The organism is Pontibacter diazotrophicus (assembly GCF_003367245.1).
GTDB lineage: Bacteria > Bacteroidota > Bacteroidia > Cytophagales > Hymenobacteraceae > Pontibacter > Pontibacter diazotrophicus.
In genome coordinates this window covers 57,672-115,342 of the sequence record NZ_QRGR01000014.1, presented here as the reverse complement: position 1 = coordinate 115,342, position 57,671 = coordinate 57,672, and the positions used below count along the sequence as shown (strand labels likewise).

General features: G+C 47.0%; 45 protein-coding genes and 3 pseudogenes (1 of these 48 only partly in view). 20 read left to right on the top strand and 28 right to left on the bottom strand.

All coding sequences use genetic code 11. The annotated features are described in order from the left end of the window. The first annotated feature begins 369 nt into the window (after nt 1-369). Nucleotides 370-2,460 carry an APC family permease gene (locus tag DXT99_RS14195; protein ID WP_115566230.1) on the top strand — a complete coding sequence of 697 codons (2,091 nt, stop codon included), beginning with the start codon at nt 370-372 and terminating at the stop codon, nt 2,458-2,460. Between the two features lie 133 nt (nt 2,461-2,593). Here DXT99_RS14195 and DXT99_RS14190 read toward each other — a convergent pair whose 3' ends face one another. Both DXT99_RS14190 and DXT99_RS14185 read right to left on the bottom strand, forming a co-directional pair. Next, a complete protein-coding gene (locus DXT99_RS14190) occupies nt 2,594-3,073 on the bottom strand; it encodes a hypothetical protein (protein WP_115566229.1) in 480 nt (159 codons plus the stop codon). 1 nt (nt 3,074) lies between these two features. Then, nucleotides 3,075-4,394 carry a molybdopterin-dependent oxidoreductase gene (locus tag DXT99_RS14185; RefSeq protein ID WP_115566228.1) on the bottom strand — a complete coding sequence of 440 codons (1,320 nt, stop codon included), beginning with the start codon at nt 4,392-4,394 and terminating at the stop codon, nt 3,075-3,077. A gap of 452 nt (nt 4,395-4,846) precedes the next feature. On the opposite strand from DXT99_RS14185, the gene DXT99_RS14180 reads away from it, so the two are divergent. Beyond that, nucleotides 4,847-5,491: an SDR family oxidoreductase gene (locus DXT99_RS14180; protein WP_115566227.1), complete on the top strand. Its 645-nt coding sequence runs from the start codon at nt 4,847-4,849 to the stop codon at nt 5,489-5,491. A gap of 56 nt (nt 5,492-5,547) precedes the next feature. Here the strand turns inward: DXT99_RS14180 and DXT99_RS14175 are convergent, their stop codons facing one another. The 3 genes from DXT99_RS14175 to DXT99_RS14165 all read right to left on the bottom strand — a co-directional run bounded on the left by DXT99_RS14175 (nt 5,548) and on the right by DXT99_RS14165 (nt 9,795). Then, nucleotides 5,548-7,926, bottom strand: coding sequence for a PAS domain S-box protein (locus tag DXT99_RS14175; RefSeq protein WP_181885133.1), 2,379 nt, complete (start codon nt 7,924-7,926; stop codon nt 5,548-5,550). Nucleotides 7,927-8,206: 280 nt separating this feature from the next. Next, nucleotides 8,207-9,295, bottom strand: a complete 1,089-nt coding sequence (locus DXT99_RS14170; protein ID WP_115566225.1) for a PAS domain-containing sensor histidine kinase — start codon at nt 9,293-9,295, stop codon at nt 8,207-8,209. Nucleotides 9,296-9,492: 197 nt separating this feature from the next. Continuing rightward, the gene (locus tag DXT99_RS14165) at nt 9,493-9,795 is read right to left on the bottom strand and encodes a hypothetical protein (protein WP_147294227.1); all 303 of its coding nucleotides are present in this window, start codon (nt 9,793-9,795) and stop codon (nt 9,493-9,495) included. A gap of 459 nt (nt 9,796-10,254) precedes the next feature. Between DXT99_RS14165 and DXT99_RS14155 the strand changes: the two genes are divergently transcribed. The 3 genes from DXT99_RS14155 (at nt 10,255) to DXT99_RS14145 (ending at nt 12,670) form a co-directional block, all read left to right on the top strand. Beyond that, the gene (locus tag DXT99_RS14155; RefSeq protein ID WP_147294226.1) at nt 10,255-10,590 is read left to right on the top strand and encodes a hypothetical protein; all 336 of its coding nucleotides are present in this window, start codon (nt 10,255-10,257) and stop codon (nt 10,588-10,590) included. A gap of 209 nt (nt 10,591-10,799) precedes the next feature. Next, nucleotides 10,800-11,258, top strand: coding sequence for a DUF2267 domain-containing protein (locus tag DXT99_RS14150; RefSeq protein WP_115566221.1), 459 nt, complete (start codon nt 10,800-10,802; stop codon nt 11,256-11,258). A gap of 107 nt (nt 11,259-11,365) precedes the next feature. Beyond that, complete coding sequence (locus tag DXT99_RS14145; RefSeq protein WP_115566220.1) at nt 11,366-12,670, top strand: erythromycin esterase family protein; 1,305 nt, start codon at nt 11,366-11,368, stop codon at nt 12,668-12,670. 169 nt (nt 12,671-12,839) lie between these two features. On the opposite strand, the gene DXT99_RS14140 is transcribed toward DXT99_RS14145, so the two are convergent. The 3 genes from DXT99_RS14140 to DXT99_RS14130 all read right to left on the bottom strand — a co-directional run bounded on the left by DXT99_RS14140 (nt 12,840) and on the right by DXT99_RS14130 (nt 18,931). Then, nucleotides 12,840-14,246, bottom strand: coding sequence for a S8 family peptidase (locus DXT99_RS14140; RefSeq protein ID WP_115566219.1), 1,407 nt, complete (start codon nt 14,244-14,246; stop codon nt 12,840-12,842). Between the two features lie 562 nt (nt 14,247-14,808). Beyond that, entirely contained in the window at nt 14,809-17,262 is a 2,454-nt protein-coding gene (hrpB, locus tag DXT99_RS14135) for an ATP-dependent helicase HrpB (protein ID WP_115566218.1), read from the bottom strand. Nucleotides 17,263-17,392: 130 nt separating this feature from the next. Further along, entirely contained in the window at nt 17,393-18,931 is a 1,539-nt protein-coding gene (locus DXT99_RS14130) for a Fic family protein (protein WP_115566217.1), read from the bottom strand. Nucleotides 18,932-19,130: 199 nt separating this feature from the next. Here DXT99_RS14130 and DXT99_RS14125 point away from each other — a divergent pair, with 199 nt between their 5' ends. After that, nucleotides 19,131-21,473 (top strand): 6-bladed beta-propeller, encoded by a 2,343-nt coding sequence (locus DXT99_RS14125; protein ID WP_115566216.1) that lies wholly within the window; start codon nt 19,131-19,133, stop codon nt 21,471-21,473. Nucleotides 21,474-21,697: 224 nt separating this feature from the next. Here DXT99_RS14125 and DXT99_RS14120 read toward each other — a convergent pair whose 3' ends face one another. Continuing rightward, on the bottom strand, nt 21,698-21,892 hold the full coding sequence (locus DXT99_RS14120) for a hypothetical protein (protein WP_115566215.1): 195 nt from the start codon (nt 21,890-21,892) through the stop codon (nt 21,698-21,700). Nucleotides 21,893-22,078: 186 nt separating this feature from the next. Between DXT99_RS14120 and DXT99_RS27055 the strand changes: the two genes are divergently transcribed. After that, entirely contained in the window at nt 22,079-22,255 is a 177-nt protein-coding gene (locus DXT99_RS27055) for a hypothetical protein (protein WP_181885132.1), read from the top strand. A gap of 39 nt (nt 22,256-22,294) precedes the next feature. On the opposite strand, the gene DXT99_RS14115 is transcribed toward DXT99_RS27055, so the two are convergent. The 6 genes and pseudogenes from DXT99_RS14115 to DXT99_RS14090 all read right to left on the bottom strand — a co-directional run. Continuing rightward, nucleotides 22,295-22,618: a hypothetical protein gene (locus DXT99_RS14115; protein WP_115566214.1), complete on the bottom strand. Its 324-nt coding sequence runs from the start codon at nt 22,616-22,618 to the stop codon at nt 22,295-22,297. 181 nt (nt 22,619-22,799) lie between these two features. Continuing rightward, nucleotides 22,800-23,606 carry a hypothetical protein gene (locus tag DXT99_RS14110; protein WP_115566213.1) on the bottom strand — a complete coding sequence of 269 codons (807 nt, stop codon included), beginning with the start codon at nt 23,604-23,606 and terminating at the stop codon, nt 22,800-22,802. Nucleotides 23,607-23,918: 312 nt separating this feature from the next. After that, nucleotides 23,919-25,034 (bottom strand): DUF5700 domain-containing putative Zn-dependent protease, encoded by a 1,116-nt coding sequence (locus DXT99_RS14105; protein ID WP_115566212.1) that lies wholly within the window; start codon nt 25,032-25,034, stop codon nt 23,919-23,921. A 278-nt stretch (nt 25,035-25,312) separates the two neighbouring features. Further along, complete coding sequence (locus DXT99_RS14100) at nt 25,313-25,609, bottom strand: helix-turn-helix domain-containing protein (RefSeq protein ID WP_115566211.1); 297 nt, start codon at nt 25,607-25,609, stop codon at nt 25,313-25,315. Continuing rightward, on the bottom strand, nt 25,606-25,833 hold the full coding sequence (locus DXT99_RS14095; RefSeq protein WP_115566210.1) for a hypothetical protein: 228 nt from the start codon (nt 25,831-25,833) through the stop codon (nt 25,606-25,608). The genes DXT99_RS14100 and DXT99_RS14095 overlap by 4 nt, the downstream gene beginning before the upstream one ends. A 506-nt stretch (nt 25,834-26,339) precedes the next feature. After that, nucleotides 26,340-26,597 (bottom strand): annotated as a pseudogene (locus DXT99_RS14090) (ribonucleotide-diphosphate reductase subunit beta); the annotation flags it as partial. 411 nt (nt 26,598-27,008) lie between these two features. On the opposite strand from DXT99_RS14090, the gene DXT99_RS14085 reads away from it, so the two are divergent. Continuing rightward, nucleotides 27,009-27,428, top strand: a complete 420-nt coding sequence (locus tag DXT99_RS14085; protein WP_115566208.1) for a phosphoribosyltransferase — start codon at nt 27,009-27,011, stop codon at nt 27,426-27,428. A 116-nt stretch (nt 27,429-27,544) separates the two neighbouring features. Here DXT99_RS14085 and DXT99_RS14080 read toward each other — a convergent pair whose 3' ends face one another. The 4 genes and pseudogenes from DXT99_RS14080 to DXT99_RS14065 all read right to left on the bottom strand — a co-directional run bounded on the left by DXT99_RS14080 (nt 27,545) and on the right by DXT99_RS14065 (nt 31,215). Further along, nucleotides 27,545-27,961 (bottom strand): hypothetical protein, encoded by a 417-nt coding sequence (locus DXT99_RS14080; RefSeq protein ID WP_115566207.1) that lies wholly within the window; start codon nt 27,959-27,961, stop codon nt 27,545-27,547. A gap of 310 nt (nt 27,962-28,271) precedes the next feature. Beyond that, complete coding sequence (locus DXT99_RS14075) at nt 28,272-28,886, bottom strand: outer membrane beta-barrel protein (RefSeq protein ID WP_115566206.1); 615 nt, start codon at nt 28,884-28,886, stop codon at nt 28,272-28,274. A gap of 175 nt (nt 28,887-29,061) precedes the next feature. After that, nucleotides 29,062-29,163, bottom strand: a pseudogene (locus tag DXT99_RS27975) (IS5/IS1182 family transposase); the annotation flags it as partial. Nucleotides 29,164-29,754: 591 nt separating this feature from the next. Further along, nucleotides 29,755-31,215: a glycosyl hydrolase family 8 gene (locus DXT99_RS14065; RefSeq protein WP_115566204.1), complete on the bottom strand. Its 1,461-nt coding sequence runs from the start codon at nt 31,213-31,215 to the stop codon at nt 29,755-29,757. 304 nt (nt 31,216-31,519) lie between these two features. On the opposite strand from DXT99_RS14065, the gene DXT99_RS14060 reads away from it, so the two are divergent. From DXT99_RS14060 to DXT99_RS14050, 3 genes are all read left to right on the top strand, one after another. Then, nucleotides 31,520-32,434, top strand: coding sequence for an LEA type 2 family protein (locus tag DXT99_RS14060; protein WP_147294225.1), 915 nt, complete (start codon nt 31,520-31,522; stop codon nt 32,432-32,434). Nucleotides 32,435-33,012: 578 nt separating this feature from the next. Further along, a complete protein-coding gene (locus DXT99_RS14055; protein WP_115566202.1) occupies nt 33,013-33,702 on the top strand; it encodes a haloacid dehalogenase type II in 690 nt (229 codons plus the stop codon). Between the two features lie 143 nt (nt 33,703-33,845). Next, nucleotides 33,846-34,391 carry an REP-associated tyrosine transposase gene (locus DXT99_RS14050; RefSeq protein WP_115566201.1) on the top strand — a complete coding sequence of 182 codons (546 nt, stop codon included), beginning with the start codon at nt 33,846-33,848 and terminating at the stop codon, nt 34,389-34,391. Nucleotides 34,392-34,566: 175 nt separating this feature from the next. Here DXT99_RS14050 and DXT99_RS14045 read toward each other — a convergent pair whose 3' ends face one another. The 4 genes and pseudogenes from DXT99_RS14045 to DXT99_RS14025 form a co-directional block, all read right to left on the bottom strand. Continuing rightward, complete coding sequence (locus DXT99_RS14045; protein ID WP_115566200.1) at nt 34,567-35,181, bottom strand: hypothetical protein; 615 nt, start codon at nt 35,179-35,181, stop codon at nt 34,567-34,569. Nucleotides 35,182-35,361: 180 nt separating this feature from the next. Continuing rightward, nucleotides 35,362-36,131, bottom strand: a pseudogene (locus DXT99_RS27555) (DUF5995 family protein). Between the two features lie 64 nt (nt 36,132-36,195). Next, nucleotides 36,196-36,387, bottom strand: a complete 192-nt coding sequence (locus tag DXT99_RS14030; protein ID WP_115566197.1) for a DUF1059 domain-containing protein — start codon at nt 36,385-36,387, stop codon at nt 36,196-36,198. Nucleotides 36,388-36,732: 345 nt separating this feature from the next. Next, nucleotides 36,733-37,599, bottom strand: coding sequence for an aldo/keto reductase (locus DXT99_RS14025; RefSeq protein WP_115566196.1), 867 nt, complete (start codon nt 37,597-37,599; stop codon nt 36,733-36,735). 267 nt (nt 37,600-37,866) lie between these two features. Between DXT99_RS14025 and DXT99_RS14020 the strand changes: the two genes are divergently transcribed. From DXT99_RS14020 to DXT99_RS14005, 4 genes are all read left to right on the top strand, one after another. Beyond that, nucleotides 37,867-38,982: an SGNH/GDSL hydrolase family protein gene (locus DXT99_RS14020; protein ID WP_115566195.1), complete on the top strand. Its 1,116-nt coding sequence runs from the start codon at nt 37,867-37,869 to the stop codon at nt 38,980-38,982. A gap of 566 nt (nt 38,983-39,548) precedes the next feature. After that, on the top strand, nt 39,549-40,691 hold the full coding sequence (locus DXT99_RS14015; RefSeq protein ID WP_115566194.1) for an efflux RND transporter periplasmic adaptor subunit: 1,143 nt from the start codon (nt 39,549-39,551) through the stop codon (nt 40,689-40,691). A 37-nt stretch (nt 40,692-40,728) separates the two neighbouring features. Next, nucleotides 40,729-43,899, top strand: a complete 3,171-nt coding sequence (locus tag DXT99_RS14010) for an efflux RND transporter permease subunit (protein WP_115566193.1) — start codon at nt 40,729-40,731, stop codon at nt 43,897-43,899. 13 nt (nt 43,900-43,912) lie between these two features. Beyond that, on the top strand, nt 43,913-45,340 hold the full coding sequence (locus DXT99_RS14005) for a TolC family protein (protein WP_115566192.1): 1,428 nt from the start codon (nt 43,913-43,915) through the stop codon (nt 45,338-45,340). Between the two features lie 133 nt (nt 45,341-45,473). Here DXT99_RS14005 and DXT99_RS14000 read toward each other — a convergent pair whose 3' ends face one another. Further along, complete coding sequence (locus DXT99_RS14000) at nt 45,474-45,893, bottom strand: DoxX family protein (protein ID WP_115566191.1); 420 nt, start codon at nt 45,891-45,893, stop codon at nt 45,474-45,476. A gap of 427 nt (nt 45,894-46,320) precedes the next feature. Here DXT99_RS14000 and DXT99_RS13995 point away from each other — a divergent pair, with 427 nt between their 5' ends. Beyond that, nucleotides 46,321-48,027 carry a L,D-transpeptidase family protein gene (locus DXT99_RS13995; RefSeq protein ID WP_115566190.1) on the top strand — a complete coding sequence of 569 codons (1,707 nt, stop codon included), beginning with the start codon at nt 46,321-46,323 and terminating at the stop codon, nt 48,025-48,027. Between the two features lie 189 nt (nt 48,028-48,216). Next, nucleotides 48,217-48,924 carry a hypothetical protein gene (locus DXT99_RS13990; protein WP_115566189.1) on the top strand — a complete coding sequence of 236 codons (708 nt, stop codon included), beginning with the start codon at nt 48,217-48,219 and terminating at the stop codon, nt 48,922-48,924. Between the two features lie 137 nt (nt 48,925-49,061). On the opposite strand, the gene DXT99_RS13985 is transcribed toward DXT99_RS13990, so the two are convergent. Then, nucleotides 49,062-49,874: a polysaccharide lyase gene (locus tag DXT99_RS13985; RefSeq protein WP_115566188.1), complete on the bottom strand. Its 813-nt coding sequence runs from the start codon at nt 49,872-49,874 to the stop codon at nt 49,062-49,064. 241 nt (nt 49,875-50,115) lie between these two features. Here DXT99_RS13985 and DXT99_RS13980 point away from each other — a divergent pair, with 241 nt between their 5' ends. Together DXT99_RS13980 and DXT99_RS13975 are read left to right on the top strand one after the other, a co-directional pair. Continuing rightward, complete coding sequence (locus tag DXT99_RS13980) at nt 50,116-53,175, top strand: PAS domain-containing protein (protein ID WP_115566187.1); 3,060 nt, start codon at nt 50,116-50,118, stop codon at nt 53,173-53,175. A 153-nt stretch (nt 53,176-53,328) separates the two neighbouring features. Next, nucleotides 53,329-54,393, top strand: coding sequence for a chemotaxis protein CheB (locus tag DXT99_RS13975; RefSeq protein WP_115566269.1), 1,065 nt, complete (start codon nt 53,329-53,331; stop codon nt 54,391-54,393). Nucleotides 54,394-54,475: 82 nt separating this feature from the next. Here the strand turns inward: DXT99_RS13975 and DXT99_RS13970 are convergent, their stop codons facing one another. Then, on the bottom strand, nt 54,476-55,198 hold the full coding sequence (locus tag DXT99_RS13970) for a hypothetical protein (protein WP_147294224.1): 723 nt from the start codon (nt 55,196-55,198) through the stop codon (nt 54,476-54,478). A gap of 319 nt (nt 55,199-55,517) precedes the next feature. Between DXT99_RS13970 and DXT99_RS13965 the strand changes: the two genes are divergently transcribed. Next, complete coding sequence (locus DXT99_RS13965) at nt 55,518-55,886, top strand: spore germination protein GerW family protein (RefSeq protein WP_115566185.1); 369 nt, start codon at nt 55,518-55,520, stop codon at nt 55,884-55,886. Nucleotides 55,887-55,942: 56 nt separating this feature from the next. On the opposite strand, the gene DXT99_RS13960 is transcribed toward DXT99_RS13965, so the two are convergent. After that, nucleotides 55,943-56,623, bottom strand: coding sequence for an ABC transporter ATP-binding protein (locus DXT99_RS13960; RefSeq protein ID WP_115566184.1), 681 nt, complete (start codon nt 56,621-56,623; stop codon nt 55,943-55,945). Nucleotides 56,624-56,726: 103 nt separating this feature from the next. Further along, on the bottom strand, nt 56,727-57,671 hold the 3' portion of the coding sequence (locus tag DXT99_RS13955; RefSeq protein ID WP_115566183.1) for an ABC transporter permease. The gene runs 315 nt beyond the window's last position; 945 of the gene's 1,260 nt are visible here — the last part of the coding sequence; its start codon lies off the right edge, out of view; it ends in the stop codon at nt 56,727-56,729.

The window sequence follows — 57,671 nt, the reverse complement described above, 5'->3', positions numbered from 1 at the left end:
GTTCAAAGCCTTTTTCTATTTCATTTCCTGACAAATGCGGCCTAAACAACTTCGTTTTACATCACAGTACCTCCCTGCTCTGTAGAGCCTCCTGCAGAACGTAGTGAGCAAAAGCTTACACCCAGAGCTTTTTTTCATCATTGCTATAAGGTGGCAGGCGCCTTGGCCTAAAGCCCTGGTTATGATGTTTAGCGTCAATTAATCATTTGCCTCCCCCCTACTACACTTCACTTGCACAAACCTTTTCCCCTGGTTCTTCGAAAACACAATAGAACCAGCCTGTAAACACCCGTACACAAAAAGGAACCTCCATCTGTAGCCACTAAAGACAAGAGGGAGTGTCCTAGATTACATTTAGCATGGTATGAAATGAGTTCACAGGAGAATCAGGAAAAGGAGAAGAAATCAAACAGGGGGATGGAGCGAAGCCTGGGCACGGCTTCTGTATTTGCCATTTGTACCGGGGCCATGTTTAGCTCCGGTTTTTTCCTGTTGCCAGGGCTGGCCGCCGAAGAAGCAGGCACTTCACTGCCGCTGGCTTACCTGTGTGCCAGTCTGCTGATACTACCTGCTATCTTCAGTATGTCAGAACTCAGCTCTGCCATACCGCGGGCCGGAGGCCCTTATCTCTTTCTCAAGCGAAGCATGGGTACATTAATGGGTGTTATAGGTGCTTTCGGTAAATATTTGCAGCTGCTCCTGAAGGGAGCTTTTGCCTTTGTAGGAGTTGGAGCTTACCTATCGCTTGTGGCTGATGTGTCGATTCAACCGGTGGCTATTGCGCTCATTGCCGGCTTTACTTTTCTCAACCTATTGGGCGTACAGCAAACGGCCACGACCGAAAAACTCCTTGTAGCTATTTTACTGCTTGTGCTGGCCTACTTTATAGCGGCAGGGCTTACGGAGGTAGTGGAAGAGCCTACTAACATAAAAGATCGCTTCCAGCCACTACTGCCCTTTGGTGTAGAAGGACTATTCAGTGCAGTAGCATTGGTCTTTGTCTCCTACGCCGGCATCGGTCAGATAGCAAGTATTTCGGAGGAGATAAAAGAGCCGTCACATGCTATTCCCAAAGGCATGCTGCTTGCGCTGGGCGTCTCCACTATACTCTATCTCTCCGGAACCTTCATTATGTTTACCCTTATCTCAACTGACAACCTGCAGGGCGATCAGGCACCAGTAGCTACAGCTGCAGCACAATTTACAGCACTCCCGCTACCTGTCATGGTCATCGTGGTGGCGGCACTGGCGGCATTTGCCTCTACCGGAAATGCGGCAATCTTGTCGGCAGCCCGATACCCGCTTGCCTTAGCCAGAGACCGACTGGTTTGGTCCCGCCTTGGAGAGGTAGATAAAAAAGGAGTTCCTAAGGTTTCTGTCATCCTTACAGGTGTCCTGCTCGTTTTGCTGGTATTGGCTTTCGATGTAAAAGGCATTGCCAAGCTTGCCAGTGCCTTTCTGCTGTTTGTCTTCCTGGGCATGTGCCTGGCTGTGGCCATCTTCCGCGAAAGCAGGCTGAAAGAATATAAACCGGGCTACCGCTCACCGCTCTACCCCTGGATGCAGATAGCAGGCGTTGTGACTTATATAGCGCTGATTATCCTGAGTGGCCTGGAGGCTGTAGGTTTTATACTGGCGATATGTACTGCCGGAAGCCTGTGGTACTTTTTCGGCATACGGGAGGAGGAGCAACACCAATCTGCTGCCATCTTTCGTTTGTTCGGGAGGCTGGCGAACAGGAGCCAGGCTACGTCTGAAGCCAGCCATATGCAACTACCGATGCTTAGCGATGCGCACTTCTCTGATGTGGTAAAGCGTGCTATTGTATTTGACCTGGAGAAGGAGAAGGAATATGAAGAGGTTATTCAGCATGCTGCCGATGCCCTGACAGATCATTTAGGTGGCGATCGGGCGGAACATGCTGAACGCATGAAAGAGGATGTGAGGCATTGGATGAGCCCTTCCAGAGCACATGTGGCTGTGGCGCCAGCACTTTTGCATGGCATTGAGCAGCCTGAAATGATCGTTATCAGAGGCGAAATACATGTGGATGATAACGAGTATAAGGGACTTATTGTGTTGGTGGACGACGAACAGTCCTCCGACCGGTTAATGGGACTGCTTTCCAGGCTGAACGCTGTTATCCGGCACAATGACTTCCCGGAAGCCTGGAAAAAAGCCGAAGCTCCGGAAGAACTTAAATCCGCTTTTCTGGAACAGGGTGTGCGGGCAATGACTATCAGTGTTGACGGTTCCGGACCTACAGCCTCTCTGGATGGCTGTAAGGTGCAAAATGTAGAACTGCCCGAAGGAAGCCTGATGGCTCTGATCTACAGGCAAGGTAAACTGCTTGTGCCACATAAAGATATGACGCTTCAAAAGGGAGACAAAATCACCCTGGTGGCTGATTGTGATGCTGTACCTCAACTCACCGAAAGATTTAGTTTAGAAGAGGATTAAGTTAACCTACAGTACTTATACCTTAGCTTTACCCCCTGGAAGTTCTAAAGCAAAGCAATTTAGTCTGTCTCCTGCTCCCTGAGAAGGGATTGCCTCCTTGATCCAGGAAGACCAAGCAAGGTATTGCCCTTGCTCATTTATCTTGCTTATCAAGGGAAAACCTTTTCTTATAACGGCGTTTTCGAATAAAATAGCTGAAGGCGGAGCCAGCTGCCAGTACCGCAGTCACAATAAGCCAGCGGTAGAGATAAGAATCCTGGTTTAGGGAAGTATGTAGGTGCCGGTCTTCTGACAATCTTAAAATAATCGGGAAATAGGCGAGTAACAAAAAGAAGCTGATCATCACCGGCACCCGCACATGGTTAACCCAGCCTACGGATATCTTTCCCTCCCGCTGCTGTCTGCGCTGTACTCGCTTGAGTACCCGGTCGATGCCTGAGTATAGGGGGAAAAGCACGAAGTCATGCAGAAAAATGCCTGCCGGGAATGCCAGTGCAATCCATAATGAAACATTGCTGAACAACTTAACCCCTGCATAAATCGCAAGTGTATAGCAGAAGATCACGCCCAGCAAGTGTACCGGACCACGTCCGTAACCAGGTATATTTTTCATATCAGGCCTCCTCCATAAAAGTCATGCGGTAAATCCATTTTGTATTACGATTGCCCGGAGTCGCCGGAACAATAGCCCGGGCGGGATAACCATGGTCCAAGGAGAGGTCAACGCCATTCACGCGAAGCGCCAGCAAAGAAAGTGGATCCTGAAACTGGTTGCGCCGCATAAACGACATACGGGCCGCTGCATCTGTTGATTCAAGAGATTCAAAAAGAACCTTTTCAGCATTTGGCATGCCCGCCATCTCCGCCAGATCCCGCAGGCGCACCCCTTCCCAGTCCTGGTTGCCCGTAGACCAACCCTCCAGGCAGGAAATGGGCAGAGAGGAAGTATACTGCGGCATTGCGAGTAAATCTTCCCGACTCAGCATCTGGCTTGTATTGCCTACCAACTCCAGGCGCCAGTTCGGCCCGACCTGCTCCGGTTTTATCTCTGCCTTTTTTGCCGTTTTGTTTACCCGGAAATCGTTGGGCCCGTCCCCCGGTGATTGGGCACGGGGAGAGAGTATGGCGAGCCAACTCCACCGTTGCCCCAGGGTCTGCCCAACAGCTAAGGCAATCATAGTAAGAGCGCTTCCTGCCACTACGGCAATCGCTCCCCGGCGGGAGATGGACGGAGGCGCGGGATCTGTGCTCACCAACCTGCCCTCTTCCCTTGGCTCCGGCTCCGTTTCCTCCAGGGATTTTTCCAGTTCCTTTCGCACACCCCTGGCTTTTAACCCCTCTACCATTACCGGGAATTTTACTAGCACGTGCAGGACCAAACCGGCTATAAAAATCCAGTTGCCGTAAAAATGCAGCTGGTTGAACTTAAAATTATGGAGAATGACAAAGTTCTGTATGTAAATCAAACCCGTAAAGATCTGGAAAAAAATACCCCCTATCAGGAAAAGGATACTTAATCGCTCTAAGGCCTGGCCCACTGAATCAGCCAATGGCCACTTATACAGCGTCGGCATAATAGACCATAACTTAGCGAATACCAAAGGAATCAGTGAAATCCCAAGAACTACGTGTATTCCTTCGGTGAGCCGGTAGAGCCAGATGGGTCGGGTGGGCCATTCTATTCCTGTCAGAAAACCAAGAAGGCCCATATCAGGCGTCCTGTTGTTGGTGCCACCCAGGTCAGGGTTCCAAGCAATATGGTCTATCAACCCGGTAATAAACACGATGGGGAGGACAATCAGTAGCAGGAGACTAAAAAAAGAAGCCATCCAGGGCCCCCGGATGGGACTGTACCAGAAATCACGACGGAATGGACCCCAGTCCCTAAGTGTTTCCCCAATGCGGCGCAACAACCCTTTATCATTCTCAGCCATAACTAGTTTTATTTTAATATGTTATTTCTCATACCTTCACTCAGAAATGCAGAACACAGGATGAAGTCAAAGCTCCTCTCAGGTTTCATTCCCAGATTCAAATCCTTACGCAGACTCCTCTTTCAGGACATACCCGGAGAGGAGTTGATGGCTCTGATAAAATATTAATACAGAAGGGAAAAATAGCTATCAATTATTCGTAGCCCCTTTTTATAGGTAATATTTTAATCAAACAAGGTAAAGTACTCTTCTAGGTTACCATCTGCTGATATACGCAAAACATTGCGAAAGGCTATATGAAATGTGTTTTAAGCGCCAGCGTTTGGTTTATACAGGCTGCAGATGCTCTCCTAAAACCATATAGCCATGAGAAGAGACATCATTTATCATTCTATTGAGTATACACAGAGCTGAAGAAACAAGAATTAACTATAACTAAAGAACAGTATTATATGAAAGTTTTCGTTGTTGGAGCAAGTGGAAAAATAGGGCAACATCTCATCCACCTTTTAAAAGAAAGTAACGATCATTCCGCCAGAGCAATGGTAAGAAAGGAAGAGCAAGCCGCATACTTTAAAACACTTGGAGTAGAATCCGCAGTTGTAAACCTGGAGGGCAGTGTGGATGAAATTGCAGCGGGTGCAAAAGATTGTGATGCCATTGTTTTTACCGCGGGTTCCGGCGGACACACCGGGGCAGACAAAACCCTCCTGATAGACCTGGATGGAGCAGCGAAAACGATAGAAGCTGCTATAAAAGCAGGGGTAAAACGCTTCATCATTGTTAGTGCACTTCAGGCACACAACAGAGAAAAATGGAACGAAGCGTTACGGCCTTACTATGTTGCCAAACACTATGCAGACAAAATACTGGAGCAAAGCGGCTTGACCTATACTATTATTCGTCCGGGCGGGCTTTTGGATGAACCGGGAACCGGAAAAATCAATGTTGCTGAAAATCTGGAGAGAGGTTCTATACCACGTGAGGATGTAGCCAGAACCGTTATCACAGCTTTGAACGAAGAAAGCACCTTTAACCGCGCTTTTGATCTGGTGGCTGGTGATACTCCTGTTTCTGAAGCGCTGAAGAAAGGGTGAAAATCCTTTTGTTGAATGCCTTAGCAAGACATTCGTAATGATAAAGCTCTATTTGCTCAGGTTGTAAGAGGCAGGGTGATCTGGATCAGTGTTCCCTGGCCTGGCGCAGAATTGATGCGTATGGTGCCACTCAACAGCTTCACCCGGTCCTGGAGAGATTTGATGCCTATCCCCTTTGTCTGGATGTGTTCCAGCTCAAAGCCTTTGCCATTGTCTTCGGCCAGCAGCACCAGGGAATCTTTTTGCTCCCGCAGCAGCAGGCTTGCCTCTGTCGCCTGGGCGTGCTTTACAATATTGTTTGCCAGTTCCTGTGCCATGCGGTAAATACTTATCTGCAGATGCCTCTCCAGTTCGTTCCGAAGGCTAAAAACAAGGCACTGAAACTCCAGCTTTTCTGTATTTAATGTAGCACAAATCTGTTTCATGGCAACCTCCAGCCCAAAATGCTCTAAAACGGAGGGGGTAAGTTCATGAGAGATTGTGCGGGCCTGGGCGATTGCCTGATCCAGCATCTCTTCCGTTTTTATTACAGAAGCCTTCATTTTTATAGCATCCTGTGTCACCACCTCCTTGGTGAGTTTGTCCAGGTTAAGTTTAGCGCCGTAAAGCAGCTGCCCGATGCCGTTGTGTAAGGCTTCCGCAATGCGCCTTCTCTCTGCTTCCTGGGTTTCCATAATTGTTAAAAGCAGCTCTCTCTGTTGGTTTAGCCGCAGCTCCAGGTTTTCCTTTTCCAGCCGCTTAAGGGCAGATATGTCACGGGCAATGACCAACACACTTTGTATCGTGCCGTCTTCACTAAATTCCGGCACAAGCCGGGAATGGTAATACACCCTGCCATGAGGCAAGGCATAGGAGTTATAGTGGTCCAGTGTTTCACCTGACTGTAAAACCTCCCTGATTTTTTCTTTCAAAGGCAGGCGCTTGTTTTCAGGCTGCTCTGTCTCAACAGTTTCCTGCAGGAGCAGCAGCGGAACAGGGAAATCAGAGTTTGTTTCGAAGCTTTGGTTGTTAAACACAATCCTGAGGTCTTTGTCCCAGCGGGTAATGACATCGGGCGTGTTATCTATCAGCGTACGGAAGTGCAGTTCGCTTTGGCGGATCTTTTCTTCTGCCTGCTTTCGCTCCGTGATGTCATGCACGATACCTATCAACTTGACTGCCTTGCCATCACTATCGCATTTTACCTTGCCTGTGCTGTGCAGATACCGCACCTGGCGGTCTCGCCTGTAAACGCGCCGTAAGTACTCGTAAGGCTGCTTGTTACGGATGGCCTGGTCGAGTATCTGCCGGACCACCAGTGCATCATCAGGGTGTGAAGAAGCATCAATCTGCTCCAGAGAGATGACACTTTCTTCAGGTTCAAGCCCCAGTAAACTGAACATGCCCTCAGAAAACCGGAAGGTTAGCGTGTCAATATCACCATAGTAACTCCCCACATGGCCCACCTGCTCTGCCTCGCGCAGCAGCATTTCGTTTTCGCGTATTTTCTGCTGGGCCTGCACCTGTTCTGTAATGTCCTGTATCGTACCCTTCACCAGGATAGCCCTGTTAGTTGCATCACGCACTATTTCCCCCTTCAGGTGCAGGTCCCGCTCCACCCCGTCTCTCCGGACGATCCTGTAAATATGGTTAAGTTCCTTATTCTCTTTGTAAAATCCCTCCAAAGCTTTTTCATACCTTTCCCTGTCATCCGGATGAATGAAGGCTGCATACGCCTCAAAGACTATATTTTCGCTCTGCGGTTTTAAGCCGTGAATGCGGTATAATTCATCCGACCAACTGATAGCATCATACGGGTAGGCTGCCTCAAAGCTACCAATGTGGCCCAGTGTCTGCGCATCCTCAAGTCGCCGCTGCTCTTCCTCCAGCTTCTGCTGTATATTCTGGAGTTGGTCAAGTGTTGCCTGCAGTAAACGCCGTTCCTCCTTAAGGTCCTTTACTTTCTCCTGGCTCCTGACCAGTTCTGTAACTTCCGTTATTTTATGAATGATATAGCAAACTTCGGCTGAGTTGTTCAGCACCGGGGTGTTGAGAGGGCTCCAGTGCTTTTCTTCAATGCCACCGCCAAGGTGCGCGGGTATGGGCGCTGCATAGCGCTGTAGCTCCATCTGGTGCGGCTCCTTTGTATTCAGCACTCTTTTTAAAGAGTTGTGCAGGTTCTCAGCAGCATTTGCATCTGGTGTAGCGGGGTTTTCCGGGAGAGCGTCAAAAATGTATTTTCCAAGCAAGTCTTCCCGAGCAGATAGAGTAGCCGCCAGATAAGCATCGGATACAAGCCGTATGTTAAGGTTAGGAGACAAAATGAGGTAAGCATCCGGTACAGCTGCTATCAATTTCAAAAGCTTTTCGTAATCCCACTGTGCATCAGCCTCTTTTTGAGCCAGGGCTTTCTGAAAATCAGAACTAATGTTAGAGCGGGTGCTGTCATTTCTCATAAGTGTCCTTTCTCGTGCTATGTAAGGCTGACAAACTACTTCCTCTGACTCTGACATTGCAGGCAGGATATTGCTCTTTTGAGCAGCACCCAAACACCCGGAATCAGCATGTTTCTTTGCCCCTGCCAGTATAGTACCGGCACGGCACAACATTCAGGTACACCCCCCTGATATGTAAACATACCTACTTTAAACAGGAACCACAACAGTTTTATTTGTCCGTGTGCAGGAATAAGCCTATATATTGAGGCCCCTGCGCATTTTCAGTGTTCAAATGCACTTATTTTTTAGGAAGGCGAATGTAAAAGGTGGAGCCTTTGCTTTCCTCACTCTCAAACCATATCTGGCCTTTGTGCCATTCTACAATGGTTTTTATAATGGACATACCCAAACCTATAGAAGGCTCTCCTTTAATGCCGGGCCTGCGGGCTTCGGTGAATTTATCAAACAAGGAGTTATGGTATTTTGCAGGTATGCCTATTCCGTTGTCGGCCACCGTAAACAGCACTGTATCCTGCTCTTTCTCCACGCTGACAGTGATCGTTCCTCCGTCAGGTGTGAATTTTATCGCATTAGAAATCAGGTTGTTGATACACTGCATAAACTTGTTGTCGTCCAGTTCCATATAGATACTGTCGCTGGAGGCATAAAAGTGGTAGGTTTTGCTGGTTTCGTTTTCGGTTTGACTGTACTTCTCCATTACCTTTTTCATCCGCTCCACAATGTCAATACGCTGTTTGATAACCTCCGTGTGGGTAGACTCCAGGAACTCCTGGCTCACAAACTCCTGGATCAGTTGTGTCCCTTGCTGGCTGCTTTGTCTGATCAGGTCAATGAGCTTGCTGATATCTTTATTTTTGTCATCCTGCAGGTCATCCAGCAGGTGAGCAGAAAGGCTTTGGATCATGGCCATCGGGCCCGCCAAATCATGCGAGAGGATGTTTAGGACGGCGTTCTTTTTATCTGAATATCGCTTCAGGTAGCTGCTGTGATTTTTACTGTGCGTGATATCATCGGCAAAACCTATTATTTGCCTTTGCCCGGGTTTTTCCTCCAGCAGGTAAGGTGTCAGGCAAAGCCACCGCTCCCTTAGGTCATCCAACAGAATCCGGAACTCTATATCCCTCAGCAACTTCCCATCCAGCACCTGCCGGTACTTCGCTTCTAAGTCATTCAGGTCTTCCGGGTGCACCATGCTAAGCAAGGATGAAAGATTAGAGGCGCTCTCCCGCGTTTTCAGGAAAACCTGTTCGAAGGCAGGGTTCAGGTAAGTGAACTTGCCGGAGGTAAGATCATATGAAAAAACTACTTGTGAGGTACGTTCTAACAGGGCCTGGCTGAAGCCAAACGTGTTTATTGTCTGTGACATGGCGTAAGGAAACGTTGTTATCCCTTAGGCCGCTTCAGCTTAAAGAGACAATTTAAAAGACACAATAGTTTAAAGTAAATTACTATTGCAGGTAAGAGGATAAGTTTCCGCTTTAAATGATGTGTTGAGAAGGCGAAAAGTGTACAGAACGTTTGCCTGGAAAATACTGCCTGAAATGCCGCGACTTTGTCTTACTCCTAGCGGTCTTCTACTCCGTTGTCTTCTTTGTTTAGCAGCCTGTCGAGCATCACACGGGCGTTAACGAAGCACTTAAGGTTGGTATAGTCGTGGGACCTATACTCGATTTTCTCCACACCATAAAAGAAAGTGGAAAGTGAATTGAACATGTCCTTTTCGAGGGGTACTATTTGCTCTACGGCGCTTTGGGCAGCCTGTAGCCAAAGTCCATGGCTGCGAACCGAAACCCAGAAGGAGGTTATGACGCCGTCGCTCACCATCGTTTCAAACTTTACTAATTCACATGTTATATTATTTGACATCAGTCTGCTTTTTTCCTTTTGCTCCAGTTCCAAATGCTTCAGGTCGAAGTATCTGTGCTGGACAAAGATAACCCCTTCTCTTCCAGAACAATTCACAGGAAAATACTGAATTTATATCCGTATTTATAGTGACCCGGATCAAGTAAGCATGATGTGCCCCATTCATACAGTCCATAACAACACCAAGTGCTGGCTTTTGAAGCAAGATTTATCCTCTTCCGTGTTAACCCTTAACTTTTCCAATAAATACTTAAATGTATCCTTGTCAGGCACCAATGTCACGGTTATCATGTATAAAGAATCAGGAACGGCATAGCATTTTTCTTCCTCAACCCCGGCACCATAGTAATACGCCAAGCAGGGTTGATAGAGATAGACAAGAGAGGGACATGCTTCAGCATGTAGAGCATGCAGTGAAACATGGAATTGCTGAGATTATCTTTTACGATATACCATTTTATGAAAGAAATTGAATTTGTTGATTTAAGGACAGGCTATCTGCTCACAGGGTTTGAGGACTTTGAGTCGGCTTTCTCTGCCTCGGAGCAGCTTTGCGGGAAAGGCTTTAAGGTGGCATACCTAAATGAAGCAACTCATGTGCGGGACCTTGAGGTGAGAGATTTTGCCAGGTGCTTTGGCGACCCGGACGGAAAAAAATACCAGAACTACCATTATATACTGAGAGAGCAGGCAAAAGCAAAAGCCTCAGAAAGCTTGAAAACGGCAATGGAGGTTTTGGAGCAGAAAAGCAGACGCAGCGCCAGGTATATTATGGTAGTGAACACAAATAAATAAAAGCGGAATTTATGCCTAAGAGACAAAGCTAATTTTAAACACATTAAGAAGCTTTGAGAAGAGGTAACAGCAGCTAATGTTTCTAGCATGTTTCGCTTTCAGCGGCTGGTTTTACCAAACAAACTATTTAACAGATATATACGAAGGTATACGACACGAATCACTTTATCGTCAATCAATTAAATAACACTATAACCGAAAATAAAACTATGGCAAACTACTTTGACAAATTCGCACAGGAAGGCAATGAATACCTCAACGAGCTGGCTGCTGATATGGGCCACCCGGAGGAAAAGGGACAAACATACATCCTGCTAAGATCCGTTCTGCATGTCCTGCGCGACCGCATCACCATCAGCGAATCATTTCATGTGCTTTCGCAACTGCCTATGTTCCTGCGAGGAATTTATGTAGAGCAATGGGAATACAGGGAAAAACCTCTGAAAATCGACAGCTTAGAAGAATTTAAAGAAGCCGTAAAGCAGGAGCAGGCAAAATTCGGTGAGCGGCAGTTCGACTGGGGCCAATCTACAGAAGACCTTATCTCCATGATACTAACCTCGCTGGGCACCCGCTATTTAACGGAAGGCCAACTGCAGCATATCGCTACACAGATGCCAAAGGAAATCCAACCGCTGTTTCCGGTAAAAGCAGAGAAAGGCCAATAGCCCGGTACTTTATATACCTGCAGTTATACTTCTTCAGCAGGTATTGCAGAAATATATTACTCTTTACCAGGGACCTACCATGTTGTACCTAAACATTCATATTCACTATGGCAGAAATCAATGCAGATAAAACTATAGATCTTACAAAGGAATTTCATCGGCTTCAGAATGCAGCGGACCTGGACCCGCTGATGGAGCGTATCGGCAATGCCAGGTATGTGCTGCTCGGCGAGGCTTCGCATGGCACCCATGAGTACTATACCTGGAGAGCTGAAATATCACGCAGGCTGATACAGGAAAAAGGTTTTTCCTGCATTGCCGTGGAAGGCGACTGGCCGGACTGCTTCGAGATAAACAGGTGGATAAAAGGGGAACCTGGTACACCTGAATCTATAGAGGATGTTTTGAGTCTGTTTGATAGGTGGCCTACCTGGATGTGGGCGAACTGGGAAGTTGCAGCCCTGGCCGAATGGTTGCGGAAGCATAACAGCAACCTCTCCCCTGGTAAAAAGATCGGCTTCTACGGCCTCGATGTCTATAGCCTTTGGGAGTCTATGGAAATCATCGTGGAATACCTTGAAAAGGAGGACCCGGAAGCAGCTGAATACGCAAAAAAAACCATCGATTGCTTTGAGCCTTATGGAGAGGAAGACAACTATGCTTCAGCGCTTAGCATGTTAAAGCAAAGCTGCAAAGACGAGGTGCTGCGATTGCTCCAGACGGTACGGCAGCGGGCCCCACAGTATGATAGCCAGCCGGAAGCTGGTCTGAATGCGGAAATAAATGCGCTGGTGACGGCTAATGGTGAGAAATACTACAGAACAATGGCCTCTTTCGGGGGAAATTCGTGGAACGTCAGAGACCTGCACATGGTGGAGACCCTGAATTCTATCATGAAACATCATGGCCCGGACGCGAAGGTAATTGTCTGGGAGCACAACACCCACATAGGTGACGCACGCGCCACCAGCATGGCAGACCGCGGCAACCTGAACGTAGGCCAGTTGGTACGGGAGCAGCATAAGCCGGAAGAAGTAGTGCTGGTCGGATTCGGTTCTTATGAAGGCTCTGTGATAGCCGGCAGCATGTGGGGTGCTCCGATGCAGGAAATGAGAGTCCCTCCCGCCATAGAACACAGCGTGGAAGAAATGCTGCACTCCTTTTCACCGGAAAACAAGCTGCTTATTTTTGACGAAAACTCCGCCTTACAGGATCACTTCAGAGGCTGGCTGGGGCACAGAGCCATTGGCGTGGTCTATAACCCGGATAGAGAAAGAGGCAATTATGTTCCCACCAAATTAACCTCCCGCTACGATGCGTTCTTATACATAGATAAGACCAGAGCTTTGCATCCACTGCACCTGAAGCCGAAGGGGAACTTAACTCCGGAAACATATCCTTTTGGGATATAAGTTTTGTAAAGTGCTCAATGTTGGATGTACAAGCTTAAACAAAAAGGGCAGGTAAATTTACCTGCCCTTTTTGTTTAAGCTTGTACATCCAACTATCAGGTGAATGCGATACTCCAGATTCCCTGATTCTGAAAACAATCCTACTTAATTTCAGAATCAGGCTTTTATTTTAGAATCCGCTTACATTCAACCTGCCACCGGTTACTGTCTTACCTGCTAAAGAAGCAGTTGGAACAGTGCTATTCATAATAGCGGCTTTCATTTGAGCAGCTGTAGATCCGGGGTTTGAAGCAGCCCACAATGCGACCCCACCCGTTACATGCGGCGTAGCCATAGAGGTACCGCTGTAAGAAGAATATGTATTGAAAGCTGTCGTGGAATAAATACCAGAGCCAGGAGCTCCCAGGTCCACTGTGGTAGCACCATAGTTAGAGAAACCTGACTTAGCACCTGTAGACGTAATAGCTGCAACAGAGATAATGTTATCCACCGCATAGTTAGCTGGGTAGCTTGCTGTTACGTCATTATCATCACCTACACCGTCACTTCCGCCGTTACCAGCAGCTGCCACGAAAAGGATTTCTTTCGCATTTGCGCGGCTAATGGCATCAAAAAGGGCCTGTGAAAAACCGCCACCGCCCCAGGAATTGTTGCTGGCTACGATGTTCATGCCATGGCGGGTCTTCAGGTCCGTCAGATAATCAACTGCTTTTACAGCGTTGGCCGTAGTACCACCTCTTCTACCCAAGAACTTGCAGGAGATCATGGTCACGCCCCAGTTTACACCTGCCACACCTGAATTATCCATTTCCGCACCGATCGTACCGGCTACGTGTGTACCGTGGTCGTCAAGGCTGCCCCTGTTGCCACCGTCATATACTTCGTTGTCATTGCCATCAAAATCCCAGCCACGGATGTCATCCACGTAGCCGTTTCCGTCGTTATCCACCCCGTCAATAGGGTCATAAGGGTTCGTCCAGATATTCTTATCAAGATCAGGGTGCGAGTACTGAATACCTTCATCAATAACACCCACCACTACAGAAGCAGATCCTGTATGGTTAGCTGCCCACGCCTCACCTGCTTGACTACCAAATTCGTTTGCAGGTGTTGTACCATCGCCGTACATACCCCACAAAGAGCCATTGGTGTAGTATGGGTCAGTAGAGGTAGCGGTATGCTGGTAGATATAGTTTGGCTCGGCAAACTCAATTTCTGCACCACCTTTTATTTTGTCTATGGCTTCCAGGGCTGCCATTGGCGTGTTAACCAATACAAAGCCCTCCCTGTCGCCAAAGCGCTCCATCGTTTTTGTCAGGATATGCTCCTTTACTTTTCCGCTGATGCGGGCAAGCGCAGCAGCTCTGGCCTCCTCTGAAACACCTGCTTTAAACTTCACAAGCACCTCGTTGGCGACATACTCCTGGCCTCTAGAAGCCAACGCCTGCGACTCCTCTGTGAGTGCCAGCGTTTGTTCTTCTGTGAATGGTTCATTGTCACAGCTTGTCAGAAAAGCAACTGATAGAGCTGCCACAGCCACGGCAGATTTGCCCGCTGTAAAATAATTCTTCTTCATTTAACAATTGATTAAGGTGAGAAATTAACAATTGATAAATGAATGAAATAGAAAAATGACTAAACAGGAAGGTTCATGTCATAAAGAAACTATGTTTTAAGCAAGAAAAAAGATAACAAAAGAATCCGATGTTACATTTAAGTAACAAATAGATTTTGTTGTTTAAATAAAAATAGTATGGGAGACTATAAAAAGTAACAAAAACCGGTTTGATTTATTTTAAACCATGTTAAGAGTAGCTGAATAATTGGGCTAAAGGTACACAAAAAACAGATTTTAGAAGGAATCATTAAAAAAATTACCGCTTTTGATAAAAAACTGATCCAGTGATAGATAAAAGTTTATTTTCTCTATGATTCCATGAAAGAATAGAAATCACTGATCAACTATTTGCAGATGTTATGCACCCCTACCTCCTTCAAAGGAGGAGTTATCATAACACTTATCCTTTTCCTTATAGAAGAGACAAAACAGTGGTTTCTCCCTCAGTTGCTTTAGATATAGTTTATAATTGTTACAACTTTAAATTTACTGATGCCATCTCCTGAACCACTCATCACTCCTATTCTCCCCTCTCCCAATCCACCTTCGGGAACACCGCTTCCAGCTGCCGTTTGATGACGCGGTAATTTCCTTTCCAGAACGTGGCCAGGTCGGCCACCTTGGTGATGGGTTTCAGGTCTGGGGTAAGCAGGTGAAGCTCCACCTTCATTTCACCGGCATCTACCGTTGGGCTCTCCTCCCACGCCAGTATATCCTGCAGGCGTATTTCCAGCGTTGGTTGTTCGCCGTTTGGCCTGTACTCCAGCTCTATCGGTGAACCGTCCGGCAGCACCAGGCTGGCAGGAGCCAGTTGTTCCAGCCTTGCCCGCTGAGCATCATCCAGGTACTTTGCTTCCAGTATCGGCAGGAGCTCCAGTTCCATCAGTTCATCCGGATGCTCGATGTCGAACAGGTGTGGCCGCAGCCATTCCCAATTTGTCATTAGCAAGGTGGAGGTGCTTACATCGGGCCAGCCTTCTGTTGGGCGCCACTTTCTTAAGCTGAGCACGCGGTTCTGCCACTGGGTAACGGCCTCGTTAAAGTCCAACAGGTGCTCGCCTTCCTGTTTAATAGCCTCGGAGATGGCCGGTACGCGGTGCTTGTCATCTGGTGGTGGCAGCGGCTTGCTTTGCAGCACGATGCTGCCGATGCGGGTGTCCAGTGAGGCGGTGAGCTCGCCGTCGTTCACATCCCAGTGGTAGACTTCCTGCTGTTTCAGGAGCGGGGCCAGGTCGCGGGGGTTGAGCGGTGAGGCCAGGAAAATGCGGCCCGGATTAGCCTCACCGCCGGCGTGCAGGTGCGCGATAGCCAGCCAGGGCTCGTGCGCCAGGTCGTCGCGGTGGCCGGCAGCCGCATACTTGCCGTTGGCCAGCTGGAACTGCGCGTTGTTGCCGGGGCGGGCGTAGGCAATGCGCTCGGGGTAGCAGTGTGCCAACAGCACACCTGTTTCATACTCATCAAAGGTGCTGTTATCAGCCTCTACCTGGAACAGCTGGCGGTATGAGCGGGCTATCTTTTCTATCTTACCGAAACGCTTGCCCTGCCCCTGCTCCTTCCTGAATCGGCGTAGCGCTTCCACTCTCAGGTTGATGTCGATGCCGGCGTTGCGGTCCAGTGGGTCGCGCTCTTCCAGTACGGCGGCAATATCAGAGGCCAGCGGCACCTGGTTTGTTTCTTCGGCTTTGAGCAGCATGTGCGCGATGCGCGGGTGGCAAGGCAGCGCGTGCATGCGTTTGCCATGCTCCGTGATGCGGCCATGCTCCAGCGCCTGCAACTGGTGCAGCATTTCAGTGGCATAAGCTAAGGCAGCACGCGGCGGCGGGTTCAGCCAGGTAAGGCCACGGATATCCGTGATGCCCCACTGCGCCATGTCCAGCACCAGCGAGGACAGGTCAGCTTCAATAATTTCGGGGGTGCGGTGCGGCGCCATGCGCTCCTGCGTGATTTTGCTCCACATGCGGTAGGCAGTGCCGGGGCCCAAACGTCCGGCGCGACCGGCACGCTGGTCGGCGGCGTCTTTGGAGATGCGCACTGTTTCAAGACGCGACAAACCGGACTTCGGATCGAAGCGGGAGGTTTTGCCGAAGCCCGTATCCACTACCACCGTAATGCCTTCTATGGTTAAGCTGGTTTCGGCGATGCTGGTGGCCAGCACTATTTTGCGCCTGCCCTGGCGGTCGGGCATGATGGCAGCATATTGCTTGCCGAAAGGCAGCATCCCGAACAGCGGGTGTACCTGGAAATTGCGCAGCTGTTTGCGCAGGAGTACTTCCACTTTCCGGATGTCGTTTTCACCGGGCAGGAACACGAGAATGTCCCCTTCCTTCTCCCGGGCTGCCTGCTCAACCACCTTGGCTGTCATTTCAGGCAGGTGGCGGTCGTCTGCGTCGCCGGTATAAATGGTTTCGATGGTGTATTGCCGCCCCATGCTTTGCGCCACCGGGGCCTTGAGCAGGCTCGTGAGTTGGGGCATATCCAGGGTGGCCGACATCACCATGATGCGCAGGTCCGGGCGAAGCTTACCCTGCGCCTCCCGGCTCAGGGCCATGGCGACATCGGCATGGATGCTGCGCTCATGAAACTCGTCGAAGATGACAATACCAATCCCCGTCAACGAGCGTTCGCTGTGGATCATGCGGGTGAGGATGCCTTCGGTGACGACCTCGATGCGGGTAGCAGCGGAGGTGCGGTTCTCAAAACGGATGCGGTAACCGACGGTCTGGCCTACCTCCTCGCCCAGCAGCTGTGCCAGGCGTTCGGCAATGGTTTTGGCTGCCAGGCGCCTGGGCTCCAGCATCACTATTTTCTGGTCTTTCAGCCAGGCCTCGTCCAGCAAAGCCAGCGGCAGCAGGGTGCTTTTACCGGCTCCGGGAGGGGCGTTTACAATCAGCGTGTTCTGCGCCGCCAGGTGCTCCCGCACAGCAGGTATGATTTCCCGAACGGGGAGGTCGATGGTAAATGGGTTGAAAGGCAAATTTTTTAAATTTTAGACACAGGTATTGAGACACAAGACTACAAAATTAATATTCGAAGCCGGTCTTAACGCGAATGACATATTTTTATGTACTCATTTCTAAAATAGCACAGGTAGTTGAGGCACAAATTCAACTGTAAAAGTATAGCGCAAAGCTTGCTTCAATCTCTTTGACATCATCGTCGGTTAAGGCGGCAAATTCTTTCTCTCTTGCCCGCTTCGACAGCCTGCCTTCCGATTGCTCTAGGAACCTGACCAGGAGGGCCACCATTTTATCGGGCATCTGGAAATTATCATCCAGCCAGCTTTTCAGGCGGTCATACTTTTGCAGATAGTTCACTTCTTCGGGTATGATCTTGTCCAGGGTGTAGGCAACACAGTCAAATAAAAACTCGGCTTGTGCGGTGGCATCAAAGTAACGGTAATAATCAGCTGTTTCGTTTAGTACCGCTATGTTGTTGTTGCCTGTTTTCTTCCATTGTATAAAGTCGAGCAGCGGGTGTGAGTACCCCTCCAGCACTTTCCGGTAGTCATCGATGTGCTCTAGTATAGCGGCTGAGACAGGGAAAATGATTCCCTGGGGCGTATAGCGCATGGCGGCCAGCAGGTGGTGCACCAGGTAGCGGTGTAGTCTGCCGTTGCCGTCTGCAAAGGGGTGTATGAACACAAACCCGAAGGCTATTTTAGCGGCTGCCAGCACAGGATGAAAACGCACTTTTTCCAGGTATTCTGCCGCCTCCAGCAGGCCTTGCATCAGCGGCTCCACATCCTGCCAGCGGGCTGAAATATGATCTGGTATAGGGTCGCCGGTAGCACGGTCGTGATCGCCAACAAAACCACCTTCGGTACGGTAGCCCATGGACACAAACCGGCTATTCTCTATCACGATCTGCTGCAGGCGCAGCAGTTCTTCTTTGCTCAGTGGCCTGGTTCCTGCCTGCCCAATGGCTCTGCCCCACCGGACTGCCCTGCTTTGGGTGGGGTTCTCCCCTTCTATGGTGAAGGATGCTTTGGAGTCTTTCAGCAACAGGAAGGCCGATGTGCGCATTAACACATCTTTATGTACGCCGCTGATAACGGCATGGCTTCGCTGGTCAAGCTTTTCGCCGATGTAGCGCTCCAGCTTTTCTGTTTTGTAGACGAGCGGACAAAATGCGACCGTACCGGGGAGGTTATCTATAATACGATGCCTGGTGGAGCGGATACCGCCTGGTGTGGCATATTGCAGGCGCTCATCGAGTAGCGGTACTGCCTTTTTAATCTTTAGATCAGGTATAGGGAGCTGCTCCTGCATCAGCCACTCGTACAGAAACCATACCTTCCGCATATACTGCCCGGAGTATTCTGCCTGTACCAACGCTGTCACTTCTTCCTGCGGCAGCTTCCGAAACAGCTTCCTGAAAAACAACAGGTTAATACCTTCATACTTCAGGGCAAAGGTTAAGTGGCCGGACAGTGTGTCAGCCGGTTGATAAGGAGGGGGAAGCACCAACCATTCCGGCTGATTATACCTGCGATTCTTCTTACTGATCAGCGCCAGGCGCTGCGGCATGGGCACCTCCAGCTGGTAATAGCCTATCAGGCTGCCATACCCTGCCAGACTTCCTGCTTCGGGAGCTGTGCGCCCGTTAAAAACGAGTATATCCTGCGTAATGTGGGTACTATCCATACATAACTATCAAAAGCGGGTATTTCAAAGATAGTAAAAACAGGTATTATCTTTAAATAATGGGTACGAATTAATTGACAATATAAAAAACAGGTACAAAGCGAAAGCATAAAGAATATTTCATAAAGTAAATAAAGGCAATCACTTATATTTGACAATTCTATATATTGATATATTATGTAATCAGACTTTCCAGCTTATGAAATCTAAACTTCTACAATGTTTCCTTTGTATTTGCTTGCTTGCCTGTTATCCTGCTCAGGCGCAATACTACCTCAAATGGGGCGTCGGCTCATTATTTAACCAACAGGCGCAATTAACACTTCCCGGTTCAGTTGCTACGGATAAAGAAGGAAATATCTATATCGCCGATACAGGAAATCACCGCATCCAAAAGCTCTCCTCTACAGGCCAGCTGATTTTAACATTTGGTATGTTTGGTTTTCAGGATGGACAAATGAATCGTCCGCAAGATATCCTGGTGGATAAGGAGGGAAACATTTTTGTATCAGACACTGACAACGACCGCATTCAGAAGTTCTCTGCAGACGGCCAGTTCCTGATGAAAATTGGAACCAGAGGCGCAGATGATGGGCAACTTAACATTCCGAGGGCCATCGCCTTCGACGCAGAAGGCAATATTCTGGTGGCAGATAGTTTCAACAATCGTGTGCAAAAATTTTCCACATCCGGAGCATTTATGATGGCTTTTGGTAATAGTGGCACCGCAACAGAAACGTTATATCGCCCTACTGCTATCACAGTAGATACAGAAGGCAATATCTATGTAGGTGATACCGGCAACCACCGGGTGCATAAACATTCCGCCAGCGGTAACCTGCTGATGCAGATAGGTAGCTTAGGAAGCGGAAATACAGAGTTTAAATCTACTGTAGGGGTGGCAGTAGATGCTGAAGGCATTATTTATGTGTCTGATAATGGGAATCATTGCATCAAGAAATTTTCTCCTTTAGGTAGTTTTATAGGTAAGATAGGAACGTTTGGCTCCTCCGAAGGCCAGTTTTACTCACCTCAAAACCTGGTAATTGATGCGGATAGCTCCATTTTAATTGCAGATACTTATAACCAGCGCATTCAGAAGTTAACACTGGACGGGCAATTTTTAGAAAGCTTCGGCGATAATGGCTCTACTGACTACCAGTTTCAAAACCCTATGGAAGTTGCGGTAGACAAAGAGGGAAATGTATATGTAGCCGACAGCTACAATCACCGCATACTTAAATATTCATCCACTGGTCAGTTCCTGCTTAAGTTCGGAAGCAAAGGCGCTGGCCCTGACCAGTTCTTTAATCCCTCGGGTATTACGGTGGATGAAGCAGGAAATATTTATGTGGCTGACTCAGGGAACGATCGCATTTCAAAGTTCTCCCCCACGGGCCAATACCTGACGCAAATCCTGGATGGTTTCTCCTACCCTGTTTCAGTTGCGTTAGATAAAGAAAACAACATTTATGTAGCAGACCGTAACAATCACTTCATCAAGAAATATAATGCTTCAGGTAACCGTTTGATGGCAATAGGAAGCAAAGGCTCTGCCGATGAACAGTTTAACATGCCCGTGAGTGTGGCCCTGGACAGCAAAGGCAACATCTATGTAGCAGATTTTTACAACCAGCAGATCAAGAAATTCGACGCTGCCGGTAATTTCCTTCTAAAAGTAGGCCGATACGGCAGAGAGAATGGCCAGTTCCAATATGCTGTAAGTGTAGCGCTGGATAACGAAGACCATATTTTTGTGGCAGATGAGCATAACAACCGCGTCCAGAAGTTTTCTGATTCAGGCGAATTCCTTTATGCATTCGGCAGCCCAGGCACAGCGCCTGGGGAGTTTAACCAACCTTCAGGAATAACCCTGGATGCAGCGGGGCAAGTGTATGTTACCGATGCCAGCCATCGGCTGCAGGTATTCACGCCGGCGCCTGCCATTGCGGTGAAGTTCGAGAATACCCCGATTGCGCTGGACGGCACCTACGCTTTTGGCACTACCCCGCAAGGAACGGATTTGAGTAAAGAGTTCACGATAGACAACACCGCAGGTATCGGTAAACTTATACTGAGCAGCCCTTCCCTTCCGGCAGGATATAGCCTGGCAACAGATTTTCCTGGTGAAATTGCGGCCGGTGCTACCGCTACATTCAGCATCAAACTTTCTGCTGAAACAGTGGGCCAGTACAATGGTGAAGTTTCTTTCGCTACGAACGATCCTGCTAAAAACCCGTTCCAGTTCAAGGTCTCCGGCGAAATAGTAAGTCCGCTGGAAGTACCGTATCCCGAAGACAAAGCACCTCCGGCATTACTTTACCCTAACCCTGCCACAACACATCTGAATGTACTTTTTGCAGATCATGTCCGGTGGCAGCAGGTCCGGGTTTATACTTCGATGGGAAAAACCGTATTAGTCCGCAAAGGAAACGGAAAAGACACGCTTTTACTGCCTGTCGCTTCTTTTGCTCCAGGCTTATACCTGCTGGAAATAATTACCGAAAAAGAAACAAGACGCTTAAAGTTTTTAGTGCGCTAACATCACGTCTCTCTAAAGTATTATCCCGCGCCTGAGTTATCACCTGTTGGATGTTACGCGCTACTTACCGACCAGTTACCGACCAGAAGAAAGCCTACCGCTATGCAGCAAGCAAAAGCATTGATGGAGACTTGAAAAGCAGAAGCGAATGCAGGAACAGAAAGGGCAAAAAAAATCGGCAGACCTGCGATCTGCCGATTAATTATCTTATTATCTAATGGTTCTTATCCTTTTTGCCCTACATAAATGCCATAGCCTACCAAGCTGGCAGCAGCGGCAAAAAGGAGGTACTGCTTCTGCTTAGCAGGAAGCTTCTGGTAAAAATTAATACCCTTTTCGGCAGGGTCATTCATGATATCTTTTATCTGTGATGGTTCATCCACCAGGTTTTTAATGCTTGTTTTGCTTTTGTTATCCATAGCTTTTTCTATTAGGTTATTTTATACGTTTAATGATAGATACGAACCTAAGCCTTATTTGATTTGCTTTAACATATTTACAGCTAAACCTGGCCACAAAAGGCACCTAATTACACCCATTGTTACTTTACTTAAAATACACAGGAATAACCCGTTGTTAAGGGATTTAACTGCGTATAATAAGGTATGTTAGAAAATATATTCCCGATAGGATCAGAAGTGTTCGCCAAGGTGAATCCTGATCTGAAATTAACCATCAGACATTACCTGAAACGTATCTACTACTGTACAGTAAACAACAATCCTTCGCAGAAGGACCTGGTTTATTATGAGCGTGAGTTGATACCTGTAACGGTGAAATAAATAAAAAAGCCCCTGCGCAACACAGGGGCTTTTTTACGTTCAGCTGCTTCCGGTTTTCCGTAGCGCCTTTTCCTGTACCAGTTCCTCGTAATTAACTGGCTTGGCGAGTATACTGCATTTGGGGTATAGCACCACACCCCGCCGCACAATCTTGCTATCAGTTTCTATCTTCTCGGCGTCCACTCCCGTTGCGCCATACACATGTATGGTGAAGAAATGGTAATTCGTTTTCTTCGCATATCCCTCTGCCGTAATTCTACCGGTGATGGTTCTCTCCCCAACAAACTCCGATACTTCCCCTTCCACGTAAGGCGTGTATACCGACTCTGTCCATTCTACTTTACAACCGACCGTTAGATTCATACTATGTATTCTGGTGGTTATGGTTTAAGGTTGCAGGTATTGTACAGGATGTCGTGCTGTATGAAGTTCCGGAGCTGCAGCAGGCAAGTTTGGATTAGCTTAAATGTAGCAGCGTATGCACTGTGTTTACCTGTTGATAGAAAGTGCTAACGTTGTGTAGACTGTAGGTAAAAAGCCCCCTCTACTTACAGTTATAAGTGTAAGCAACACTAAAGGTGTTGATTCCCCTTGTACTTGTTCGCGTGGCAGGATAACCTTCTGGGGTATAAGTATAGGTGGATTCAGTGCTTTCGTTGGAAATTATCCGCCCTTTATAATCTAGTGCAGTAGTTTTGGTGATGTTGTGCCTGAAAGGGTAACCGTAGCCTTGCATGTTAAAGACACGGCTTTGGTATGCATGGTTCTTTTTATCATCATACTCCAACTCATAAACTTTATTTAAATCCGGCCGCTGCCCCTGGAATTCTACCTTCACCATCAGTCCATTTTCATAAAAGTAATCCTCCGTTTCCAGCAATACATCCTGGTCTTTATCAATTCTGTACAGGCGGCGCTGTTTCATCTCGTCAGGGCCTGTATACTCATACACATGATAGGTAGAGGGTACATAATTTCCTTCGGTATTTTTATGACTGAGGGTTAATTTAGTTACCTGCCCAGCGCTGTTATAAGTATAAAGCAGCTGATAATAGAAATTAAGTGAAGGAATACTCCAGTTGTTCTTTATCAGTCTTCCGTCAGCATCATACTCCAGTTCATAATAATTGGCATTGTTAGAAGTATTTGGAAGAACAGCTTCAACTTTCTTCAACAACCCCTCGGAATCATAGAAGTAGGTGGTCACAAATCCATTGTCACTGACTTTTGTTTCTGTTATTTTACAGGATGTAACTTCGGGTTCAGGCTGAGGCAGGGTTTCGTCGTTTTCTTTACCACAGCTTAATAGAAGCAGCACAAGCGAAACCAGATAAAGTGAGTTGATCTTCATGTTTGAATGATATGAATTGAGCGTCTCCGTTCTTTCGCTAAAAGATAGCACCATCCCCTCGATTCCAAGCTACGCCATCCAGCTGGCTATGGTTTTGGCCGCCATACGCCGGGGCTCTAAAGCAGGAGCTTCTGACCCTGAAGCTATGCCTCGTCCAGCAAATTTAGCGGCAGCGGCAGCAAATTGTGCTTAGCTTAAATGAAAATTGCAGACAGATATTTCTATCCTGCCTGCAATTTTCGGCTTCTATCTCTTTTAGGCTACACGCCCTGAATAACCGGATGCCCCACACGTGTACTTTTGCTGCCTGCGTTAAAGCGAAGCGGTTACTTTTTGCTTGACTGCGCCTTTAACCGCGTATTTCTTCTCCAGCTTTTTCAGGTAGGCCATAGATGCTTTAGAAAATACAGGAGCCGAGGCTTTGTCTTTTTTGGCGGCTTTCTGGTACAGGCGAATAAAGGCAAACGGATCATCAGCGGTCTGAATCATTTTTCTGTGGTAGCCGTTGCGCTCGATGACGTTCGCCATGTAAAAGCCGGGGATATGACCGCCGCTGCCTTTGAACATCCTGACATAGTGCTTCACAGGTTGGCTGGCCTCTGCACTGTTGTTTGCCAGCGCCACCATCATCGTATCCAGCTGCTGAATGATGCCGGGAGCCGGCTTCAACAGCCAACCCTCAACACCAGCAGCATCTTCTCCTCCACCCTCTAGTATCACTCTTTTGTCTATCTGGTCTGCTATCCCCTCGTTCTGCACACTCGCCAGGGCCCACATAATACCTGCATCAGGTTCACTCACCTCTCCGAATTCTCTGCGAGGCCTGATCTGGTGGTGTATCTCATGCGCTTCCAACGAGCCCTCTTTGTACTTGTTCCAGTTTATGGCGGCGTTTATGCTAAAAAAAATACCCTCGCTCCTGGAGGCAGCATCGTTGCCCAGGGCATTGTAATAGAGCTGCAGGTCCTCTACCTTGGTGTGGGCCCGTTGTGGCAGGTATTCGTAGGCCAGCGTATACATCAGGTCCAGGTATTCCGGGTTCTCACTTGTCTCCTGCACATATTTCTGGTGGTGTGCCTCGTTGGTTTTATAGTCGTTCACGAGCACATAGTACCAGGTGCCGGCCTTCAGTTTTACCTGTAGCAGCGAGTCATGCTGCGGCATATAAACTGTCTCAATCGCTTTCCGGTAGGCTTTCAGGTCAGATTCGCTAAACACGCCTTTCACATACACCTTGTTTCCCTGTATTTCCAGGAACTCCTTCCATGCTTCATCGGTAAGGGGCTGGTTCTGTCGCAGCGCGTCTGTGATTTCCCAGTATTTGGTGGCCGCCTCAATGTTTACGTGCTGCGCTTCTGCTGTCTGGAACGCAGAAGAGGCAGCCATAGTAAGCGCTGTGGCTGCAATAAACCTGTAGAATGTTTTCATAAGTGATGATGTAGGCTTTTAGTTTATAAGATGCTATAAGTGTAGAAGTAAATATAATAAAAGCTTTATATCCTATAAACCTAAATCAATAAAAGTTTTAACACAGAGGAATAATCTGGTCTGGGTGTGAATTTCAGGAAGGTCTACCTCCTCTCCTGGCTCAGGAAGGGGTATTTACGATCAGTATGTTCTGGGACGAAAGATGCTCTATTACGTCAGTTATAATTTCTAGAATAGGTACAATTGTAAAATAGGTAAGGGCGAGATAGCGGGTTTAGCTAAGAAGGTAAATCAAATAATTGACTCATCATAGATTTGATAGTTGGACCCAATATTTTGTATGCTTCCCTTTTCTCTTCTGGTATATCGCTTTCAGTTGTACTTAAGAAGTAGAGAAAGGGCTCAGGAATCTCAAGGGCACTACAAATAGCATCTAATGTTTTGGTATGAGGTCTTTTCTTTCCCGACTCAATCAAAGAAAGAGATGTTGGTGAAATATTACATTTTGCAGCAAACTCACTTTGGTTAAACCCCTTACGCTTTCTTAATTCTTTTATTGTCTCTCCTAAGTTCATGAAGGCGGCTCTCTAAAAAATTCTACCAGTTGATTTAATATTTCCTTAAAAAATTGTAGATAATGCATTCGTTTAAGAACAACTGAGGCCATTTCTTCTTTTGTTTTAGTAATTGACAGTTCTTTACGAATTTCTTTAAGCTTTTTTAAATCCAGCGAAGAAAGCTTACTATGTTTAGATTCAATAACTTCGGTTAAACCATTTATTAATTCTAACTTATCCATTTTTCTGATTTAGTGAGGAATATCCTTCTAAAGGACAATTCGTCGTTATTTGATTATTTCATCATGAATTGCAATTGGGCTAGGTTTAACATTGATTTAACTTCTTCATCCACTTTCTTATGAAAGTATACCATAAATGCTTTGCAGAAGCTCGAGAGATTAGGCCTTTTACATGATTGATTCAAACCAGTCCTTGCAGATGAAGCTCGTAACCGATCAACTAGAGCATCGAATTCCTTTGAGAAAGTTGTCCAGATTATTTCTTTAATCAGTCTTCTTAGAGGCTGTTTTGATTTGTTAATATTGGTTTACAGAGCCTTCAAGTGACTATAATTGAAAATGAAGAAAGTGCTTATATGAGCTAAATTCAACGATTCGAGTTTTTCTAATTTGTCAAAAAAGTCTTTTTATATCAAATCAAAACAGCCTCTTAGACTTTGCCTAATAAATGAATCAAATCTCAAATTTTGCAGAAAACCTTTAACTCTACTACGAGTTCCATTCAACTGAACCTCTAGAAAGAAGTTGACTGAAAGCCTTTCATCAGCAACCCCTTCTGTACAAGTGAAGAAAGCCAGCACGTGGTTGATAAAGTGGCGCTCTCCGTCATTAAGATTCTCCCAATCTTTAAGGTCCTGGCTCAAGTCAATCTCCTCCGCTGTCCAAAAGCTAGCTTCCGCCTTCTTGTACATCTGCCACACCGCGTCATTATGAATCGGGAACAAGACGAAGCGATTTGGATTCTCTTTCAATATTGGCTCCATATATAATTTTTACTAGGTCAATTAGACATTCTGCTTTTAATTAGCACCAGTTATTTATTAACTCAAAGTTAATAAATAATCGATAATATTAACCATTTGTTAAATAAATTATTTTACTCAAAGAACACAAAACCAAAATTAAATATTCCGAAACTGCTGTAGAAAAAATATAAAATAGAATAAATAAATTATTACCTCCGCTAACGCGAGCTTACAACTCGTACCTTTGCTTTTCCTCACAGCTATACATTCAGCACGAGTAACAGTACGAGCTACAACCTCCCACTAGCACAGGACTCACAATAGCGGCCGAACAACCTGCAAAAACTGGAAAGCTGCTGATTTAAGTATATATCTAACCGGAAACAGCCCTAAAGCGGCTAAAGCCGTACAACCGCCACAAAGACCAACATGAAGTATAGCTACACGTGGGAAGAAGTAGAGGATGCCGTAAATGCCTTGTCCGTTGCTTTGCAAAAAAAGGGATTTACCTGCATTGCTGCCATCGGGCGTGGCGGTTGCATACCAGCCGCCCTGGTAGCGCATAAGCTGGGCATAAACGTGGTGGATTATGTGAACTACAACCGTGACTATGGCTTTGATGGCGACAGCCTGACGGGCCGCCACCAGTTTGAGGACGTGCTGTTTATTGATGATGCCACAGAAACAGGTGGTACGATGGAATTTATAAAAGCCCGCTACGGTAACCCTGCCAGGGTAGCCGTGCTTTTCTGTGCAGCAGATAACCAAATCAACCGACCCGATTTCGTGGGCTTGGAGTATCTGGGCGACTGCCCGAAAATGCCCTGGGAAGTAAAGAAACAAAAATGAATTACCCCGCTCCCGCTGGCACTAATTGCAGCTCGATTTTTTTTCCCACGCAGCTAATCATTCAGCATGCGTAACCGTTCGTGCTGCATACTCCCACTAGCAAAAGGAAGAGCTTGTTAAAGACGCCCATTCTCCCTGGCTTTCTCATAGTCTGCTTTTTCAAAAATCTTGACTCCGCTAAAGCCAAACTGTTGGTACTTCAGCAGGCGCAACACGTATTTGTTCTCTGGATAGTCGGCATAATACTCCAGTTGCTCTACCCCTTCTAAAGTGTTGCCCTCTGAAACGGGTAACAATTTACGAAGGCGCATTTTCTTATGAATTTTTTGAACAGCGTTGCCAGCGTAAGCATTGTATAAAATGCGCGAAGGGCTGGTATCGTTATAGTAAAGCACACACCATGCGATGGCGCCAGTTGGATTCGGGCTATAAGCCCACACAGCCTTTCCCATCACTTTATCAGACGGTTTGCTATCTGACATAAATTTCCACCCTTTCCTGGATAGCTTTTTATCTACTTTGGTTATCTCCATTCCCCTTAGCTTCAACAAATTCCGCAACGTAAGGTCCTGCGCTTGTGCCGGAGCAGAAAGAACTAAGATAAGAAAACAGACGAAAAGTGACTTCATAGGAGTATTATACCAATTACTAAATATAGTATAATAGTTGCTAAATACACTCCCTCTTCTTTGGCGCCTGCTGGTGCGAGCTTGCAACTCGTGCTTTTTCTTTTTTCGCAGCTATACATGCAGCATAAGTAACAGTACGCGCTATAATCCCGCAAACTGTTGACGACACGAGTGGATTCCGCCTCTGCCAGTAACCTGTAGTGCCAGCATAACCTTACAGCACAAAACCCACCCCAGCGGTAAAGCTCAGGATATGCGTTTTTTGGCTTTCTTCAAAACTGAATTGCTGCCTGCCCGCATAGTAATCGGAAGAGAGCATGATGCACCAGCGGTTTGCTATTTTTTTGCGGTAACCTATCCCAAGCGATGCGCCAAGGGTTGTGTTCTCCGATGTGCTGGCAGAAACTTCTGTCGTTGATTTGTTTGAAGAGTACAAACTGCCCAGCCTAAGCTTAAAATCCAGAGAAGAGTCATCTGTCAGGTTCAGGGTGTACATCGGGCCAACCATCAGCACACCATAGCTAATTTCTACTTTTGCCGGTAAAGGGGTGGTTCCGAGAATAAAAATTGTAGCTTCAGAATCGAAAATATGAGCGCCACCCGCCCATATTCCGGTTACTCCGAAGTTTTTGCCTATAGTATAGCCAACATTTAGCAGACTCAGATTCAGTCCTGTTCCGGTATTTACATAATTGTTCCCTGGTAAGAAACTTGGCCCCAGCCCTACCCCAATATACCCGTTGTTACGATGGTCCTGGGCTTTTAACTGAACATTGTAAGCTGTTAGTAGCAACAGCGTTATTCCAATAATCCGGCAAATCGGTTGCATTATTTTACCTTTGAATTGTGCAGCACAAGTATATCAAATTTATTTGTTTTAATATTCGTTTTGAAGATATATTTTTCGCTGATAAGAAGCTGTTTATAAAGGCATTATAGCCTTTATATGATCATGCTGCTCATGGCCTGATAGACAATACTTTGCCAGTCCACGCTGCTTTACCGTAGTCTTTGCTCAAGCGTCTTGATTCATGCATACAGGAAAAGGTCCTCTCCTCCACCCCCCTTTTTGGCAGCACCTGAAAGCCTTTCTGCCTCTTCTTTTTCACGCAGCTATATGTTCAGCAAGGTAATAGTACAAACCACAGATGGGACGTTGTCTAATTATGTGGCTTTATACAAGAAAAGAAATCAATCGCAGCTGTATGTGTGTTTCGTTTCAGAGGCGCTTTCGCGAGGGCTGAAACCTTCACTCGCTTTCGAATAGAAGGTTATAAGGGTTGGATAGCCCTTCTCATCAAATTCATAAGTGTAGCTACTATTTACAGAGGCTGCAGAGCCACTGTAGGTGCCGGTCACTATTCGTATTAGGTTCTGACTGGGGGAACCTTGGCCACTCAGAAAACTGTGCAACTGGATATACTCTCCTGCTGGCGGTGCAATCAAAGCTAATAAGCCAAGCTCATGCTAGCTGGGGCTAGTTGGGCTTATTGATGCGTATTTTCTTTTTATCAGTTCTCTGGGTTGCCTGTACAGATATCTGTCAGCAGCTATTCCGATCGAAGTGTGCAGGCGGCAAAGGAGCCATAAACAAAGCGGCCCGATGCATCGCACCGGGCCGCTTTGTTTTTATTCATACTTTCAGCGATAGCATCCGCTGGGTCAGCGGAAAGCACTTTCGCTATAGCACTTAAAATTTACCTCTCCAGGGGGTTCCAGAAATTACCCGTTAAGGTAAACAGGTAGAGTACCCTCGTATTAATGTTAAACCAATAGGTGTCTCTTAGCTGACTCAACTCTGTGCCAAACCTGTCCACCCGTGCCTGGCTGTGGCTCATAGAGGCAACGGTAAAGCCTCCCAGGAAAGCACTGTTCAATCCGTTTGTGCCGATTGGTGTACCGTCCAGTTCATAGCCATCCACAATGTTAGCAGGACCAACCTGGTTTGCCCATCCCGATACTTTTGTGCTCCATTCTTCGGCTTTCGTGTTTCCATTCCAGAGATAGTCCAGCGTTAACTTCCAGGGCGCACGGCAGGCATCGTATCCAAAATGACCTGCCCGATCACCAGGGCCTGGCGTGCCGCTGGCTGTTTGCCAGTCGGGTACTAATCCTGTGGTCGGGTGCGCACCATTTTCTAACAGCTTGTACGTGTCATCTGCTAATTGCTCCCATACGTTATCTCCCGTTACAGCTGCAAAAACCCTGAAAAAGGCTGGGGTATGGTACATCACGTCTGTCATGCCGCAACCACCCCAGGCCCCGTTGGAATAACCTGGAGCCAGTATGTACATATTTTCCCCATCCACACTGCACTGCACAATGAGGTTTGTTCTGATGATCTGAAGAATTTCCTTGGCAGCATCTAAGTAAGTATCGCCCCAGTGCTTACTGGCGACAATCAGTGCAAAGGCAACATCAACATCACCGTCGGTTGCACTGCCCGGGTCCAGAATACCACCGCAGGTCACGGACCAGGCCATCATGTTTGCTGCCTGCGCCGTTCGCTTGCTGTTATAAAATTTTAAAATGCCATCGAAGGTTTCCTTGTCTTCAGCATAAGCTGCCAACATAAGCCCGAATCCAATGGCTTCGACTTTGGTTTCATTGGCAGGTGCTGCAATCACTCTCAGCCCGTCATTACACGACACCACTTGTGTGCTTTTCCAGCGTTCATACTCGCTCATGGCCAGTTCATGCGTAACGGTGGTAGGCATAAAACCATGCTCGTAGGCAGAAACAGGTTCAGGGTCCGGTGTGTCAATTTCCTGTAATACCAGCTCTTTTGCCACAGACTGGCCTTTTGTATAGTTTACAGCCACTGAGCCGAGGACATCATTCTGAGCTCCGTCTAACACAGTAAAATACAGAGTGCCTGTTGATGCCAAATCCGGTATGGCTTGCAAGTCGAACCTGGCGACACCATTTGTGTTGGTGGCAGCTTTTCTTAATGCATTGGAGGGAGTACGGCCGCTAACATCTGTGGAAGGGTTTTCAAACAGATACACATCACGGTTTGCTTCGGCACTGCCTGCTGCATTCTTCACCGTAATGCTCACCACTGTTTCCAGTTCTACGGGTTCTTCATCTTTGCCACACCCGGCCATGGTGCACAATATCCATAAGAAGGCGAAAGCGTAAAGGATTGGTTTTTTCATTGATCGTATTATTTGTCTTTTCAAGTTATAAATATAGCACCCTATACTGAAGCTATTGTCATAACACGGGAAGTATTACAATAATTAATTTGGCGGGAGGAGGTTCAGGAGTTGCTTTTCCTGCTAAAGATACATTTCCGTAGTTATTTTCAAAATTCAGTATTAACAACCAATCTGCTCACACAAAATACTGAAATACAAAGTATTACCAGGACCGGCAACCTCGTTCGCGTAAGTATAAATTTATATTTTCTGAATGGGGTAACAGCTTGTGCCCTCTTCTGCACTTTTATACAATCCGAACATGAGCACTAAAAAGGCAATATTTCTGGTACTCGGGGTTCTTGTGCTTGCTGGTATTATTTTCACGGTCATCAAGTTTCAAAGCTCCGACAAAGAAGTGGCTGACTATGTAGTGCCTGAATTACAACTTGCCAATATCCAGGTGACCAATCTTACAGCAAACAAGGCTGACATGATGATGAGCATGGTCATAGATAATCCCGCTCCTGTGGGTATCAGTATCGACAGCCTGCACTATGTTATCTATATTGAAGATAACGAAATAGCCAGAACCACCTACCCGGATTCCCTTCAGATTGAGGCTAGTGACAGCACCGCCTTCTCCTTAACCTTGACGCTTTACTATGATAAACTTCAGTCTGTGCTTAACAACCTGGAGCAACAGGGGGAGGACAGTGCCAACTACAGAGTTGATGCTACTATTTACACTGACATGACTATCATACCGAAAGATAAACTTGACCTCGATATAGAGAAAAGACTGCCATTGATACGCCCGCCGGAAATACAGGTAGCAGATATAGGCCTTGAGGATGTCGGTTTTTCCGGCGCCACCCTTAAAACTGACATTGTTGTAACAAATAAGAATGCCTTTTCTTTTGGCTTCCGGGATATGTACTACGCGGTACAGCTGGATAATAATGAAGCAGTAGAAGGAAGCAAGCCAGGTACGGTAAACATCCCAGCAAAAGGCTCCACGACCATTAGTATTCCTGCTGAGCTTGATTTCAAAGAGATGGGCAAAAACCTGATTGACCTGATCAGAAAGGGGGATGATGTTAGTTATAGCTTTTATATGAATACAAATCTGGTATCTGACTCTGAGGTGCTGGAAGACAGTGAAATAAAGATGAATGCATCAGGTAAATTAAAATCAGCCATTGAAGCTGCAAAATCAGTTACCGACGAAGAATAGCAGTACTTTCATTCCCCCCACTACACCTTTACCTTTCAAAAAAGCCTCATCGGGAAGATATCCAGCATTGTGCAATTTGTTTAACCCAATCGCGATTCTTACATTTCACTATTTCGCTACCGTTGATTACCCACCCCTACCCCTCCCAAGAGGGTAATTTTGACCTGGAAGGAAGATTCCCCTCTTTGGAGCTCATCTTGTAGGGAAAAATTCAGAGGCTTTATAATAACTAAAATTCGCAAGTACTTCTTCCTTTTTTGTCATCCTGAAAGGATCTTGTGGGCAAGCCGCAAAAGCTTAACCTCCCGGGGGTAGGAGCCCTCTATTTCTACCAAAATTCCTCCAGAATGACAGTTGGTTTTTGTGCTTTTGATTCTTTTTGTTCTTCCCCTACAAGATTAGCCTTGGAGGGGATAGGGGTAGGTTCGTTTCAGATACAAAAAATAATAGCAAATGAGTTTATATGATTCAATATGCAGGCTTGTGCATTACAAAATTTGAATCTTAAAAAAAGCACTTAAAGGGTCTGCGCAGCGTATGCAGACACGAAAGCTATACAACTCCTTAATAAAGACCAGATGCAAAACACTTCCAATAAACGACCAGCCTTACTGCTTTTTGATGTAAACGAAACATTGCTTGACATGTCTGACATGCAGGAGGCTGTAAACAAGGCCTTCAAAAATGAACTGGCCTTTAAGCTTTGGTTCGCGCAGCTACTGGAGTATTCCCTGGTAGAAAATGTAACGGATACCTATCACAGCTTCAGTGAAGTAGGCCAGGCAGTAATGCGTATGACGGCAGCCATAATAGGGCAGAATGTATCAGAGGAGAAGCAAAAAGAACTGGTGGCGATGGTGAAGGAAACACAACCACACCCCGATGTGATCCCAGGCCTACAAAAGCTGCAGAAAGCGGGGTACAGAATGGCAACCCTTACCAACTCTCCCGCTAAATCAAGTGTACCGCACTTGGAGAAAGCAGGCCTGAAAGATTTTTTTGAAGCGACACTAAGTGTGGATGCCGTGGAGAAATTCAAACCACATCCCAGCCCTTACCAATTTGCGGCAGACAAGCTGGGTGTAAAGCTGGAAGAGGTAATGATGGTGGCTGCCCATGGCTGGGATATGGCCGGCGCGCTACGTGCCGGTGCCCGCGCGGCCTTTATATTCCGGCCTGGCCAGGTGCTTTACCCGCTAGCCCCGGCGCCGGAGTTATCGGCCCCTACTCTTTCTGATTTAGCCGATACGCTTGTTGCTATGGAATAACGCAGAAGTCTTTTTAGAAGAGTGGCAGCATAAATTAAGTAAAGCTGTTTCGGATTTATAATCCGAAACTATGGAGACGCAGATTTGTAATCCGCAATCTGCTGACTGTATTTTTGTTCCGCCAGATTTAGAAATTTTAATGCATGGGCCTCAAAAACCGCATACATCCCGGCTATTTATATTACCTGACACTGACGGTGGTAGACTGGGTGGATGTATTTACACGCCCTACATATAAGCATCTGCTGCTGGAGTCTGTCCGCTACTGTCAGAAAGAGAAAGGACTCGAGCTCTACGCCTGGTGCCTGATGACGAATCATATTCATTTCATTGCCTCAGCTAAAGAAGGTAGTTCCTTATCTGATGTACTTCGCGACTTCAAGAAGTACACAAACAAAGTAATCATCAACGCCATTCAGCAAGAGCCTGAAAGCAGGCGCGTCTGGCTTTTAGATCGTTTTGCCTTTGCAGGAAGCCGTGACGCTAAAATACAGAAAAATAAATTCTGGCAAGAAGGGAACGAAGCCAAAGAGATCCATTCAAATGCTTTTTTGGAACAGAAACTCGAGTATATCCACCAAAACCCCGTAAAGGCAGAAATAGCCACTGAGCCGGAGCATTACCTTTATTCCTCTGCCAGAGACTATGCAGGTGAGAAAGGCTTGCTTGATATTATACTGCTTCAGTAATGCGGATTACAAATCCGCTTCTCAGAGGTTTCGGATTACAAATCCGAAACAGCCAGTCTATTTTACAAACAGAAAAGGCAACAGCCTTTTAATGCCATTGCCTTTTGTTTGTAATAGATATCAGTCCTCACTGTTTTACTGTAGGCCAGTAAAACAGACAGAGCGGGTAAAGGGTTTATTTAACATCGTAGGTCAGCAAGGGAACCTGCCCCATAGCACCAAAATCTGACAATATAATTCCTACGCCTTTGGCAAAGTAGTAATTGGTAGTAACGTCTGAATCTATTTCTATACCCATGAAAATATAGGAAGTTTCCATTTTCACGTTAATTACGTTTTGATATGTTTTACCTTCTACCGTTTTAGAAACGCCCTTCGCAACAATGCTCAAAGTCATCTTAGTCTCTACTCCATTGATGGTATTTGTCTGCTCCCAGGGTTTCCCAATTGGCGTCTCCTCTTTTAAGATGGCAATTTCCACGTCTCCCAGCTCAGGATGCATACCAATTCCCGTGTAGACTCCTTTCTCTTTCAATAAATAGGATTTTCTTTTCTCAGTGCCTTCTGTCGTCTCCATCACGTGAAAGGTTTTACCATTGATGACCTTGGTTTCCCCCGTAGCAGTTAAGGTGTAGGGCGAAATCCCCCCGTACTCCCAGGTAGATCCTTTTGTGGTTGGAAGGTAGTCCTGTTCTGCAGTTGATACCGGTTCTGGATCAGTTTCTTTGCCGCATGATACCAGTGCGCCTGCTATCAGGCACAAAATCAGAAGTTGTTTAAGCTTGTACATAGGTATATATTGTTTTAACGATACAATATATGGAATCTAACACCGCAGCAAAATTTTTTTTTGAAAATTTAAAGACTTTGCTGATGTGCTCCGTTCGCACCCTATCTCACTAACTTTTATTAGCTGTTCTGAATTTACAATCTCAAACTTTTGTGCAGCGAATTTGCAGTCGGCGTTACCTCAGCTAATTTTAAGGAGTTGAATGTTGGCCGCAGGAGTTCGCCATTCAGAAGCACGGATGGTTTTGAGGACCAGCCTCATAAAGTAGCTGGAAGGGCTTGCCAGGCGCCTGGCTAAACCAGCTATTCGTCTGTCGCGGTTAAGTATACACTCCTGGTAAGTATCACCTGTCTTATAACTCAGTTCCTGTGCAAATAGCCAGGCACCTTCCCTGGCCGCTACTATACTAAAACCAACCAGTAGTTCATCGTGCGTTTTACTGTACATATCCAGCAAGCCCATCAGCGGAGACACTTTTCCCAGGTTGTCCTGCACCTTATCCACCATTGCCTTGAGTATGGCATTTATCCTGTCGAAGTCTCCTTTAATGAGCGGCATGTGCTGGCCTTTCATCGTCTCAGCGGTTGCGATACCTAGTCCAGGTTAATGTGTGCGTTTACGCCCAATAGAAGATGTTGCAGGATGATAGCCGGAGCAAGCGTAGCGCTTCTGAAAGCAACTCCCCACGAAGCCGTTGGCTGTCTGCCTTCCTTCCAGAGGTGCCATGCCTCCAGGTAACGGTTTGCAAATAAAACATCGAGCCGCTCCATACGTGGTCCATCATCAAACTCATGATGGATGATTTCCTCCTTCACACGGCAGGTCACGAGGTAGTATAATACAGCAAAATATCCTGCCCTGTCGTTGGTGCTGATACTTTGCTGAATAATATTGTCAAGGGCCGTAATTACCTCATCTGTTGTTTTACATACTGTTTTAAGGAGCGTCATGGTAGCAGCGTTTATTTACAGTATAATTTAACTAAAGTATATGACAATAATACTTGCTACCTGCTTAATGGACTCCGTTTCTTATACCCTCGTCTTTAATCAGCGTTCTTAGTTCTGCTGCCTGCTCTGTTGTTATTGTTACACCGTGCACTTCACGTGCGTGCTGGCTTGCCTGATTTAGTACTTCTTCATCGGTTTCAGCACGAAAAACACCATCGCAGTCAAAACCGGCGTCACGGCAGTTTAATCTTTTCATGGTCTTGAATTTTATGTTTGTGATTAATTGATTTTCATGATTCGGAATTAAGGAGATGTCTGTTTTGCGTCTTCAGATCAGCAATAGATCTGGTCGTATACAGAGGTTTCTGGTGAATGAACCTTGTTGTTTGCACGTGTAGCTTCCCTGTATTCTCACATACACTCTTACTAGCAGCATTAAACTTAAATACTACATTTTTAATTTAAAGTTTGATCATTATTACAGTACCCGGCAATACTTAAAATACATTGCTATAGATCAAAAAAGCGCCGCCCCAATTATTATCAGGACGGCGCTTCTTTATAGTAAATTTCTGCTACTGTTGAATAAAGCTGGAAAGCCTTATTTTTCCGACTGCTTTATCTCATCCAGTTCCTCCAGGTCTTCTTCAGATAAAGAAATCGACAGCGCCTTATAGTTTTCTTCGAGGTGCTTCACTTTGGATGTACCGGGAATAAGCAGGATGTTTGGGGCCCGGTGCAGGAGCCAGCTCAGGGCTATCTGGTGCGCAGAGGCATCGTACTTCTGCCCTATTTCCTGTAGCTTTTCTAAAGCACCTACATTACCGGCATTTATCGGGTTCCAGGGAATAAAAGCGATGTCATTTTCTATACAATACTCCACTTCATCCTCCCATTTTCTGAAGTCGACGCTATACTTATTCTGCACCGATACCACGTCAAAATATTCCTGCGCCTCCTCTATCTGTTCCACCGTTACTTCTGAAAGACCGATGTGTTTCACCAGCCCTTCCTCCTGTACCCGTTGCAGGAATTCGAGCGTTTTCTCGTAGGGAACCTCCGGATCCACCCGATGCAGCTGGTACAGGTCTATCCTGTCTAGCTTTAGTCGTTTCAGGCTTCCCTCTAATGCCTTTTGCAGGTAATCAGGGTCTGCATTGATAGGCCATACATTAGGGCCGGTGCGTGTAAGGCCTCCTTTCGTCGCAATCACCAAGTCCTCAGGGTAAGGGTACAATGCTTCTGCAATCAGCTCCTCCGAAACATGGGGACCATAACTGTCTGCCGTGTCTATAAAGTTGATACCGAGTTCTACCGATCGCTTCAGCACACGTATCGCTTCATCGTGGTCCTTTGGTGGTCCCCAGATGCCCTCTCCAGTGATGCGCATGGCACCATACCCCATCCTGTTCACGGTGAGGTCTCCGCCTATCGTATATGTTTTTGAAAATGTTGTTTCGTTTGCCATAGTATATATAATATATAAGTGTTGTCGTAAAATATATTGTTGCACCTTTCTGTACGGCAGTAGCACCTCCTTGTTAGAACTTTTCCTGCCCGTCCTGCCATCTGGTAATAAATTAAAGACTCTTCTTTTTTACTTCAGGAGACAGGGAGTAAATGGCTATTACTAGCATGACTGCACCTGGTGCTTAAGCTAATTCGCTACAAAAGCATTGTAACACCAAAGAATGCGGTGCATCTTGCATGCAGTTAGTAGTAGTCAAACTTCAAGATGAAAGTAAAATACACACACCTGGCTGCAGCTGCCGTCCTGTTCTGCTTAAGCTGTTCCTCTACCAATAGCAGCAAACACGCAATCGATGCGTTACCGGCAACTGCTTTGCAGCCCTACGGAAGGCATACCTTAAACTTAGCTCAGAACCTGGAACTGATAAGTTCTGCGGTGCACTTTGGGTATACCTTCGAAGGAAACGAAAGCCGGATTTTTGCTTCCATACCGAATGGCAACGGGCATAATTATTTGCAGTATGAGCTGGACGGGGTATATCAGAAAAGAATCAGAGTCTCCGGTGACTCAGCAGACCCCATTGTAATTAAAGCGCCCACAGGCGGCAAGCATACGGTTTGGGTTTATAAAGCAACCGAAGCCCATACCGGCCCCATTGCAATAGAGAAAGTAACCGGCAAAAACGTAAGCGCAATAAAAAAACCTGCCGCCCCGGTTATTGAGTTTATAGGAAACAGTATTACCTGTGGTGCGGCTGCCGATCCGTCTGAGGTACCTTGTGGCACCGGCGAGTACCACGACCAGCACAATGCCCTGATGGCTTACGGCCCCAGGGTTGCAGCAGCAGTGGGTGCCAATTATATTGTCAGCTGCGTGAGCGGCATTGGCGCTTACCGCAACTGGAACAGCGATGGCCCGGCGATGCCACAGGTGTATGAGAAAATTGATTTCCAGGACAACAACCCGCAACACTGGAATTTTGGCACCTATACACCGCAGGTAGTTAGCATAGCCTTAGGCACAAACGATTTCAGCCAGGGCGACGGCAAAAGAGAAAGACTACCATTTGACAGCACGCGTTTCATAAACGAATATGTAAAGTTTGTGCAGCTGGTAAAATCAAAGTATCCGCAGGCCCGGATTGCTCTGCTGAGCAGCCCGATGGTGAACGGTAACAACAGACTGACCCTGCAAAACGCGCTGACAGAGGTAAAAGCACAAATTGATGCCCGATATCCTGCTGACAAACCGGTTGCCTTACATTTCTTTCAGCCGATGCAGGCAAGTGGTTGCACCGGGCACCCAAGCGTGGAAGAGCATGATGTGCTGGCTCAGGAACTGGTGCCTTTCTTTAACCAGCTGCTGCAGCCGGGTATGTAAATCTGTTTGCAGTTAATGTTCAGACAAGCCACTCTCAAAACTGAGAGTGGCTTGTCTTTTTTAGAAAAAAACGTTCTCAACCCCGGAACGCTAAAATATTAAGCAAAAGAAATAGCTATTATCTGACATTTCTGCATCAGGAATAAACGACAAAAAAATGACATTATCTTTAAAAAGTCATACTTAAAAGCCAGCAGCGGGTGCAGCTTCTTCTAATATTCATAGCGACAGCTTTATATCTACATATTATACTATTTATGTAGTACCTTGCCATAACCTACATTATTTCTTATATTTGATACATTATGATGAACAAATAAACGCTAATTGACGTTTATTTTAATATCTCTTTAATGTTTCTGGGATTTAGAGGTTGGCTTTGCTTTTGCAAACAGTCAAATAGAGGCTTGAAATAGTTATATATCATCTTAATAAGCTTGCATCTTCTGGATGTAAGGCTTCATATAACTTCGAATATACCGCCCTGGTGTAGATTTCTGTCCCTGTTGCTGTCTCATAAGCAACCAACAAACCTCTGAATACCGCTTATAACCACATAGCTAATTATGAAGAACAAGACAAAGGCCTTTCCTACCATTCTTTTTTTACTTGTTGCACTTTTTACAGCGGGGTGTTCGGCCGAAAGTCAGGTGGTTAATGAAAGAAAATCAGAGCAGGTATTTCCTGTCACACAAATTATTGCGAAAGACACAGTACTGCATCATCAATATGTTGCCGATATACAGGCGGTCCAGAATGTAGAGCTTCGGGCGCGGGTGCAGGGGTTCCTGGAGCAGGTGTATGTAGACGAAGGACAGGAAGTAACAAAAGGCCAGCTGCTCTTCAAACTCAATGATGAGGAATACAAAGAAGAGCTGGCGAAGGCGCGGGCAAACCTGCAAGGCGCCCTCGCAGAAGCAAAAGGGATAAAGCTGGAAATCGACAGGCTGCGGATGCTGGTAGAAAAAAACGTGATCTCCAAAACTGAGATTGATGTAGCCAAAGCCAAGCTCGACGCCGCCAACTCCAGAATCGTAGCGGCCCGCTCCACCATCTCCAATGCATCCATTAAATTGTCATATACCAGTATACGGGCACCGTTTGACGGGATCATCGACCGCATACCGCATAGAACCGGCAGCCTGATAGATCATGGTTCCCTGCTAACCACTGCCTCTAATATCAGCGCCATCTACGTTTATTTTAATGTTTCTGAAAACGAATACCTGCAGTACATAAAAATACAGGCAGAGGACCCTCAGAAGAAGAACAACAAAGTGAGGTTAATCCTTGCTGATGGCAGCCCCTACCCTTACGAAGGAAATATTGAGACCGTGGAAAGTGAGTTCAAGTCAGGTACCGGTTCTATCGCGTTCAGAGCCCGTTTTCCGAACCCTGACAAGACATTGAAACATGGTGCCTCGGGTAACATTGTTTTGTCTAATGCGGTGGAAGATGCCATCCTGGTACCCCAGAAAGCTGTTTTTTCAATTCAGGATAAAAACTATGTCTTTCTGGTTGATTCCACAAACCAGGTCAGCATGAAAAGTTTTGTACCCCAAACCCGCTTCTCTTCCTTTTACATAGTGGAGTCCGGGCTGAAGCCCGGTGACAGGATTGTACTGGAGGGGATTCAAAGTATTGAGAGTGGCATGCAGATTACGCCAAGGCTGGTGGGCATGGATAGTCTGATTGCGGCCACATTGTAATGAATTAAGAGACGATAGCTTATTAGAATTAGATAGAATGTTTGATATTTTTATACGAAGACCGGTACTCTCCCTTGTTATATCCCTTTTTATAACCTTACTGGGATTGCTTGCTTTTTTCACCTTACCTGTTGCCCTTTTTCCTGATATAGCTCCGCCTACTGTTTCGGTAAGGGCTAAGTACCGTGGCGCCAATGCCAATGTGGTGGCAAACACGGTGACCACTCCCTTAGAAAAAGCTATCAATGGTGTGCCGGGCATGATGTATATGTCTTCTGTATCCAGTAACAGGGGAACGGCAGGTATCAAAATTTACTTTGAGGCCGGTATCGATCCGGATCAGGCAGCAGTAGAAGTACAGAACCGGGTAACAACAGTTGTAAGTGACTTGCCGGAGGATGTAATCAAAGCCGGGGTTACAGTGGAAAAAGAGGTGGAAGGCCTGCTGCTCTACATCAACGTGATGAGCGAGGACATTGAGCTGGACGAGAAGTTCATCTACAACTTCGCTGACTTGAACATACTGCAGGAACTGCGGAGGGTAGACGGCGTCGGGTTTGTCGAAATCATGAGCACCAAAGACTACTCGATGCGGGTGTGGCTAAAGCCTGACCGCATGACGGCCTACAAGGTGTCCACTGACGAGGTAATCCTGGCAATTCAGAACCAGAACGTAGAGGCCGCTCCCGGGCAGATAGGGGAAAGCTCAGGAAAAGCCCCTCAGATGCTGCAGTATGTGCTGCGCTACACGGGTAGATTTGAAGAGCCGGAGCAGTACCAGAACCTGGTAATTAGAGCCAATGACGATGGCTCTGTGCTCCGCCTGAGAGATATAGCGGATGTAGAGTTAGGGAATCTGAACTATGGGCGTATCTCGAAAACAGATGGCCAGCCGGCGGCCGCGCTCATGGTCGTGCAGCGGCCAGGTTCAAATGCCCGGGATGTGATTGAGCGGGTGAAGGAACGGATGGTGGAGCTGGAAGCCAACACCTTCCCTCCCGGTATGGATTATGAGATTACGTATGATGTTTCCCGCTTTCTGGATGCGTCCATTCAAAACGTGCTGACAACGCTTCTGGAGGCATTCATTCTGGTGTTCATCGTGGTGTTCATTTTCCTGCAGGATTTCCGTTCTACGCTTATACCGGCACTGGCCGTGCCAGTGGCCCTGATAGGTACACTCTTCTTTATGGAGCTGATGGGTTTCTCCCTCAACCTGCTCACCTTATTTGCGTTGGTGCTGGCCATCGGTATTGTTGTGGACAATGCCATTGTGGTGGTAGAGGCGGTGCATGCCAAGATGGAGGAGGAAAATATGCCGCCACGGCAAGCCACCTTTGCTGCCATGCATGAAATCAGCGGCGCCATTATTGCCATTACCCTGGTGATGTCAGCAGTGTTTGTGCCGGTGGCTTTTATGTCGGGGCCGATAGGTATATTTTATCGTCAGTTTTCGCTTACGCTGGCCATTGCCATTGTGATATCAGGTGTTAATGCGCTGACGCTCACACCTGCGCTGTGTGCCCTTATGCTCCGCAACACCCATCACGGGAAAAAGAAGAAAAACATAATGCAGCGCTTCTTCGGCGGGTTTAACCGTGGCTACAATGCCTTTGCGATGAAGTACAGAGGCAGCGTCGCTTTCCTGGCCAGCCGCAGGCTGATTACTGTTGCCATGTTGCTTGTCTTTTTTGCAGCAACCTGGGGCATCAGCGCAGTGCTGCAAACAGGTTTTATCCCCACAGAAGACCAAAGCGTAATCTACCTGGACGTGACAACGCCTGCCGGTGCCACGGTAGAGCGAACAGAGCGCGTACTGGACAACATTAACCAGGTAACGAAAACCATTGAAGTGGCAGAGTCCTTTACCTCGCTGGCGGGGTACAATCTCTCCACCGGCTTATCGGGCGCCTCTTACGGTATGGGTATGGTAAACCTGAAATCCTGGGACGAACGGGAAGAGCCCATTCATGAAACCATCCGCAAGCTGGAGGAAAGAACCAGGCATATTACGGATGCACAGATAGATTTTTTTCTTCCTCCTACTGTGCCGGGATTCGGTAATTCCAGTGGTTTCCAGATGAAGGTGCTTGACCGCACCGGCAGCGGTAACCTGCAGCGTATGGCCCAGGTGACAAATGAGTTTATCGCCGAGCTGAGAAAGTCACCCGAGATTGCCCATGCCGCTACAGATTTTGACCCAAATTTCCCGCAGTACATGCTGCATATGGATCAGGATATGGCCGCCAAGAATGGTGTCACCATCAACCGGGCCATGAGTACCCTGCAAACCCTGATTGGTGGCTTGTATGTTTCAGATTTTGTGCGCTTTGAACAGATGTATGATGTCATGGTGCAGGCCGACCCCAGCTACCGCGCAAGGCCGGAAGATGTACTGAAACTGCAGGTGAAAAACGACAAGGGCCAGATGGTGCCCTATTCTTCCTTCATCAGCATGGAAAGAGTATATGGGCCGGAGCAGCTTTCCCGCCACAACATGTATACCTCCGCAAAAGTAAAAGGAGGCCCTGCCCCCGGCTACAGTAGCGGTGACGCCATTGCGGCCATTGAACGGGTTGCCGCGGAGACCCTGCCAAGAGGCTTTACCTACGACTGGTATGGCATGACGCGGCAGGAGGTATCATCCGGCCAGGAAGCCATTTATATCTTCATCATTTGCCTTGTGTTCGTGTACCTGCTGCTGGCTGCCCAGTATGAAAGTTTCCTGCTCCCGCTGCCTGTCATTCTTTGTTTACCTGCCGGTGTGTTTGGAGCCTTTGCAGCCTTGCACCTGCTCGGGCTGCAGAACAACGTGTATGCCCAGGTAGCGCTGATTATGCTGATTGGTTTGCTGGGGAAGAATGCTATCCTGATTGTGGAGTTTGCCGTGCAACGGCGTAAGGAAGGCTTGTCGGTACTGGAGGCGGCCGTAGAAGGTTCTTATTCCAGGCTCCGCCCTATCCTGATGACTTCCTTTGCCTTTATTGCCGGTCTTATCCCGCTGTGCGTGGCCAGTGGTGCCGGTGCCTTGGGTAACAGGTCCATCGGTACGGCCGCAGCCGGAGGCATGCTCATCGGTACCATCGTCGGCTTGTTCCTGATTCCAGGACTTTATGTTCTTTTTGCCGGCATGATGGGTAAGAAAAAACTCAAAAAGAAGCCGGAACCTATTACAGAAGAGATCGAAGTATCTGTATCCCATAATTAAGTTAAAACAATATATGTCATTTGATAAACCTTTAAGTAAATATATATGCTTCTTTTTCCTGTTGTCGCTGCTAACAGGCTGTAAGGTCTTTGAGCCGCCAGAGGCTCCACAACTACCAGCCACGACAAAAATGCCTGCCTCTTTCAGCAACAGCACCGATAGCACAAGCCTTGGGGATGTGCCCTGGAAGACCTTCTTTAATGATAAGCACTTGGTGGGGCTTATTGATACAGCACTCCGAAACAACCCTGATCAGCTGGCAGCCATCCAAAGAATTGAAATGGCCCGGGCAAACTATAACATTGCCAGCGGAGCGATGCTGCCTTCGCTTGATGCCCGTTTCAGAGCCCGTTCAGGTAACATATACAACAATTTGCTTAGCGGCACCATCTATGGCGACCGGAACACAGTAACCCAAACCCAAAATCATTTTCTGGGCCTCCAGAGCACCTGGGAAATTGACCTGTGGGGTAGGCTCAAGAACAGGAAAAAAGCCGCCTACGCCCGTTTTATCGCTTCGGAAAAAGGACAGCACCTGCTCACCACTACTCTGGTGGCAGAAGTAGCAAGGCTATATTATGAGCTGCTGGGCCTCGACAACGAACTGGAGGCGATTGAAAAGAACATAGAGTTACAGGAAACTGCCCTCGAAATTATTAAAATACAGAAGATAGGCGGCAGAGCCACCGAACTGGCCGTGCAGCAGTTTCATGCCCAGTTGCTGCGCACACAGAGTCTGGGCTTCGAAAAACGGCAACGGATTATAGAGTTGGAGAACCAACTGAATCTTCTGTTAGGAAGGTATCCGCAGCCCATCGCCAGGGGTGAATCCATTCTGCTACAGCATTTGCCCGTTATAGTCGATGCCGGTATTCCCTCCGACCTGTTGCTCCGCAGACCGGATATACAGCAGGCAGAACTGGAGTTAATCGCCGCCAAAGCTGATTTGGAGGCGGCTCGGGCAGCTTTTCTTCCCACTTTCACCATCACGCCTTATGCTGGAGTGCATACGCGCCACCTTCCTTCCATCTTCAACACGCCGGAGTCTTTGGTGATGGGTCTTTTAGGTGGAATAACAGCCCCTATCTTCCAGAACAGAGTTATCCGCTCAGAATTCAACCGCAATGTAGCGATGAACAAGGAAGCCTTTTACTCCTATCAGGAAAGCATTCTGACGGGATACCAGGAGGTGGTCACTAATTTGCAAAAGGTAGAAAATTACAAGAAAGCCTATGCACTCAGGGAGCAGGAAGCAGAAGTGCTCACCAACGCGGTGAGCACCTCCAACGAATTATTTATGGCCGGCTACGCCACTTACCTTGAAGTAGTAACGGCCCAGGGAAGTGTGCTGGAAGCCGAACTAAGCAAGGCGAACACCCGAAAAGAAATCTTTCTTGCCGTGATTGACCTGTACCGCTCCCTCGGCGGTGGCTGGGAGTAGCGGTGGAGTAAAGTGACAAAAGTAGAAAGACACAAGAATTTAAACATAAGACAACTCGTACAGTAACGTTGATTCGAACTGCATGTACGAATCAACGTTACTGTACGAAAATTGAGCTAAATTAAGGGATCGCTTACCTGTGATGCGCAACTGCCTCATGCCTGCTTCCTTTCTTTCTGGCAGCATCAAAACTCCAGATGCCAGCCCCGTGCGCGGCAATGTACAGGAACAGGAAACAGTAAAGCACAGCCTTCTCTCCCTCATTCTCCAAAGGATTCCAGCCTTGTGGGGCGTGCGCCATAAAAAAGGCCACTGCCATCTGACCACTGGCAATAAAGGCTGCCCAGCTGGCAAATATGCCAAAAGCTATCATTAGCCCACCAACAAATTCGATGATACCCGCTAGCCCCATCATCGATACCAGGTCCACGGTGTTGCCGTCTCCCGGCCAGCCAAACAGTTTCTGGGTACCGTGCATGGCAAACATGAGTCCTGCTACAATTCGTAAAACAGCGAAGAGGTGTGGGCTGTAGTTTCCTAAAAATCTTTCCATAGTTGTTTTCCTTTTTAAGTAGAAACAATCAATAACAACTGTAAATAATTATAAGGCAGTTGTTTATATATGGCAAAAACGAATATTCTGAGATAAGGTTAAATATGGGGAAGTGCCTGACACAACAAAATCTGGCTCCTGCTGATTATATGCATAACTCTTGCTGTTTTACCTACATGCTATTTCAGCACTTTAAACAATTAACAGCACGAGTTCAACTCATACATCGGTAGACTCTGTGTAAAACCCTGCTCCCCCTTTCCCTGCTACCACAACCTCACCCTCTCCACAACGGAAAATCAAACTTTTACGGCTTGATGTTTGTATATACAAGTATAGAACTCTTGTTGAATCATTCCGCACAGTTTTATATCCCGAGTGATGTGCAGGGTCCTAGCGCTAAATAAAATACGAGAGAAAAAAACAAATGAACAAAGCACCTACCCATACACCCTTACCAAAATATATTTTAAGCTTACTGTTGCTGCTGTTGCCGTTCCTGGCATTAGCGAATTACAGCACTCTACCTACAGCAATTAGTACGCTTCACGCTGCCGACGGCAACGAAAAGGCTAAGTTCGACAGCGATTATATACAGGAATATATTGGAAACGAAAGCGAGTACAGGCACCAAATCGAGTTGGTGAAGCAGTTTTACAAGGATCGCAACTTTCAACTGGCCTGGTTTAAAAACAACCAACTGGTACCACAGGCACATAAGCTGATCCAGGTGATTGATAAAGCACACAAAGAAGGCCTTCGTGCCGCAGACTATAACGCGATAGACCTGCAGGAAATGTACCGAGCATATGAAGCCATACCTGCATCGGGCAAAACCAAGCAGCAAAAGAAACAGGAACTAGACCTGGCATTGACAGCTTCCTACTTTAATTATGCCTCCGACTTTTACAAAGGGGCGGTTGATCCACATAGTACGGCATCTATCGAGTGGGAGGTAAAACGTAATAAAATCAAGCTGAACAAGGCGCTGGAGACTATTCTGCAGGAAAGAGAAAGTTCCTATCCCTACTACGAGTTTGAGGCCCTGCACGAGGGCTACCTGAAACTGCGCGACGCCCTGGTGCAGTACCGCCAGATACAGGAAAATGGCGGCTGGCCTAAAGTAGAGGGCGAAGGTATAATAAAGCTAAACGACACATCAGCAGTAGTGCTGGACGTGCGGAGGCGCCTGTTGCCGCAGCAGCAGCAGGTAAATGAGCAGGATTCTGCACGCTATGTATATGATCAGCAGCTAAAGGACGCTGTAACTAATTTCCAGGAGCAGCACGGGCTGGTGGTGGATGGTGTGCTGGGCCCGCAGACTTATAAAGCCCTGAATGTGCCCGTAGAAGAGCGCATTGATCAGATTGTGCTGAACATGGAGCGCTGGAGATGGCTGCCAAAAGAACTAGACGCTAATGGAGGTGATAACCGTTATGTGATGGTGAACATTCCTGCCTTCCGTGTGTCGGTGATGGAAAACGGAGAAGAAGCAATGCGGATGAAGGCAGTAGTCGGTAAAACAATGCACTCCACTCCTGTTTTCAGCCATCAGATTCAGTACCTCATGTTTGCCCCTTACTGGAATGTACCAAACAGTATTGTGGAGCAGGATATTAAGCCGCATCTGCAGAATAATACCAATTGGCTGGAAAGCCGGAACATGGAGATGGTGACCACTTTTGGTCCCAATGCAAAGCGGGTGCCTGTAACCAGGGTAAACTGGAACACCATGACGCAGCATAACTTTGATTACCGTATCCGGCAGCGTCCAGGCCCAAAAAACTCCTTAGGACGTGTGAAATTCATGTTCCCGAATGAACAAGCCATCTACCTGCACGACACGCCTGCCAATCATCTGTTTGATGAAAGGGACCGTGATTTCAGCCACGGCTGTGTGCGTGTAGAACGCCCCGCCGACCTGGCCACTTACCTGCTTCAGGATAAAGCCGGCTGGGACAGAAGCCGCGTACAAAACGCTATGAAGTCAAGAAATCAACAACGTGTAGACCTGGAGGAAAGTGTACCAGTATACCTGGTGTATTTCACTACCTGGGTAGAAGACGATGGAACCGTTCATTTCAGAGATGACCTGTACGGCCACGACAATGTACTTGCACAACAGCTTTTCTAAGCATAAACTACCACCCATATAATAAAGACGCGGACTTGAAGTCCGCGTCTTTGCTTTAAATTCCCTCCTGTACCTTTTTTATTTAAATCCATTTATATCAGCAAAACCTGAGCATCCTCAGAAAGAAACAGCAGGAGCTATAAGATTACAGGTGCTTTTATTTAATTTCATGTTTTGTCACTTAAAACCATGAACCGTTATATATCTCAGGAACGATCAAGACAAGTGCTGCAACGTTTAGAGAGCAGTGGATTCGCGTTTGCGTATGAAAAGGAGAAACACAGGGTGGTGCTGTCAGACGAAGCAGGAAATGAACAACTGTATTTCAGGCTGCCCATTGTGCTCCCGCCTCCAGGTACAAATATACCAGCGGAAGAACCCCAGGTGAACTATGTAATCGTGCTTATACAGTCCGGGAATTGTGCGATGGGTTATTTTGAGAATGGCATTAACTTCGATCACAAGGTATTCCGTTCTTACATGGTGCGAAAAAAGCAGGGAAAGAGCCAGATAAAATACCTCAAAACAAAAGGCAAGTCCCGCGCTGGATCCCGGGTCCGGTTGGGGGAAACGGTAGAATTCTTCGAGAATATAAACGAACGGCTGCAGGAGTATTTTGAGGAGCACGAAGTGCATCGTATTGCCATCAGCTGTTCTAAAACACTTATCCCTTACCTTTATAATTCGAAAGTCCCCACCCCTTTCGATAAACATGACCCCCGCCTTTACAAAATACCCAAACACATACACACGCCTATTTATGAGGTGATGCTGGATGCAAATAGATTCCTGTTGAAGGGAGAATTGATTTATGAAGAAGCCCAACAGCCCATAGTAGATGAACTGCTGGGCGAAGACATCGACTTTTCAGACGATGCGGATGATTTTTACTACTAGCTGCTTTTTTGAAAATCCTGATAGTTTTGTTTGGTCTAATCAGAATGAACTGATGATAGCCAAATACTTCTCTTTCTTAGCAGCACAAATGCGCGAATAATAGAAGATTTCAGTCAGAGTTAAAATAAATTCTAAGGCTAAAATACTTTTGCCGGCTCATCTGAAACAATCAGATCATCAAACCAAATCCAGCTGTCTTGGGTGGGAGCCCACTCCTGTGAACCACCTCCATGAAAAGTGGAAAAAAAGAAGTTATCTACCTGATTACTGTTTTGTACAAATCGAAGCCCCGAGAGGTGCAGCACTTCTTCCCCGTTGAACCATACCTGCACCTCACCGTCGCTGTTAGCCTGGCCATTGCGCACCGTATTTACCTTCACTCTTTCCACCAGGTTTACCCAGGCTCCTTTTGGGAACACTACCTCAGACCCATCCTTGTGTTTTAGCGGGTGATCCTCCCCCCACTGACCAGGCTTATCCATGTGGTATAGGTATAGTACAGCCTTGCCTCCTTCTCTCCACATGAAGCGGGCTGAAAAGCCATTGGTTCCGTCGCAGCTTTGCCCGCCGCTACAGTTCTCGCCACCAGCGAGACCGGGCAATTTGCCCCCCTCGTGTTTGCCTCCCCAACTAAAGTCCTCGCTGAAACGCAGCTTATAGGAAGTATAGTATTCTGATTGCGGCTTCAGCATTAGCTTAGCCTGGCCTCCACTTTCCGAAGGACCGAACTTCCCTTTCGGAAAGAAGATTCTGAGTGACTTATCACCTGAGGCTGCATAAGTATTATCTACAGCCGAATTTTTATCCAGCGTCTGCACCCAGGCAGTCTCGAAGCCATCCTGCTCCCATGCATTCTTCGTATATGCAGTACCATGAGGAAGACTCTCAAAACTCGTAGAGTTTAACACCGCCAGGAAAGTAATCAGAAACAGAATAGATAATGCCTTCATATTAATTGCTTACATTATTTTATAAATTTACAATTTACCGACTCCAGCATTCGCTTTTTATATGCTCTGGAATTCAAGCTGTAATTTGTATCAAATAATTCAATGCCAGACCCCGGAAACACAATCAATCATTTCCCTGATTTTTAACCTCAACCTTTGTCAACAAAGGCCTGGGCAACCACGTTATTAAGTTTATAAAACGTCGCGCTGGCCTCTCCCTACGATTAAATCTAGCAAATAAATGACAAAAGCCCCTTCTCTTTCGCCAGAACTGCTCCGCGTGTTTGAGACTATACCCGATTCATACCTGATTCTTTCGCCTGATTTCACTATTCTTACAGCCAGTAACACTTATTTAAAGGCAACATTAAAAAAAAGGGAAGAGATACAGGGAAAATCTGTTTTCTCAGTATTTCCCAAAAATCCGACCTTACCCAATACGGACACTATCGAAAAACTAAGGCATACACTGGAGTGGGTTCTTCTGCATAAACAACCACAGCTGTTGGGTATTCAGCGGTATGACATTTCCCTTCCGGAGCAGCCAGATAACTTTTTGGAGAAATATTGGGACGCCTCTACTTCTCCGGTTCCGGATGGTGAAGGAAATGTGCAATATATCATTCATAAGTTGGAGGATGTGACGGAGCAGGTGATAGCTCTGAAAGGACTGGAACAGCGCAAACAGAAGCCTTCAAAAGGTAAAGGAAAGCAGGCAATAACCCGGGCAGAATTAGTTGCTGCCCGCACCGAAGCCGATCTGCAACGGGAAAAGCTGTACAACATCTTTATGCAGGCTCCGGCGATGATCTGTATTTTTGAGGGACCACAGCACGTCTTTAAGCTGGTGAACCCACCTTACCAGCAGTTGGTTGGGGATCGCCCCCTGTTGGGCAGACCAATTGCCGAGGCAATGCCCGAACTGGCCGGACAACCAATATTCGGGCTGCTGGACCGGGTGTACCGCACCGGCGTAAGTGTGCATGCACACGAGATGAAAGTGCAGCTCGACCACGAAAACACCGGCGGTTTGGGACACAATTACTACAACTTCACCTATCAGCCTATCAGTAGCCTTGCCGGCAACATAGAGGGTATCATGGTATTTGCCTATGAGGTGACCGATTTTGTAACGTCCCGACAAAAGGTGGAGCAAAGGGAGCAGGCCCTGCAAGAGCTGAATAAAGAATTGGCGGCAGCCAACAAAGAAATTTCTCTAACGCAAAAAGAACTTCAAAACCTGAATCAAAAGCTGGAAGAGCAGGTACAGATGCGAACGAAAGAACTACAGCTTTCTAAAGCCGAAACAGAAGCCCAACGCAATCAATTGCACCAGCTCTTTATGCAGGCCCCCGCTCCCATTGTCATTCTCGACGGCCCTGACCTGGTGTTTGAACTGGTTAACCCAGCGTACCAGCAGATCTTTCCGGGAAGGGAGCTGTTAGGAAAACCTCTGCTAAAGGCACTCCCTGAAGTAGTAGCCTCTCCCGTTCCGGATTTGCTGAACAAGGTTTATGAGACGGGGGAAACCATTGTGGCACAGGAACTACCCCTGATGCTGTCCCGCCACGAGGGCGCCCCGCCGGAGGAGATTTACTGGACTTTTATTTACCAAGCCCGCCGCAACGAGGAAGGTAACGTGGATGGGGTGCTGGTCTTTGCCCACGATGTGACCGATCAGGTGCACGCCCGGCAACAGGTTGAACAAACGGCCGAACAGTTAAAGCTCATCACGGATGCCCTGCCCGTGCTGATTGGATACCTGGACAAGGAAGAGAAATACCGCTTTGCAAACAAGGCCTACGAAGCCTGGTTTAATCAAAAACCAGAAGAGCTGCTGGGCCGACCCGTACGGGAAGTAGTCGGGGAAAAGGCATACCAGGGGGTGAAAGTATACATTGAGCGGGCACTGGCTGGAGAGCGACTGGACTTCGAAAGCAGAATGCCTTACCGGGAGGATTTCGTTAAGCACATTCGGACCAGTTATGTCCCTGATTTCAGAGATGGAAAAGTGGCTGGATTTTATACCCTTGTGAATGACATTACAGAGCAGGTGGAAGCCCGGCTTTATATTGAAAAAAGGGAAAAACAGGCACAAGAACTGGCTGAGGAACTGAAAGCGGCAAATGAAAAATTGTCTGCGTCAAATCAAGCGCTTCGAACGCTAACCCAGCAGCAGCAACGCATGGTAACCCTGATAGAGAACAGCACCGATTTTATCGGACTGGCTACTCCCGATGGCAAGGGTATCTTCATTAACCCCGCTGGCCTGAAGCTGATAGGTCTGGAAAAAGGACAGGTAGAAGAGTTAAATTTTACCGATCTATTTCATGAAGAGGATAAAGCATTTGTAAAGGAGGTAATGCTGCCTGCCCTGGCAGATAAAGACCGTTGGGTAGGCGAGTTTCGTCTGCGCCACTTTAAAACCGGTGAAAGTATTACCGTGCATTATGATAGCTTTTCCATTAGAGACCCGTCAAGTGGAGAACTGCTGGGCCTGGCCTCTATCATCATTGACATTACCGAACGCAAAGAACAGGAGGCAGCTCTACAGAAACTTACAAGAGAGCTGGCCGCAACGAATGAGGATCTGAGCATCGCAAATGAGCAACTCACACGCACCAACGTAGACCTGGATAACTTTATTTACGCGGCCTCCCACGATCTGAAAGCACCTATCTTCAACATTGAAGGACTCATGCGGATACTCGTAGATACCCTGCCTTCTCACGTAATAGAATCACAGGGACTCGAGGGAGTAACGGGAATGATAGAGGGTTCTGTTGAGCGTTTCAAGCGCACGATTGAGCACCTGACGGATGTAACCAAGCTACAAAAGGAGAATAACCAGGACGCTGTTGTGGTAGATCTTTCGGAAGTAATCCGGGAAGTAAAACTAGACCTTGCCCAACAATTGGAAGCGGCAAAAGCACAACTGGACGTAAATGTAGCTGCCTGCCCTGCCATTCGCTTTTCAGAAAAGAACCTGCGCTCCGTCGTCTATAACTTAGTATCTAATGCTATCAAATACAGATCCCCCAACCGCGCGCCGAGGGTTGAGATCAACTGCCATTTAGAAGGAGATTTCGTCGTTCTTTCAGTCCGGGACAACGGGCTGGGCATGGACTTGCGTAAAGGTAACAAGCTCTTTACAATGTTCGGCCGCCTGCACGACCACGTGGAAGGCTCGGGTGTTGGCCTCTATATGGTGAAGCGGATAGTGGAGAATGCCGATGGCAGAATTGAAGTGGAAAGTGAGGTTGGAGTCGGATCTACATTCCATGTGTACATCAGGCAGTAAACATTTTAGGATAATATTCTAATGTTATGAGCACATAAACCAGAGTTTCATGGAACCAGTATAAATGGCAGTGTATACTAAGTAACAATTCGGAATTCTGCTGCACCAGACCAAAGAAAACCCTTGAACATTAACAGCCAGAAGAACAAACTCATGCCAAAACACAACACAGCTGAAAAGCAAAATTCACAAAGAGACATCATTGTAATCGGGTCTTCAGCCGGTGGAGTGAAAGCCTTACTGGAGTTTGTGAAGCACTTGCCTTCTGCGTTTCCGGCTTCCATATTTATTGTGCAGCACGTAGCGCCCCATACGGAAAGCATCTTACCTGAAATAATAACCATGCTTTCTCCCCTTGAGGCAAAGCACCCTAAAGATGGGGAAAAAATTAAACCAGGTACCATCTACATTGCACCGCCCGACCACCACATGCTGTTGGAGGAGGGGAAAATAACCATTACAAAAGGACCGAAAGAAAATCGTTTCCGGCCATCTATCGATGCGCTGTTTCGTTCTGCAGCCTATGTATATGGCCCCCGGGTTATCGGGGCGGTGCTGTCTGGTTATCTGGATGATGGCACCTCAGGACTATGGTCGGTACAACGCTTAGGCGGTAAGGCAATTGTTCAGGACCCGCATGATGCGGCTTTCCCCGACATGCCATCTAATGCTTTAGAATTTGTGAAGGCGGACCATATCGTGCCGATTGCTGAACTGGCAGCTTTACTTGTATCCTTAACCACAGAAGTAGCACCCGGCCCTCCGAAAGTCTCAGAGGAGGATATGGAAAGGCTTAAGATTGAAATCACCATCGCCCGGCAGGACAATGCCTTCGAAATGGGCATCATCAAAATGGGAGAACTTACCCCCTTCACCTGCCCGGACTGCCATGGTGCTTTAACAAAGTTGATTGAAGGCAACCTGATACGTTTCCGCTGCCACACCGGGCATGCCTACACCATCAGTACGCTTTTAGCGGAAGTGACGGAATCAGTAGAAAGTATTCTCTACCAGGCCATGCGCGGATTGGAAGAAACTAAAATGCTGCTTCACAACATGGGGGATCACTTTCAGGAAACAGGCCAGGAGGAAGTCGCCAAATTGTTTTTTCAAAAAGCAAAAGACGCAGGAAAACAGGCCCGTGTCGTGCACGATTCAATCTTTCAGCACGAGTTGCTTAGTGGTGACATGCAATTCAGGAAAAAGGATATAAAATAAGGAGCTTTTCTCCTGCTGTCCCGCCCTCAGGCACAGCAGCCTGTGGTGCAATGAGCTTCTTCTCCCCTGCTATGGCTGTTCTTTATAAACTGATGAGCAGGTTAGCCTGCAGGAAAGACTCCTCAAGCCCCTCAATGCCTGCCACATTGTTCCAGTAGCGCCACTCAGAACCGAAGTACATTTTGCCCGGCTTGCCCCAGGTGTTCCCCAGGTCCAGGAAGAGTTGCGGCTGCGTTAAGTATTGTGTACTGCCAGGCCCACGGTCACCAATATAATCCATAAAACCCCGGAATCTCAGGTGTACTTTCTCCGAAACAGGTAAAACAACATCCCAGCTAGGGGTAATCTGGTAGGTGCCATCGTACTCCTCACCAAGTTGCTTGTGGTAATATGTTTCGAGTTGCAGCAGACCGGAACCCGGAATCCGGAATTTGAAAGCAGGCCCCGCCGTATAAACAAAAAAGTCTTCGGGGCCTCCAAACAAAACGTTTATACCACCAGACAAAAGCACATCACTGATCGGTCCCAGTCCAATCTTTTTGCCAGTGGCGCGGCTCAGACTCACTTTCGGGTACCACTCCATGTACAGGTTCGGGCTCGCCAGGCTGACATCATTAAACAAATCGGCAAATACAAACTGCTCCACGGCACCATAGGAGCCAAAGTGCTCCAACGTTATAGTAGCCAAATCACCGGATTGCTGCAGGTCGCGGCCATAAAGCAGCTGCACGTTAGACCCTCCCTGGTAAATTACCTGCGCCTCGGCCTGCCGGTTAACCAGCAGCGTGAGGGCAAAAAACAGCATTAGTAGAAAAGGCTTTTTATAGAAAAAAATACCTGACTTGGTAAAAGTAAAATGCATGCCGAAAAGAAACTGAGTTAAAAAAGCTAAATCAAGCCGCAAAGGTAAAGTCTTACTTTAACATCTGCTACTGTAGTAGCATTTATCATCTGTTACTTTGATAACTACACAGCATGCTCACCCTACAACTAAAACAATGGCTTTTTCAGGTTATCACCTGAATTTTTCTTATATTCAAATCAGGTCGTTTTCATCTCACAGCGTTAGAAAAATCACCCTTCCTATACTTCCCAATACCATTAAAATATAACCACAAGACAAGATGGAAAATCAAGATACCCAAAGCAGCGCATCCAGCTCTTTTGTAGAAAGAATTGCCGAAAAACTTGGTGGTGCAGCCAATGCTGCGCGAATTTATGGTGAACCTATAGAACGGAATGGAATTACTGTTATACCAGTCTCTAAGGCGATGTATGGTTTTGGGGGCGGCGGCGGTAAGAAAGCTGGAGAAGAAGGTTCCGGCGGTGCCGGTGGTATCGCGCTTACTCCTATAGGCTATATCGAAATCAGCGAAGGAAGTACGCGGTTTCGCTCCATAAGGGACCCTCAGACATTAATCAAAATATTTGCGATAAGTGGTGTTGTAGTGTTGCTTACCGCCCGGAGCATCACGAAGATTTTCCGCAAGTAAGCTCGTACTGCTTCTACTATTCGTGCCTTTGCGGCTCCTACTTACAAAGATTCATTCTAATTCCGGAGAATTTTCCCGTCTTCCATCTCTATGATACGTTCGGTTTTTTCAGCAAAGCCCTGGTCGTGGGTCACAATCAGTAGTGTCTGGTTGTGTTCTTCCGCCAGCTGCTGAAAGATATTAAAAACCATTTCACTATTCTTTACATCCAGGTTGCCTGTGGGTTCGTCGCCCATGATAATGAATGGGTCATTGACAAGGGCACGGGCAATGGCTATCCGCTGCTTTTCGCCACCAGAGACTCTGTAGGCCATTTTATGCGCCAGGTGTTCGATACCCAACATTTTCAGCCGCTCCAGGGCCCGGTGCTCTACTTCCTGCTCACTATACTTGTTCAGCTTCATACCTGGCAGCATCACGTTTCGGAGCACTGTAAACTCGTTGAGCAGGTAATGAAACTGGAATACAAAACCAATCTTCTCGTTGCGGATACGCGCCAGCGCCGCATCATTCTTCCCGGTCATTGACACGCCCTCTATGAGCAAGTCACCATCATAGTCCGTATCCATGGTTGACAGGATGTAAAGCAGTGTAGACTTTCCGCAACCTGACTTACCGGTAACAGATACAAACTCTCCTTTGGCAATAGAAAAGGTAATGTCGGTGAGCACCTGCACCGTTACCGGGTCATGAAACTGTTTGTTGATATGTCTTGCTTCCAGTATTATGTCCTGCATGTACTAAATCTTTGAGTATGTGCTGCGCATGAAATATGTATAATGCTCTTTTCCTGCAAATCCCCCTCTCATCCTGTCATTCTTCTACCTGAAAGTCCTGTTCCTATTTGCCCCTTATTATCTCTACAGGGTCTACCTTACTGGCTTTGCGGGCAGGGAAGTAGCCTGCGAAGTAAGTTGTAATCAAAGAAAAGAAACCACCTATAAAGTAGAACACTGGGCTATAGTTTATCGGGTATGTTTTAACGGTTGGCAGTGCTGCCGTGTCGAAGGGAATGTTATCGATGATAACGGAGAATCCAAACCCAATCAGCAGCCCCAACAGTCCACCGAAGAAACCGATGCTCAGGGCGATGACCAGGAAAATACGGTTCACATCGCGGCCGGAGAAACCGGTGGCCTTGAGTATGGCGATGGAGTCCATCTTTTCGTAAATCATCATGTTCAGGATATTGAATATACCGAAGCCCGCCACGATGAGTAAGGTAACACCCACAGCATACGAAATGAGCGACCGGATATTACTGCCTGTTTCAAACTGCGCATTGGCGGTCTGTATATCTTCGGCATCAGCCCCAAACAGCTGTGCATACTCCTTTGCCACAACTGGGGCCATTGCCAGATCCGTTAATTTAATCTGGATATCGGTGATATAGTTGGCCGGCTGACCCAGTAGTTTCTGTGTCGTGCCAATAGAAGCATAGCTCTGAACTTTATCAATCTCCTGGATACCTGACTGGAAGTACCCTACCACCTTCAGCGAAAACCGTTCTCCCTGCGCTGTGGTTACCTGCACCACATCACCTATGTCAGCCACTAAAATATCAGCAAGCCCTTTGCCGAGTATAATGCTGTTCGAGACATTTTTTGCATCGATGGCAGAACCGGTGGTTACATAGTCCTGGAAATTAAACAGCCTGCTCTCCTCCTCCACATCGATGCCATTGATGACCCCCGTTATTTCTATAGTGCCTTCATTGAAAAACACCTGCGCCGTTAGCTTGGGGGCAACGCCCAGTACCCGCTCATCGGCTTTTACTGCCTGCAT

What these genes read in the sequence shown, in the direction of transcription:
- DXT99_RS14195 (WP_115566230.1), top strand. Translation starts at nt 370, where the DNA reads ATGAGTTCACAGGAGAATCAGGAAAAGGAGAAGAAATCAAACAGGGGG.
- DXT99_RS14190 (WP_115566229.1), bottom strand. Translation starts at nt 3,073, where the DNA reads ATGAAAAATATACCTGGTTACGGACGTGGTCCGGTACACTTGCTGGGC.
- DXT99_RS14185 (WP_115566228.1), bottom strand. Translation starts at nt 4,394, where the DNA reads ATGGCTGAGAATGATAAAGGGTTGTTGCGCCGCATTGGGGAAACACTT.
- DXT99_RS14180 (WP_115566227.1), top strand. Translation starts at nt 4,847, where the DNA reads ATGAAAGTTTTCGTTGTTGGAGCAAGTGGAAAAATAGGGCAACATCTC.
- DXT99_RS14175 (WP_181885133.1), bottom strand. Translation starts at nt 7,926, where the DNA reads ATGAGAAATGACAGCACCCGCTCTAACATTAGTTCTGATTTTCAGAAA.
- DXT99_RS14170 (WP_115566225.1), bottom strand. Translation starts at nt 9,295, where the DNA reads ATGTCACAGACAATAAACACGTTTGGCTTCAGCCAGGCCCTGTTAGAA.
- DXT99_RS14165 (WP_147294227.1), bottom strand. Translation starts at nt 9,795, where the DNA reads ATGTCAAATAATATAACATGTGAATTAGTAAAGTTTGAAACGATGGTG.
- DXT99_RS14155 (WP_147294226.1), top strand. Translation starts at nt 10,255, where the DNA reads ATGAAAGAAATTGAATTTGTTGATTTAAGGACAGGCTATCTGCTCACA.
- DXT99_RS14150 (WP_115566221.1), top strand. Translation starts at nt 10,800, where the DNA reads ATGGCAAACTACTTTGACAAATTCGCACAGGAAGGCAATGAATACCTC.
- DXT99_RS14145 (WP_115566220.1), top strand. Translation starts at nt 11,366, where the DNA reads ATGGCAGAAATCAATGCAGATAAAACTATAGATCTTACAAAGGAATTT.
- DXT99_RS14140 (WP_115566219.1), bottom strand. Translation starts at nt 14,246, where the DNA reads ATGAAGAAGAATTATTTTACAGCGGGCAAATCTGCCGTGGCTGTGGCA.
- DXT99_RS14130 (WP_115566217.1), bottom strand. Translation starts at nt 18,931, where the DNA reads ATGGATAGTACCCACATTACGCAGGATATACTCGTTTTTAACGGGCGC.
- DXT99_RS14125 (WP_115566216.1), top strand. Translation starts at nt 19,131, where the DNA reads ATGAAATCTAAACTTCTACAATGTTTCCTTTGTATTTGCTTGCTTGCC.
- DXT99_RS14120 (WP_115566215.1), bottom strand. Translation starts at nt 21,892, where the DNA reads ATGGATAACAAAAGCAAAACAAGCATTAAAAACCTGGTGGATGAACCA.
- DXT99_RS27055 (WP_181885132.1), top strand. Translation starts at nt 22,079, where the DNA reads ATGTTAGAAAATATATTCCCGATAGGATCAGAAGTGTTCGCCAAGGTG.
- DXT99_RS14115 (WP_115566214.1), bottom strand. Translation starts at nt 22,618, where the DNA reads ATGAATCTAACGGTCGGTTGTAAAGTAGAATGGACAGAGTCGGTATAC.
- DXT99_RS14110 (WP_115566213.1), bottom strand. Translation starts at nt 23,606, where the DNA reads ATGAAGATCAACTCACTTTATCTGGTTTCGCTTGTGCTGCTTCTATTA.
- DXT99_RS14105 (WP_115566212.1), bottom strand. Translation starts at nt 25,034, where the DNA reads ATGAAAACATTCTACAGGTTTATTGCAGCCACAGCGCTTACTATGGCT.
- DXT99_RS14100 (WP_115566211.1), bottom strand. Translation starts at nt 25,609, where the DNA reads ATGAACTTAGGAGAGACAATAAAAGAATTAAGAAAGCGTAAGGGGTTT.
- DXT99_RS14095 (WP_115566210.1), bottom strand. Translation starts at nt 25,833, where the DNA reads ATGGATAAGTTAGAATTAATAAATGGTTTAACCGAAGTTATTGAATCT.
- DXT99_RS14085 (WP_115566208.1), top strand. Translation starts at nt 27,009, where the DNA reads ATGAAGTATAGCTACACGTGGGAAGAAGTAGAGGATGCCGTAAATGCC.
- DXT99_RS14080 (WP_115566207.1), bottom strand. Translation starts at nt 27,961, where the DNA reads ATGGAGATAACCAAAGTAGATAAAAAGCTATCCAGGAAAGGGTGGAAA.
- DXT99_RS14075 (WP_115566206.1), bottom strand. Translation starts at nt 28,886, where the DNA reads ATGCAACCGATTTGCCGGATTATTGGAATAACGCTGTTGCTACTAACA.
- DXT99_RS14065 (WP_115566204.1), bottom strand. Translation starts at nt 31,215, where the DNA reads ATGAAAAAACCAATCCTTTACGCTTTCGCCTTCTTATGGATATTGTGC.
- DXT99_RS14060 (WP_147294225.1), top strand. Translation starts at nt 31,520, where the DNA reads ATGAGCACTAAAAAGGCAATATTTCTGGTACTCGGGGTTCTTGTGCTT.
- DXT99_RS14055 (WP_115566202.1), top strand. Translation starts at nt 33,013, where the DNA reads ATGCAAAACACTTCCAATAAACGACCAGCCTTACTGCTTTTTGATGTA.
- DXT99_RS14050 (WP_115566201.1), top strand. Translation starts at nt 33,846, where the DNA reads ATGGGCCTCAAAAACCGCATACATCCCGGCTATTTATATTACCTGACA.
- DXT99_RS14045 (WP_115566200.1), bottom strand. Translation starts at nt 35,181, where the DNA reads ATGTACAAGCTTAAACAACTTCTGATTTTGTGCCTGATAGCAGGCGCA.
- DXT99_RS14030 (WP_115566197.1), bottom strand. Translation starts at nt 36,387, where the DNA reads ATGAAAAGATTAAACTGCCGTGACGCCGGTTTTGACTGCGATGGTGTT.
- DXT99_RS14025 (WP_115566196.1), bottom strand. Translation starts at nt 37,599, where the DNA reads ATGGCAAACGAAACAACATTTTCAAAAACATATACGATAGGCGGAGAC.
- DXT99_RS14020 (WP_115566195.1), top strand. Translation starts at nt 37,867, where the DNA reads ATGAAAGTAAAATACACACACCTGGCTGCAGCTGCCGTCCTGTTCTGC.
- DXT99_RS14015 (WP_115566194.1), top strand. Translation starts at nt 39,549, where the DNA reads ATGAAGAACAAGACAAAGGCCTTTCCTACCATTCTTTTTTTACTTGTT.
- DXT99_RS14010 (WP_115566193.1), top strand. Translation starts at nt 40,729, where the DNA reads ATGTTTGATATTTTTATACGAAGACCGGTACTCTCCCTTGTTATATCC.
- DXT99_RS14005 (WP_115566192.1), top strand. Translation starts at nt 43,913, where the DNA reads ATGTCATTTGATAAACCTTTAAGTAAATATATATGCTTCTTTTTCCTG.
- DXT99_RS14000 (WP_115566191.1), bottom strand. Translation starts at nt 45,893, where the DNA reads ATGGAAAGATTTTTAGGAAACTACAGCCCACACCTCTTCGCTGTTTTA.
- DXT99_RS13995 (WP_115566190.1), top strand. Translation starts at nt 46,321, where the DNA reads ATGAACAAAGCACCTACCCATACACCCTTACCAAAATATATTTTAAGC.
- DXT99_RS13990 (WP_115566189.1), top strand. Translation starts at nt 48,217, where the DNA reads ATGAACCGTTATATATCTCAGGAACGATCAAGACAAGTGCTGCAACGT.
- DXT99_RS13985 (WP_115566188.1), bottom strand. Translation starts at nt 49,874, where the DNA reads ATGAAGGCATTATCTATTCTGTTTCTGATTACTTTCCTGGCGGTGTTA.
- DXT99_RS13980 (WP_115566187.1), top strand. Translation starts at nt 50,116, where the DNA reads ATGACAAAAGCCCCTTCTCTTTCGCCAGAACTGCTCCGCGTGTTTGAG.
- DXT99_RS13975 (WP_115566269.1), top strand. Translation starts at nt 53,329, where the DNA reads ATGCCAAAACACAACACAGCTGAAAAGCAAAATTCACAAAGAGACATC.
- DXT99_RS13970 (WP_147294224.1), bottom strand. Translation starts at nt 55,198, where the DNA reads ATGCTGTTTTTTGCCCTCACGCTGCTGGTTAACCGGCAGGCCGAGGCG.
- DXT99_RS13965 (WP_115566185.1), top strand. Translation starts at nt 55,518, where the DNA reads ATGGAAAATCAAGATACCCAAAGCAGCGCATCCAGCTCTTTTGTAGAA.
- DXT99_RS13960 (WP_115566184.1), bottom strand. Translation starts at nt 56,623, where the DNA reads ATGCAGGACATAATACTGGAAGCAAGACATATCAACAAACAGTTTCAT.